This is a genomic window from Pseudomonas fluorescens, from assembly GCF_000730425.1.
GTDB lineage: Bacteria > Pseudomonadota > Gammaproteobacteria > Pseudomonadales > Pseudomonadaceae > Aquipseudomonas > Aquipseudomonas fluorescens_X.
Map to the genome: position 1 here is coordinate 453,640 of NZ_CP008896.1, position 56,686 is coordinate 510,325.

The window sequence follows — 56,686 nt, forward strand, 5'->3', positions numbered from 1 at the left end:
CGACGATCCGGCCAGCCTGGATGTCATGCCGCTCAAGCTCAAATCCTTGTCCTTGCACTGGGAACTGATGTTCACCCGCTCGCTGTTTGAAACGGCGGACATGATCCAGCAACACCACCTGCTCAACCGGGTGGCGCAACTGATCGACCAAGGCGTGCTGCACACCACCCTCGGCGCGCATTTTGGTGCGATCAACGCCGCCAATATGCGCAGCGCCCATGCCCTGGTGGAAAGCGGCAAGGCGCGGGGCAAGATTGTGCTTGAGAATTTCCAATGAACACCCTGATCAAAGCCCTCGGCTTGTCGCTGTGCGTCATGCTCGCCGGCTGCATCAGCCAAGCCACCCATGGAGTCGCCAACATGAGCAAACCCCTGATATCCATCGCCGTACTCAAGGCCAAGCCGGGCCAGGAGCAAGCGCTCAAGGCCGGCCTGCTGGCATTGGTCGAACCGACCCGCACCGAGCCTGGCAACCTGGATTACGTGCTGTTCGAACTGCGTGATGAACCAGGCACGTTCTATATGCGTGAAGCGTTCAAGGACCAGGCAGCCCTCGATGCGCATTTTGCGATGCCGTACTTCCAGCGCTTTGCCGCGACGGCGGATGACTTGCTGCGGGAACCGCTGAAGCTGATCTTTCTGGAGCAAGTGTCCAACTGAAGCGGGGTGCCTGATAGATCGTTATCGCCGGCAAGCCGGCTCCTGCACGAGGCGTGGTTATCCCAGCAGGAGCCGGCTTGCCGGCGATAGCGTCGGGTCAGGCTCGATCAATCCCAGCTCAACGCCCCACCTGTCTGATACTCGATCACTCGCGTCTCGAAGAAGTTCTTCTCTTTCTTCAAGTCCATGATCTCGCTCATCCACGGGAACGGGTTGGTGGTCCCTGGGTACTCTTCCTTCAAGCCAATCTGCGACAGGCGACGGTTGGCGATGAACTTGAGGTAGTCCTCCATCATGGCCGCGTTCATGCCCAGCACGCCGCGTGGCATGGTGTCGCGCGCGTATTCGATCTCCAGCTGGGTCCCTTGCAGGATCATCTGGGTCGCTTCTTCCTTCATTTCGGCATCCCACAGGTGTGGGTTTTCGATTTTGATCTGGTTGATCACGTCGATGCCGAAGTTCAGGTGCATCGACTCGTCGCGCAGGATGTACTGGAACTGCTCGGCCACGCCGGTCATTTTGTTGCGCCGGCCCATGGACAGGATCTGGGTGAAGCCGCAGTAGAAGAAGATGCCTTCCAGCACGCAGTAGTAGGCGACCAGGTTGCGCAGCAGTTCTTTATCGGTGTCGACGGTGCCGGTCTCGAACTTCGGATCGGAGATCGAGCGGGTGTATTTCAGGCCCCAGGCGGCCTTTTTGGCGACCGATGGGATCTCGTGGTACATGTTGAAGATCTCGCCTTCATCCATGGCCAGCGATTCGATGCAGTACTGGTAGGCGTGGGTGTGGATCGCTTCCTCGAAGGCCTGGCGCAGGATGTACTGGCGGCACTCGGGGTTGGTGATCAGGCGGTACACGGCCAGGACCAGGTTGTTGGCGACCAGGGAGTCGGCGGTGGAGAAGAAGCCCAGGTTGCGCATGACGATGCGACGTTCGTCGTCAGTCAGGCCTTCGGGGTTTTTCCACAGGGCGATGTCGGCGGTCATGTTGACCTCTTGCGGCATCCAGTGGTTGGCGCAGCCGTCGAGGTATTTCTGCCAGGCCCAGTCGTACTTGAAGGGCACGAGTTGGTTGAGGTCGGCGCGGCAGTTGATCATGCGTTTTTCGTCAACGGCGACACGGGCACTGGCGCCTTCAAGCTCGGCGAGGCCTTCGGCGATGTCGAGTTTGTCCAGGGCGGCCTTGGCCCGCACGATGGCGGCGGAGTCATTGGCGGTCACGGCGCGGGCTTCGATGGCCGCGGCAGCGCCGGCACCGTCGAGGCGGTCCATGTTGGCTTCGGTGGCGTGGCCGGCGTTGGCGCCACGGATCACGGCTGCACTGGTGTCTTCGTTGTCGACTTCATCCCAACTCAGCATGAAATACTCCTTCCTGGTCTGTTCTGACGGCGTATGCAACCGTCTAAAAATAGGCAATTTGCAGGCTTCAAGGCATTGAAATGCTGCGCATAGTGTGGTCGGGTTTAAACGCCTATTCACACTATATAGTGGTCGTTTTTGTTTGTGGGCACACTATATGGTGTGTTTTCCAGGCGGTCAACGCACAAGATCAGACCAGGAGGGTGGCCCGCATCTGTAGGAGCCGGCTTGCCGGCGATAGCCATTTTGATGCGTGCGCTGAATGAAAGGGCCTCATTGCCGGCAAGCCGGCTCCTACGGTGGGGCGGTGTGGTTTGGCAGGGCGTGCTTGGGCTTAGAAACGGCTGGTCACGCTCATGCCGACGGTGCGTGGGTCGCCATAAGTGATCACGTACTGCCCCAGCCCACCGTTTGGCCGGCCATGCACCTGGTAGCGGCGGTCGGTGAGGTTGTTGACGAAGCCGGTGACGCTGAGTTTTTCATCGGCGCTGTACCAGCTCAGGCGGCTGTTGACCAAGGTGTAGTGGGCTTGGCTGAGGGTCTTGTCGGCACTGCTCTGGCGGTCGGCGAGGAAGTATTCCTTATCGCGAAAACTTGCATCGGCACCGACCACCAGCTTGCCGCCGACTTGCAGTGGGAGGGTGTAGTCGCCACCCAGCGACACCACATTGCGCGGCGAGCGCACAAAGCTGTTGCCACTGTAGTCACCGGTGACCGCCCCGGTGTTGGGGTTGGTGTTCTTGAAGTCGGTGTATTGGGTATCGAGGAACGACACCGCTGCACGCAGGTGCAGGTAGTCGGTGGGTTGGCCTTCCAGTTCCAGCTCGGCGCCCTTGACCTTGCCTTTGGCGCCATTGGTCAGCGCGGTGGTCAACACGCCGTTGTTGACCGTCAGCAGGTTGACCTGAATATCCGAGTAGTCGTAATAGAAAATATTGGCGTTGGCCGTCAGGCGGCGGTTGAACCACTCGGACTTGACGCCGAACTCATAGGCGTCGAGCTGCTCCGGGTCCACCGTGGTCAACTGCGCCAGGCTGGTGGACAACCCGGTATTGAACCCACCGGAACGGAAGCCGTGGGCATAGCGAAAGAACACCCGCACGTTGTCATTGATCCGGTATTCCGGGGTCACGTCATAGGTCCAGGCTTCCCAGGTCTTGTTCTCCTGGCGGCTGCCATTGGTGCCGCTGCCCGCCAGGGGCTCCCGCCGCAGTCAGGCACTGGCGCGCAAAGGTTGGCTGGCTGCCCGCTGATGCACCAGCGGCAGGACTTCCTGGCCAATGCGCAGGGCTTCCTCCAGGTGCGGGTTGCCGGCGAGGATAAAGGTCGAGAAGCCGGCGTCGCGGTATTCCACCAGGCGTTCGGCAATGTTCTGGTGACTGCCCACCAGGCCCACGGTGGGGCCTGGCTTGGCCTTGGCAAATCCGGCCCACAGGTTAGGGCCGATGATCAGGTCGTCGAAACGGTCGACATTCTGGTGATAGGCCGTCTGGCGCGCTGCGCCCACCGAGTCCGAACCGCTGGTGAAACCCTTGGCGACCACGCTGCTCTTGCCATCGAGCTTGTCGAACTGGCGGCGCAGGTCTTTCCAGGCCAGTTCTTCGGTTTCCCGGTCAAACAGGTCGACCCGCAGGCCGAAGCGCACGCTGCGCCCCTGTTTGTCTGCCAGCTCACGAACCCGCTCGATATGCGGCTTGAGCTTGTCGAGGGGCTCGGCCCAATTGAGGTACACATCGGCATGCTGGGCGGCCACCCCCAGGGCGGCATCGGAGAACCCGGAAAAATACACCCCCGGCTTGCGCTCATGCTGCAGGCCAGGGGGCAGGGCGCCGTTGTCCAGTTGGTAGATATCGCCGTCATAGGAGAATTTTTCCTGCTCCCACAGGCCCTGGATGATGTCGAGGAACTCCCCGGTGCGCTGGTAGCGCAGGTCGTGTTCGAGGAAATCCCCATTGGCCCGCTGGCTGGCCGGGTTGCCACCGGTGATGATGTTCCAGTCCAGGCGGCCACGGCTCAGGTTCTGCAGGATCGCCGCTTGCTGCGCGGCGTAGGCGGGCAGGGTCCAGGTGGCCTGGAAGGCGATCAGGAACCGGATGCGCCGGGTTTCCCGGGCCAGCGCGGCGGCGACGATCCATGGCTCGGGCCCGGTGGGCAGCAGCGCCCCTTCGAAACCGGCCAGCTCGGCGGCCTTGGCCACCTGGGCGATGTAGTCGATATAGGTGAACCCGTCCGGCTCGCCATTGGGCAGGTGCCCCGGGGCGATATGGCCGGGGCGGTGCTGTGCGCTGCCCCGGTTGTGTTTGTCCGTGCTCAACTGCGGACCATCGGTGCCCAGCGGCAGGCGCCAGAAAAATTCAGTGCTCATGGGTGCTCCTGAGTCAGTCATGCAAGGTGCGAGGACCTGTTGCAGGTGGGATTGCAACCGCCATGCCATGGCGGCTGCGGCCCCAGTAGGCGGGGGGGATACCTGTGGATGGGGGGAAGTGCGATGCGGGGATTGCCTCTACAGCAACACCTGAGCAGCAGTGGGTGTTCAGCGGGCAGCACAAAACTCCTGTAGGCGCTGGCTTGCCAGCTCCCACAGGGGCATACCGAGCCTGGACGAGGTGCCGAGTGGTGGGGCAAGAGCCCTTTTGGTTACTTTTGGCTGGGCCGGCACTCCGGGCTCTTTTCCAAAATTGACCCGCCGTCAGGGCGGAACCTTAAGTGGCCGTGACCACAGCAACGGATATGTGCACAGCCCCAAGAACCATCAAAGAGTTGTGTAGACACTCATGGCCATCGTCGGCAAGCCGGCGCCTACAGAAAATACCCGACCAAAACCATCGGCATTTCTTGATCGCCATCAAGCAGGTTTTACCCCCCTGGCTTTCTATCATGGTCCCCGCCAAGCGTTCTTCGGCGCCTACGCCATGATCGTCATGACCCTGATCAGCTACGCCATGCCCCGCCTGCGCGGTATCGGTGAAGCGCCCGATGCACGCTCCCAGGCCCTGGAAATCTGGGGCTTCTGGCTGATGGTCCTGTCGATGGTGATGATCACCCTGTTCCTGACGGCGGCCGGTGCGGTGCAGATCTGGTTGCACCGCTGGCAGGTGGACGGTGCGTCGCTGATCATACAAGCCACAACGACAGGCCACTGGCCGCCGCCATCATCGAACCGAGGATCACGAACCAGGCCAGGGGCTGGATGAGCTTTTTCATGGGGACTCCGTGGGGCAGTCATTAGGAATAACCGGGTAGAGCAAGAGCTGGGCCAAGGCACGGGCCACGTAAAATCAGAGCTGCAGCACCTAAAGGGTTAAAATGACCCTGCCATTAAGGGTTTTTTTAACCCTTTAATGGTTATTTAAACCCTCATCAACAATCCCATGTAGGCGCTGGCTTGCCTGCGATGCAGGCTCCTCGGTCTTGCAGTAGAACCGCAGCGCTGCCATCGCAGGCAAGCCAGCTCCCACATGGGATGGCGGCGCCTCCGGGGTTCGGCCCGGGCCTTGCAACGCCAATCCTGCGACGGCCCCCAGGATATTGCCCCGCCTCGAAGCCCGGCTTGATCTGCGACAAGGGCCAGGCGCGGGCAATCCCGGATGATCGGGCCGGCAATGACTTGAGGAGTGGTGGTATGCACGTGCTGGATCGACGCAAGGCCATGTCGATAACCCCGCTGTTTCGCCTGGCCTTCCGGCCATTTTTCCTCGGTGGCTGCCTGTTGGCGCTGCTGGCGGTTCCCCTGTGGCTGCTGGCCCTGGCTGGCGAAGTGGGCTGGCAGCCGGCGGGTGGCTGGCTGGCGTGGCATCGTCATGAACTGCTGTTCGGTTTTGCCTTGGCGATCATCGGCGGGTTCCTGTTGACGGCGGTGCAGACCTGGACCGGCCGCCCCGGTATCAGCGGTGCGCCTCTTGCAGTACTGGCCGGCTTATGGCTGGGCGCGCGCCTGGCCTGGCTGTTCAACCTACCGTGGCCGCTGCTGGCCTTGCTGGAGCTGAGCTTTCCCTTGGCCGTCGCCGGTTTGATGGGCTGGACCCTGTACAACGTACGGCAACAGCGCAACTACCCGATTGTGCTGGTCCTGCTGTTGTTGACCCTGGCCGATGCCCTGTCTCTGTATGGCTTGCTGCGCAATGACGAAGGCTGGCAACGCCAGGCGGTGCTGACCGGGCTGTGGCTGGTGGCGGCGATGATGGGCTTGATCGGCGGGCGGGTGATCCCGTTTTTCACCCAGCGTGGCCTGGGGCGCACTGCCGCGGTGAAGCCCCGGCCATGGCTGGATCACCTGCTGTTGGGTGGCTCGGCAGGGGTTGCGCTGCTGTACGCCAGTGGCCTGGCATTGACCCCCAGCCTGTGGGTGGGCCTGCTGTTCGGCTTGCTGGGGCTTGGCCACCTGCTGCGCCTGGTGCGCTGGCACGACCGTGGCCTGTGGCGCGTGCCGTTGCTGTGGTCGCTGCACCTGGCCTATGCCTGGCTGGCCGTGGCTTGCCTGGGCATGACGCTGTGGCATTGGGGTGTGCCGCTGAACCCGAGCCTGGCGGTGCATGCGCTGACGGTCGGGGCAATGGGCGGGTTGATCCTGGCGATGATCGCGCGGGTCAGCCTGGGCCATACCGGTCGGCCCTTGACGCCGCCCACGGGCATGACCCTGGCGTTTATCCTTTTGAACCTGGCCTGCCTGAGCCGGGTGTTGCTGGTGCTGATCTGGCCTTATGCGGCGCTATGGCTGGCGGGTGTGTGCTGGACCCTGGGCCTTGGCGTGTATCTATGGCGCTACGCACCGATGCTGTGGCGCGCACGCGTTGACGGCCATCCCGGCTAGGAGAGCGAGCATGCTGTATTCGTGGTTGTTGATTGTGCATCTGCTGGCGGCCATCGCCTTTATCGGCACGCTGTTCTTCGAGGTCTTCATCTGGCACCGCGCCCGCGAAGCGCTGGCGTGGTCGGCGCAGTTCACCTGCGAACAAGCCATTGCCCGACGTGCGCGGCAGGTGCTGCATGGTGTGGTGCTGCTGTTGTATGGCGCAGGTTTCGGCCTGGCCTGGCATTACCGCGGCGTGCTGGGCGCGCCATGGGCCAGCCATTTTTCTGCGATGTTGAGCCTCAAGATCGTGTTGGCGCTGAGCATCATCGGTCATTACCTGTTGCTTGCGTACTGGCTGGCGCAAAAGCGCCTGGCCCCCGTGCGGGCGGTGTGGATCCGCCGCAGCATCCTTGGGCACATGGTGTTGATCGTGATCCTGGCCAAGCTGATGCTGCGCCCCCTGTAATGATCCGTAGGAGCCGGCAAGCCGACTCCTACAGGGGATCAAGGGGGAAGCGCGTGGACAAACAACACGTCGTTTTCCAGATGAACATGCGCCAGCAAATCCCCATGAAACACTTCCAACCCCTGATACAGCGTGCGCCAGGTCTTGCACGCATCGGCAGGCTGTCCGGGGCGATGGCGTTCATCGGCTTTCCTCAGCAAGTGAACAGATAAACCGACGATTGCATTCCGTGCGCCATAGCTAACGTATTGAAAAACCTTAACTAATTTTTTGTAGTGGTCAGGATCACCCTGATGCTGCACGGTAGAGCCGACCACATAAGGGTAGTAATGACCATGCTGCGTGAAAGTCTGTCGGCTGATCTGATTGTCGAGTTGCCCAACGCGGTGCGCCTGCAACGCCTGGTGCAGACCCTGCGCGAATATTTCCATAGCGGTGCCGTGGGCCTGCTGCGCCTGGATGGCGACGACAGCCTGCGTCCGGTGGCCACGGTGGGGCTGGTGCATGAAGCCCTTGGCCGGCGCTTTGTGATTGCCCAGCATCCGCGACTGGCTGCGATCATGGCCTCGCGCGAGCCGACCTGGTTCGAGCCCGACAGCCGCCTGCCGGACCCTTACGATGGGCTGCTGGACAACCAGGTCGGCGAACCGCTGCCGGTGCATGACTGCATGGGCGTGAGCCTGTTCGTCGAGGGCCGGCCCTGGGGGGCGATCACCCTGGATGCGCTGCATGCCGGAACCTTCGATGCCCACGCCCGGGAGCAGCTCAAGCGCTGCACCCTGCAGATCGAGGCGGCGGTGCGGGTCACGCGCCTGGAGCAGGAAAACCGCAGCCTGCGTCTGTCGCGCAGTGAGCCGCGGGCGGGGGCGCCCAGCGTCGAAGAAGGCGAAATCCTCGGCCAGAGCCCGGCCCTGCATCAACTGCTCGACGAACTGGAGGTGCTCGCCGACTCGCAACTGCCGGTGCTGTTGCTCGGCGAAACCGGGGTGGGCAAGGAGCTGTTCGCCCGGCGCCTGCATCGCTTGTCGCGGCGCAGCAAAAAGCCGCTGATTCAGGTCAACTGCGCGGCGCTGCCGGAATCCCTGGCGGAGAGCGAGCTGTTCGGGCATGTCAAAGGCGCGTTTTCCGGGGCCACCAGCGACCGTGCCGGGCGTTTTGATGCGGCCAACGGTGGCACCTTGTTCCTCGATGAGGTGGGTGAGCTGCCGCTGAGCGTGCAAGCCAAATTGCTGCGCACCTTGCAGAACGGTGAGATCCAGCGCCTGGGCGCCGACAAGCCGTTGCACGTGGATGTGCGGATCATCGCTGCCACCAACCGCCATCTGCCCGAGCGCATTCGCGAAGGGTTGTTTCGCGCCGATCTGTATCACCGGCTGTCGGTGTACCCGGTGCCGATCCCGGCGCTGCGCGAGCGCGGTCACGATGTGCTGTTGCTGGCCGGGCATTTCCTGGAACTCAACCGCGCCCGCCTGGGCTTGCGCGGCTTGCGCCTGTCACCGGCGGCCGAGCAGACCCTGCTTGGCTATGCCTGGCCGGGCAATGTGCGCGAGCTGGAGCACGTGATCAGCCGCGCCGCCTTGAAGCAGTTGAGCCGGGGCGGCAATCGCAACCAGATCATGACCCTGCAGGCCGAGCTGCTGGATCTGGACAGCGCCACCCTGGCCCAGGCACCTGAGGTTGAAGTGCCTGCGCCGGCATTCCAGACCCTGAGCGAGGCAGTGGACGACTGCCAGCGCCACAAGGTGCGCCAGGCATTGAGCTTGTCCGGCGGCAACTGGGCCAGCGCTGCGCGAATGCTCGGCCTGGACGCCAGCAACCTGCACAAATTGGCGCGGCGCCTGGGGCTCAAGTAGCCGGGATGCGACGCCATGCCGCGGCGTGTAGTTGATCGCGGTCAAGGTGTGGGACGCCTTGGCTGCCCAGACTGTGGCGAATTGACTGGAGGTTCGCCCCATGCCCCTTTCCCTGGCGCAGATGCGCCGCAACTACACCCTGTACGGTTTGCGGGATGACCTGGTACAGGACGATCCTATTGTGCTGTTCGGCCAGTGGCTGGAGCAGGCGCGCAAGACCGAAGTGGCGCCGGTGGAGGCCAACAGCATGGCCCTGGCCACGGTGGATGCCCTGGGCCGCGCCCATTGCCGGATCCTCTTGCTCAAGGGCTTTGGCGCCGAAGGCTTTACTTTTTTCGGACACTACCAGAGCGCCAAGGGCCAGGAGCTGGCAAGCAATCCCAGCGCGGCCATGACCTTTTTCTGGCCGGGCCTGGAGCGCCAGGTGCGCATCGAAGGTATGGTGGCGCGCCTGGCGCCGCAACTGTCCGACGACTACTTCCACTCGCGGCCGCTGGCCAGCCAGGTGGGGGCCTGGGCGTCGCCGCAAAGCCAGCCCCTGGCCCATCGTGCCGAGCTGGAAGACTGCCTGCGCGACGCCACCCAACGCTTTGCCGGGCAGCCACCGCCGCGCCCGGCGCAGTGGGGCGGCTATTGCCTGCAACCCGAGCGCGTGGAGTTCTGGCAAGGCCGCCCCGACCGCCTGCATGACCGCCTCGACTACCGCCGGCAGGCCGGCACCTGGCAGCGCAGGCGCCTGGCCCCCTGAATCCGCCTGGAGGTACCTCCTCGGAGGAATAGGCCCGCCGGCCTTTGCGGTGCAGGCTTGGGCCATTGCTCATTTATCCCGGGATTTTCACCATGGCACATCTGACTCAATGCAATTTTGTCTCACTGAATATCGCCGTACTGACCATCAGCGATACGCGCAACGTTGACAACGACACCTCCGGGCAAACCCTGTGCGAGCGTGTGCAAGCGGCCGGGCACATGTTGATCGACCGGGCGCTGGTGGTGGACGACATCTACCAGATCCGTGCACAGCTCTCGCAATGGATCGCCGCCCCCCAGGTGCAGGTGATCCTCACCACAGGCGGCACCGGCTTTACTGCGCGGGACAACACCCCGCAAGCGGTGCTGCCCTTGCTGGACAAGCATGTCGAAGGCTTTGGCGAGCTCTTTCGCCAGGTGTCCGTGCAAGAGATCGGCATGTCGACCCTGCAATCGCGGGCCCTGGCCGGCATCAGCAATGGTGTACTGGTGTGCTGCATGCCCGGCTCGCCCGGTGCATGCCGCACCGGCTGGGACAAGATCCTCCTGGGGCAACTGGACAGCCGCACCGGGCCGTGCAATTTCGCCCCGCACCTCAAGCCCCAGGCCGCGCAAGCGCTACAACCCTGCGAGGCACGGTCATGAACGCATCGGTGTGTGACAGTGGCGAACTGATCCCGGTGGATGAGGCCATCGAACGTCTGTTGGCCCACGCGCCGCCACCGCCGTCCACCCAGCAGGTGAAAACCACCCAGGCCCTGGGTCGGGTGCTGGCCGGCGATATCTTTTCCCCGGTCAACCTGCCGGCCTGGGACAACAGTGCCATGGACGGCTACGCGTTGTGCGCCGCCGACCTGCCAGCCGAGGGCGGTTATTTGCGGCTGGCCGGGCGCATCGCCGCTGGGGACGCAGCCGCGACGGCGTTGAGCAGTGGGCAGACCGTGCGTATTTTTACCGGCGCGCCCCTGCCGGCCGGGGCCGACACCGTGGTGCCCCAGGAACGTTGTCGGGTCTACGGCCAGCGCATCTGGTGCCCGCCCATGCGCACCGGCGAGCATGTGCGCAAGCAGGGTGAAGAAGTGACCCAGGGCGCCTTGCTGTTGCCGGCCGGCAAGCGCCTGCGCGCCCAGGAAGTGGGCCTGCTGGCAGCCGCGGGGCTGGCCCAGGTCAAGGTCTACCGGCCATTGCGGGTGTGTCTGTTGAGCAGTGGCGATGAACTGCGTGAGCCGGGCGACCACCTGGCGCCGGGGCAGATCTACAACAGCAATCGCCATTGCCTGGCCGCGTTGCTGCAAGGTTGGGGGGTGGAGGTACATGACTACGGGGTGATGGCCGACGAATTGGCCGTCAGCCGTGATGCCTTGGCCCTGGCGTCCTCGGAGTGCGACCTGCTGCTGACCTCTGGCGGGGTGTCGGTGGGCGAGGAGGATCACCTCAAGCGGGCGATCAAGGAATTGGGGCGCGTGGATTTCTGGCGCCTGGCAATCCAGCCGGGCAAACCCCTGGCCTTTGGCGATGTGGCCGGCAAACCGTGGATCGGCTTGCCCGGCAACCCCTCGGCGGCGCTGATTACCGCGCTGGTGGTGGTGCGCCCGTTTCTGTTGCGCGCCCAGGGTGTGACTGACGTCAGTTCGGTGCCGATGCGGCTGCCGGCGGATTTTACCTGGGCCCAGCGCAATCGCCGGCGCCAATACCTGCGGGCACGCCTGGCGCCGGGCCTGGATGGCCAGGCGTGCGTCACCCTGCACCCACGGCAAAGCTCGGCGATGTTGAGCGCGGCGTGCTGGGCCGATGGCCTGGCGATTGTGGAGCGTGAGCAGTGGGTGGAGAAGGGCGCCCTGGTGCGGTTTGTGTCCTTTGCCGAGCTGATGCAGTAACTGCCGGTGGTGGTGATCAATGTGGGAGCAGGCTTGCTCGCGATAGCGGTGTGTCAATCACAACAGATGTCGACTGACAGGCCCCCATCGCGGGCAAGCCCACACAAGCCCGCTCCCACAGGGGATATGCGGTGTTGGGGATGTATTTTTTGATGAGGATCAACCATGCAACTGGTCTGCCCGGCAGGCAATCTGCCTGCGCTCAAAGCCGCCGTGCGCCAAGGTGCCGATGCGGTGTATGTGGGGTTTCGCGATGACACCAACGCCCGGCATTTTGCCGGGCTGAACATGGACGACAAACAGTTCGACGGCGCCGTCGCCCATATCCGCCAGCACCAGCGCAAGCTGTATGTGGCGGTCAACACCTACCCGCAGCCCAAGGGCTGGGAGCGCTGGCAACGGGCGGTGGACCGCGCCGCTGACCATGGTGTCGACGCGCTGATTGCCGGCGACCCGGGCGTGTTGCAATACGCCAGTCGCCGCCATCCGCAGATGGCCTTGCACCTTTCGGTACAGGGCTCGGCGACCCACGCGGCGGCCTTGCAGTTCTACGCCGAGCGCTACGGCATTCGCCGCGCGGTGCTGCCACGGGTGTTATCGCTGGCCCAGGTCAAACAGGTCGCGGCCAGCAGCTCGGTGCCCATCGAAGTCTTTGGTTTTGGCAGCCTGTGCATCATGGCCGAGGGCCGTTGCCACCTGTCTTCGTATATCACCGGCGAATCACCGAACCTGTGCGGCGTGTGCTCGCCGGCCAAGGCGGTACGCTGGAGCGAAGACGCCGAGGGCCTGAGTGCGCGCCTCAGTGAAGTCTTGATCGACCGCTATACCCCCCACGAGCCGGCGGGCTATCCGACCCTGTGCAAGGGCCGTTTCATGGTCGATGGCAAGCGCTTCCACGCCCTCGAAGAGCCCACCAGCCTCGATACCCTGGACCTGATCCCCGAGTTGATCGCCATGGGCGTCGAGGCGGTGAAAATCGAAGGCCGGCAACGCAGCCCGGCGTATGTCGAGCAAGTCACCGGGGTCTGGCGCGCCGCGCTGGACACCCACCGCAGTGCGCCGCAGCGCTTTGTGGTCAAGGACCAGTGGCGCAGTGTGCTGGCCGGTCTGTCCGAAGGCAGCCAGACCACCCTGGGCGCCTACCATCGTTCGTGGCAATGAGGAACTGCACATGAAACTCAGCCTGGGACCGGTGCTGTTTTATTGGGATAAGCAACAACTGGGGCAGTTCTACGCCGAGATGGCCGGCCTGGCGCTGGACGTGATCTACCTGGGAGAAACCGTGTGCTCCAAGCGCCGGGCGTTCAACCTCGACCAATGGTTGGGCCTGGGGCGCGAATTGCAGTCTGTGGGCAAGGCGCAAATCGTGCTGTCGAGCCTGACCCTGATCGAGGCTGCGTCGCAGCTGTCGAGCCTGCGCCGCCTGTGCGACAACGGCGAGGTGCTGGTGGAGGCCAATGACATGGGCGCCGTGCAATTGCTTGCCGAGCGCAAGCTGCCCTTTGTCGGCGGTCCGGCATTGAATTTGTATAACGGTCACGCCCTGGTGCAACTGCTGGAGGCGGGGATGATGCGCTGGGTGCCGCCGGTGGAGTGCTCGGCGACGTTGATAGGGGATGTGCTGGAACAGGTACGTGAGTTGGGCCGGCCATTGCCGCAAGTGGAAGTGTTTGCCTATGGGCATCTGCCCCTGGCCTATTCGGCGCGCTGCTTCACGGCCCGTGCGCAAAACCGGCCCAAGGATGACTGCCGGTTCTGCTGCCTGGATTACCCCGATGGCATGGCGTTGAGCAGCCAGGAAGGGCAGGCGCTGTTTACGCTAAATGGCATCCAGACCATGTCGGCGCAGGTCACCAACCTGCTGGCCGACTACCCGGGGCTGGTGAGTTGTGGCGCCGACCTGCTGCGCCTGAGCCCACGGGCACAGGGCATGGCGGGCATCGTGCAAGCCTTTGACCGGGTCCGCCAGGGCGCCACGCCACCGGTGTTTGTCGAAGGTTGCAATGGCTACTGGCATGGCCAGGCCGGGATGTTGCGGGTCGAGGAGGTGGGGCTGTGCTGAATCGCAAGCAATGGCTGCTCAAGGGCGCAGACCGTTTACTGCCCTTGATGCGCAAGGTGCCATTTGTGGTGCAACGCATGGCCTTGCAACAGGCGTTGAATCGCTGTTTGGCCGAACCCTTGCGCGATGGCGGCTTTGAGCTGCTGCGCGGGCGCTGGATGTGCCTGCGCATTCCCGACCTGGGCTTGCGCTGGTACCTGACCCTGGGTCGCGATGGACTGCGCATCGCTGAACAGGCCAAGGCCCAGGTGACCATCAGCGGCAACTGGCGCGAGTTCCTGTTATTGGCCAGCCGCCAGGAAGATCCGGACACGTTGTTCTTTCGCCGGCGGCTGCTGATCGAGGGGGATACGGAGTTGGGGTTGGGCCTGAAGAACCTGATCGACAGCCTCGACCCGCAGGTGTTGCCGCCCTGGTTGTGGCGCAACCTGGAACGGGCCGGTAAAGGCCTGGCGGCCTGAGATATCGCTTGCGCAGAGGCTGCCCTGTGGGAGAGGGCAAGCCCGCTCCCACATTGGGAGTCTGTCGGTTCAAAAAAAGTGAGCTATGGCTCCATGGCCTGCAAGATCGCATGGGCGGCTTTCACCCGCTCGGCATTGGGATAGTTCTTGTTCCCCAGGATCACCACGCCGATACCTTTGCTCGGTACATAAGCGATATAGGCGCCAAAGCCGCCGGTCGAGCCGGTCTTGTTCACCAGGGTGTCGGCACGCAGGGGTTGTGCCGGTGCCAGCCAGTTGACCGGGTGCGGTTCCATGGCCATGGGCGTCGAATTGCCGGCGACCAGTTCATCCACGCCCAGCGGGTAAGGGTACATCTCCCAACCCAGGCCCTGGGTGGTGTTGCCCACGGTGTAGTAGCCGGTATGGGTGGCGGCAATGGCTTGTTGCAGCGGCTGCTCCAGCGCCGTCGGGTCGATGTTCAGCGCCATGTAGCGGGCCAGGTCTGCCGGGCTGGTCTTCACCCCGTAGGCTTCGCTGTCCAGCGCCCCGGGGCTGACGCGCACCGGCTTGCCGGCCTTGTCATAGCCCTGGGCGTACAGGCCCATCTGTGCCTTGGGCACCGTGAGATAGGTGTGCTTGAGGCCGAGCCTGGGCAGCAGGGTCTGTTCCAGCGCCACGTCGAAGGGTTGCTGCAGGCTTTGGGCCGCCAGGTAACCGAACAGGCCCAGGCTGGGGTTGGAATACTGGCGCTGGGTACCGGGGGCGAAATCGGCTTTCCAATGCTGGAAGTAGCTGACCATTTGCTGCGCATTGTCCGCCTCGGGCGGGAACTGCAGCGGTAGCCCGCCGGCCGTATAGGTGCCCAGGTTGAGCACGCTGATGTGGTCGAACAGGCTGCCCCGCAAGGCTGGCAAGTAGTGGCTGGCCGGCTCCGACAGCTTCAGCTTGCCGGTGGCCTGGGCGTAGCCGGCCAGGGTCGCGGTGAAGGTTTTGCTGATCGAGCCGATCTCGAACAGGGTGTTCTCGGTGACGGGCCGCTGGCTGTCCTTGGCGGCAACACCGTAGTTAAAGTATTGGGTCTTGCCGTTGTGCAGGATGGCGACCGCCAGCCCGGGAATCGCCTGTTGCTGCATCAGTGGCTTGATGGTGGCGTCTACCGCCTGGCGGATATCGGTGGCGGCCATGCAGTTGCCGGCACCCAGTAACAGGCCGAGAATCGTGACGTTGCGCATGTGTTCGTACATGATGATGTCGCTTCCATGAGGATGATCGGTAACCGCTGCCTGCGCAGGCATGGCCAAGATAGGCAGTTTGCCGAGCCTGGACAACCGATGATATCTCGCACCAGTCATTAGAATAACTTGGGCTTAAACCATGTTGCGTTCCCATTTGCCCCTTAACGCACTGCGTGCGTTTGAAGCCTCTGCCCGGCACTTGAGCTTTACTCGGGCGGCCATCGAACTGTGCGTGACCCAGGCGGCGGTCAGCCATCAGGTCAAGAGCCTGGAGGCACAACTCAACGTGATCCTGTTCAAACGCCTGCCCCGTGGCTTGATGCTGACCCGCGAGGGGGAGACGCTGTTGCCGGTCCTGCGCGAGTCCTTCGACCGTATCACCCAGACCCTCGGCCAGTTCCAGGCCGGGCACTACCGCGAAGTGCTGACAGTGGGAGCGGTGGGGACATTTGCGGTGGGCTGGCTGTTGCCGCGCCTGGCGGATTTCCAGGGGCGCTACCCGTTTATCGACCTGCGCTTGTCGACCCACAACAACCGCGTCGATGTCGCCGCCGAAGGCCTGGATTATGCGATCCGTTTCGGTGCCGGTGCATGGCACGGCACCCAGGCCTGCCAATTGCTGGAAGCACCGCTGACGGTGTTGTGCGTACCGGCGATTGCGCGGTTACTGCACGCGCCGGGGGATGTGTTGAAACACACCTTATTGCGCTCCTATCGCATGGATGAATGGAGCCAGTGGTTCCAGGCCGCGGGGTTGCCCGCCGATACACTCGTGCCGCGCAGCATTGTGTTCGACTCGTCCCTGGCGATGATGGAGGCGGCGCTGCAAGGCAATGGCGTGGCCCTGGCCCCGGCGCAGATGTTCTCGCGGCAGTTGGCCCAGGACGCGATCCGCCAGCCGTTCGATACGGGCATCACCACCGGCAGTTATTGGCTGACACGCCTGCAATCGCGCGCCGAGACCCAGGCGATGCTGGCGTTCAAGCACTGGCTGCTGGAACAGTCCAAGCCCCCCCTGTAGGGGCCGGTTTGCCGGCGATGGCGATTTCACGGACGCCATCGCCGGCAAACCGGGCGCCTACAGGCGGTTAGGCGAGGTATTTACGGAACCAACCCAGGGTGCGTTCCCACGCCAGGTTCGCGGCAGCCTCGTCGTAGCGTGGGGTCGAGTCGTTGTGGAAGCCGTGGTTGGCGTCCTTGTAGATATACGCTTCGTAGGTCGTGCCAGCGGCCTTCAAGGCTGTTTCATAGGCCGGCCAGCCTTCATTGATGCGTGTGTCCAACTCGCCAAAGTGCAACATGATCGGCGCCTTGATCTTCGGCACATCCTTGGTTTCGGGCTGGCGTCCATAGAACGATACCGCCGCGCCCAACTCCGGGTAGGCCACGGCAACTGCATTGGTCACGCCACCGCCGTAGCAGAAGCCAGTGATGCCGACCTTGCCGGTGCTGGCGTCGTGATGCATCAGCCATTCGATGGCAGCAAAGAAGTCATTCATCAGCTTCGCCGGGTCGACGGTCTGTTGCAGCGCCACGCCTTTCTCATCGTTGCCAGGGTAGCCACCCACCGATGTCAAGCCATCGGGTGCCAGGGCCATGAACCCCGCTTTGGCCAGGCGCCGGGCGACGTCTTCGATGTAGGGGTTGAGCCCGCGGTTTTCGTGGACCACCACCACCGCTGGCACCTTGCCTGCAGCCTTGGCCGGGCGCACCAGGTAGCCCCGTACCTGGCCGTTGCCCTTGGGCGAGGGGTAGGTGATGTAGTCGGCCACGATGTCCGGGTCGGTGAACTTCACCTGTTCGGCCAGGGCGTAGTTGGGGCTTAACGACGCCAGCAACGCCGAGGCGGTCAGCCCGCCGAAGGTGAACAGGGCCGCACGGTCGAGAAACTCGCGGCGGTTGATTTTGCCATGGGCATAGCCGTCGTAAAGCTCCAGCAGTTCAGGGGCGAAGTCTTTGGCGGTCAGGCGAGTCATCGTCAGGCTCCTGCAGTGGTGTGTGGGGTTGAATGTAAACCAGTGTCAGGCCTTTCGGCCATGGGCCGTATCCGCCAATCGAGTGGTATCGACCCGCACGAAGATCGAATCGCCAATCGCCGTCAGCACGCCATCGGCGTACACCTCGCACACCACGCGGCTCTTGCGCCCGACCTCGCCCTCGACCCTGGCGCGCAGGGTCAGCGGCACGCCCATCGGCGTCGGCTTGATGAATTTGATGCCCAGGTTGCCGGTCACGCAGTCGATCCGCGGCAGGTCGCCCGGCGTGCGCTGTTCGGCGCGGTAGTGATAGGCCATGGCGGTCCAGTTGGAGTGGCAGTCGACCAGCATCGCAATCAAGCCGCCGTAGACCAGGTCCGGCCAGCCGCAGTAGTGGGCATCGGGCAGATGCTCGGCGACGATATGCACGCCGTCCTCATCCCAGCGGCTCTTGATATGCAGGCCATGGGCATTGCGTGGGCCGCAGCCGTAGCAGACGCCGTCCGGCGCGGTGGTGTCTTGCAGGGAAGGGGTGTGCATCGGGCATCCTTATTGTTCTGGGACCAATCCCTGAGCCTAAGGGCGCACGCCCCTAACGTGCAAACTTCTTCGCCCCGGCCACACAGGCAATCACGGCGACGGTCACGGCGAGCATGCCCAGGCTTACGTGTTCATGGAGCAGGGTGGCCGCCAGCGCCAGGCCGAAGAACGGTTGCAGCAATTGCAACTGGCCGACCGCCGCGATGCCGCCCTGAGCCAGGCCGCGGTACCAGAACACAAAGCCGATCAACATGCTAAATACGGCGACGTAACCCAGGCTCAGCCAGGCGGGCAGGCTGATACCGGAGAAGGAGGCGGGAGCCAGGACCAGGGTCAACGGTGCCACCACCGGCAGCGCCACCACCAGCGCCCAGCAAATCACCTGCCAGCCACCGAGGATGCGTGACAGCTTGGCGCCTTCGGCATAACCCAGGCCGCACACCAGCACCGCCAGCAGCATCAGCAGGTCGCCAGCAGGCGCGGCGTTCAGCCCCTGGGCCAAGGCGTAGCCCATCACCAGCAGGCTGCCGAGGATCGAAAACAGCCAGAACACCGGGCGCGGCCGCTCGCCACCGCGCAGCACGCCGAACACGGCGGTGGCCAGGGGCAGCAGGCCGATAAATACGATGGAGTGGGCAGACGTCACATACTGCAACGCCAGGGCGGTCAGCAACGGAAAGCCGATGATCACGCCCAGCGCGACAATCAGCAACGGCCACCATTGGTCGCGCGCCGGGCGTTTTTCCTTGAACAGCCACAACACCATCAGGCCCAGCACGGCGGCGATACTGGCCCTGGCCACGGTGAGGAACACCGGCTCGAACTCCAGGACCGCCAGGCGCGTGGCCGGTAGAGAACCGCTGAAAATCAGTACACCGATCAAACCGTTGAGCCAGCCGCTGCGGCCCAGTTCAGGGGGGATGGTTGGGGATGTCTGTTCCATGTTCAGTACGCTCGGCCGGGGAGGTTGTGTTGTGCGCATCCTATGGCTGAGAATGATGACAATCAAAAAATTGTCATGGATACATCACTCATGCCCCCTGCGCGATACAAATCGTTGGTGGATGCCTTTGCCAGGGATATCCGCTCTGGAGCCCTGGTGCCCGGTACCCGTCTGCCCACGCACCGCCAATTGGCGGCCACTCACGGGCTGGCGCTGGTCACGGCGAGTCGGGTGTACAGCGAGCTGGAGGCCATGGGCCTGGTCAGCGGAGAGACCGGGCGCGGTACGTTTGTACGGGAAATTGCCGTGGTGCCGGGGCAGGGCGTCGGGCAGATTGCCGTGGCGGCGGGCATGGTTGACTTGAACTTCAACTATCCCTCCTTGCCGGGCCAGGCTGACCTGTTGCGCACGGCCTTGCGCCAGTTGGCGTTGTCCGGCGACCTGGAAGCCCTGCTGCGCTACCAGCCCCATGCCGGGCGCGCCCATGAGCGTGCGGCCATGGCCCGGCATTTGGTGCAGCGTGGGTTGCACGTCGCGGCCGAGCGGGTGCTGGTTGTCAGCGGGGCGCAGCATGGGTTGGCGGTGGCGATGATGGCGCTGCTCAAGCCGGGTGATGTGGTGGCGGTGGATGCCTTGACCTATTCGGGGTTCAAGGTGCTGGCCGAGGCCTTGCACCTGGAGATCGTTGCGGTCCCGGTCACGGCCATTGGTCCTGACCTGGAGGCCCTGGGGCTACTGTGTCGCCGGCGCCCGGTGCGCGCGCTGTACTGCATGCCGACATTGCACAACCCCCTGGGCTGGGTACTGGGGATGGGCCAGCGCGAGGAACTGGTACGTATCGCCCGTGAACATGGGGTGATCCTGATTGAAGACGCCGCGTATGCCTTCCTCGCCGAACACGCGCCACCGCCCCTTGCGCAACTGGCGCCAGAGTGCACGGTGTACGTCGGCGGCCTGTCCAAGAGTGTCGCCACTGGCCTGCGTGTGGGGTTCGTCGTGGCGCCCGCTGAATGGGTGCCGGCCCTGGAGCGCACGATCATGGCCACAGTGTGGAACGCACCTGGGGTGATGACGGCCATCGCCGCAGGCTGGATCGACGATGGCACGGTGCTGCAACTGGAAGCGCAAAAACGCCTGGATGCCCAGGCTCGCCAGGTGTTGGCTGCGCACGTGCTGGCGGGGATGGACTACATCGCCCACCCCTCGTCTTACTTTTTATGGCTGCCGCTGGGCGAAGACGCCCGGGCGGACCAGATCACCATGGCGCTGGCGCGGGAGAACATCTCGGTGTCCACGGCCGAGCCGTTTTCGGTGTCGGCGCAGGTACCCCATGCGATCCGGCTGGCGTTGGGCTCGGTAGACAAAAACGCGCTGCATGCGGCGCTGCTGACGGTGCGCAAGGTGGTCGAGGCGTACTTGTAGGCCCGTTTCACCCCTTGTCTTGCCACAGCGGACTCAGGGGCGAACGGGTACTGTCGGTTTTTTGCTCAGGTGTTGATCCAGGAATGTTCGGCACCAACCTTGATGTCTAACTGGTGGTGAAGCGCAAGGTAGTGCTCCTTCGTTGCTTGTAGCTGCGCCCTCAGGCGGGGGGGAGGCGTAATCCCCTTGCTCTGGAAGAGCTGGCGTACATTGCTTTCAACGTCGACTTTAGATCCGGATGAGACGGCTCTGCCACCGACAACCTTCAGCTGTTTAATGGCACCATCGAAACCTAAGGAAACTCTGAAAAAGACTTCCAAATCTGGTGAGATACGGCTGTCCCACGAACTGAACGGTTGAGCCCCGATGAAGCAAATGTCTTTCGCTGATGCCGAGTACGCAGGCAAACGTAAGCAGACCCGCCGTGAGCGTTTCCTGATTGAGATGGATCAGGTCGTGCCCTGGAAAGGCCTGATTGCGTTGATCGAGCCGCATTATCCGAAGGGTGAAGGCGGTCGTCCGGCGTATCCGTTGATGGCCATGCTGCGGGTTCATCTGATGCAAAACTGGTTCGGCTACAGCGATCCGGCGATGGAAGAGTCCCTCTACGAAACCACGATTCTGCGCCAGTTTGCCGGGCTGCATTTGGATCGGATTCCGGATGAAACCACGATCCTCAACTTCCGCCGGCTGTTGGAAAAACATGAGCTGGCCGGTGGGATTTTGCAGGTCATCAACGGCTATTTGGGCGACCGAGGTTTGCTGCTGCGTCAGGGAACTGTGGTCGATGCGACGATCATTCATGCGCCCAGTTCGACCAAGAACAAGGACGGTAAACGCGACCCCGAAATGCACCAGACAAAGAAAGGAAATCAGTACTATTTCGGGATGAAATCGCACATCGGTGTCGATGTTGAATCCGGTCTGGTACATAGCGTGGTGGGCACGGCGGCGAATGTGGCGGACGTGACTCAGGTCGATCAGTTGCTGCATGGCGAGGAAACTTACGTCTCTGGCGATGCCGGTTACACCGGCGTGGAGAAGCGTGCGGAGCATCAACATCGCCAGATGATCTGGTCGATCGCAGCGCGCCCCAGCAGCTATAAGAAGCATGCAAAAAAGAGCCTGATCGGTCGCATGCGCCGCAAAATCGAATACGCGAAAGCTCAAGTCCGGGCCAAGGTTGAGCATCCATTCAGGGTGATCAAGCGCCAGTTTGGTTATACGAAAGTCCGCTTCCGAGGCTTGGTGAAAAACACCGCGCAGCAGACCACACTGTTTGCCTTATCGAACCTGTGGATGATGCGAAAACGACTGTTGAATGCAGGCGAGGTGCGCCTGTGATGTGGACAATGAGCCCTGAAAAGGTGCTATTCCGCAAAAAACAGTGAACTGACAGGAGGAAAGGTCTGATTTTCGATTAAGTCGGTGTTTTTTGAACCTCAGACAGCGAGGCCGTTAAAAACGGCTGCTTACTTCAGACCTTCCCTAAGTCGTAGATGTCGGGTTTTTTGGATTTAAGGATGTCGTTAAACAGCGTGGGCCCAACGGTTTCAAAAATCTTAGTTTCATAGACGTTGAACTCCGGAGTGAATTGAATCTTGCCAGCGCTGTCCCTGGAAACGGTGGGCCGATTGGCTGTGAAATAAGATTTGTTGGCCGCAAATCGTTTTTCCATTTCAGTAATGACATGGGCGATCACTGGGTTGTCAGGGTGTGTTGCAAAGTTACTGGTGTTGTAGAACGCATTGTAGTCAGTCAGGCTATGTGCAACAGGTCTGTTGAGGATAATGTCAGTCGAACCTGCTTTTAATGCGCTGCTGCCACTGGCGATATTGGCTTGAATGACATCATCGGTGTCCAGATAAATACCGCCGTATTTATTCATGATCGGATAACGCGCTACATCCGATACGGCCGCAAGATTCTTGCCTTGCCCCTGTCGGAAGTAGTTGTACATGTCGCCATTTTTCAGCTGCTTGAGAAGCTCATCCTCATGCAGGTTCATCACCGTCAGGCCTGGAGCCCTGCTCTCCAGTTTGCTCTTTATTGCCTGAAAAATGCCGGGGTTGTCGGCATCTACGTGCAGAATGGATTTGTAGCCTGGCGTCCTGAGTGCATTGCTGACCATGTTTTCCACCAGATTGGCCGGGATATCCTGGCCGGCCCAGAAGTAATGGAACTCCTTGGGTAAGGGTTTTACATCATGGGGAATGTTTATGGCTGTCGGGGGGGAGATATCAACGAATTGGAACCTGTGGGCGTCGATCGGTTTGCTTTTTCTTAGCTCATTGAATGTTCCCCGCTGCCATTTGCCTTTGCCAGTTCTCCAGAAATACATATGGTTTAGTTCTTGAACGCCCGTAGAGAGATTGGTCGCCTTCCATGCCCCGACCGAGCTGTCGAAGATGACGTTATGCTCCACGCCCTGGTAATTGAGTGAGTAGGGATGCACCGAACTCCCTGTTGCTCTTATATCGTCCGTCGGGATTACGTAGGTACTGTCTCCAAGTTTCCAGGGTGTTGGAGCGTTCCCCGTACCCCCCACCAGTCGGTTTGTCCTTGAGGCAGGTTCCCATCCTGAAACACCAAGATCCCTGAGGGGTATATCCGGGGCGGAGCCTCCCGGGTGGCGGATGGTTCGCTGCCCATCTTGCACGCGTGATTCATACAGCTGCCCATCAACCTTTACATATTCCTTTTTGCTGCGGCCCACGTAGATATTGCCCTGCGCACCCTTGGTCGTGAGTTCATCCAGCGCAATATGTTTGATGTCATAACCCAATAAGTCGGTGTTGAGTGATTTGACTTCGCCATTGGCCGCCACCCGGCTTGGTGTGAAATCGCGAAGGGGTGGGCCAAAGGCGCGTTTCTTGAGCGTGTCGTATTGATGCCAATTGCCTTGAAACAAGACCACATTGCCTTCAACCGTCTTTTCTCCCACTTTGAACGTGCCGCTTGCCGCCAGGCCGTGCTGCTGGCTGGCAGTCTTCGCGACGTCATCGCTGCCGATGGCATGCAAGCTGTTGGGGTCGTTTAACTTAGGCACATCAACGTAAAAGTTATCCAGTGCCTTGCCGTACGCTTGCTTCGTGCGGGCGTCGAAGAGGTACCACTGCTGGGTCGCCTCGTCGAACTTCGCCAGGGCTCTGGTTTCAAGTGCGCTATTGGTTGCCTTGTAGGTGCCCTCGGCGATATCGGGTCTTTTTGCCAGTTCAAGCAGATTGACACTACGGTAGGAACCACGCAGGTGTTTGATCCCTTTGTGGGCGGTACGACCGAGGCCCACCACGCCCCGCGCCAGGTCATCAATACCGCCCAGTGGGTTAAGTGCGCCAATCGCTGCCCGCCCAATGATCTTGCCCGCCTGGCCTACTTTTGAAAGCACCGATGCGCCGGCTGAAAGCGCTTTTGCGCCCTTGGCCGCAGCACCCAGGCCGATTGCAAAACCGAAGATATCAAAGGCCAGATCGACAATGCCGGCACCAATATTGCCGTCTATGAAGTTTTTTATGGCTGATCTGAACGGGATCAGGTTCAGTGCTATCTCAGCAACGACCTGATGGGTTGGCACTTCGGTATCGAAGGTGGTTGCCCCCTTGGCGTACTGTTCGACCGCTGGAAAATCCATGTCCAGGATCATGGCGTCAGCGATGTATTGAGTCCTGGGGCTGCTGAAACTATTAGGTGCGCCTTGTGCCGATTCGTTGGCATCCGTTATCCCTGGCGAGTACTGCCCCTTGGGCTCGATCACGGGGAATTTTTTACCGTCTGAAACGTAGACATGACCACCGCTTGGAACGTATTCCCTGTAGGACTGTTCCGGTCTCCGGGTCACGGTGCCCTTCAAACGGTCGATTGCGTACGTCATGGCTTGGCCATTGCGCTCGGTTTTGACCAGCAATACGCCCGGCTCGACTCGAATGGGATGATCTTCCCGGAGGTAGCGAATTTCTTTGTGGATGCTTATTTTGCCGAGCTCCAGGTTCTGCCGGTCCTCCAGTGGCAGTTTTGAAACAAGGAGTTTGAGCTGCGCCGCCGTAGCTTTTTTCACACTGTTGGCGTAGCCGGGAAAGGTCTCTTTGAATGCTTGTAGCGGACGCGGCAAGTTTTTCAGGGTTGCCATGACACTGTCGACGTTGATCGCATCCGATGAGGAAACCCAGACTGCGGGTTTTCCATCAGGCGCAATATCGATTTGATCCCAAGTGATGCCCTTTATAAAACTACGGCCCTTTTCACCCCAGTTATCGGCCGACGTCGGCGCTCCGGACAGTGCGCGACCATCGATGTAAAGATCCAGCAGTGAGTAAGGCCCTGGAAAAAAACGGCTGGAGGGCTGTGAGTTAATACATTTCTTTTCGAATAGCTCGGGGGCCATGTCCGGCAGCGCTTTTTTCAGTTCTTCCAGGGCAATGTCTTTGGTCGTGGGCATCTGCGGAATTTGCGATTCAGAGGCCTCCATCAGTTCGCGGATTTGCGCATTGAATGCTTCGCGCACAGTGTTCAATGCGTCCGTGGTCACCGGGTAACTCATGCCGTTGGCCAGGCCCCACTCTTTGATCGCCTGGTTCTGGGCAACATATTCAACCTGGCGTTCTGTATCAGTGATCGGTGCTGTGCTGGCTTCGAGCATGACTTGCGCGTAGCTCATTGTTGCCGTCGTCCCTGGCGCCTTGGCTTCAAGGCGGGCGGTTGCCGTGACAAAGCTGACCCAACTGTGGGTGCCCACGACGACTTGGTCCGGAATGTCCTTGACCAGGAACGCCGGCGCCCGGCTAGCCAGTAGCAGATGAGCCTGAACCGCCGCTTTCTCGGGAGACGACGCGCTGCCCCTGGCAATCAGGTGATCCGCCAATTGCTTGATGACCGTCGAGGCCGACTTGCCCGTGTTTTGTGCCGAGACCAACGAGTAGCCTTGGATTTGGCCGGGTGCCTGGCTATCTGTTTCGTGCTCAGCACTGTTGTTGCCTGGCAGGTGCAAGGCCGCCAGCAGCCAGTCGACAGCACTGCCTTTGACTGCACGAGCTTCGAAGGTGGCTTGAATGGCGCTACCCAGCGCCTTGCCTCGGGGCGAGTTGATCAAGCCGTCGATCAACAGTGGCGGATGACGCAGTTCCTCAGGCGTGATAGGCCTGTTGTCCAACAGATAATCCAGCACACGGTTAAACGGGGTCAGCGCGATATCGCCGAACTGACCGGTGCGTAAATCCGCCTTCAACTGTTCCTGGCTGGCGGGGTCGAGCGGCACAGGCCAGGCCAGCGCGCCACCCAGGTTGCCATGGGTGGGTGCCCTGGGTGTCGGTGTGGAGAGGGCGGCGGCAAGGTTTTCCAGTTCTGCGTGACTGTTGGGGATATCCCAGCCGTGGTCTTCCAGAAACTGGAGAAGGCTGACGCTGTTCGACGGACCTGCGTTGGGCACCTGATAAGTCCGGTCGAAGGATAATTCGAGCGTCCTCTTCTTCAGCTCATCCCTGATGTGCCCGCCGTATTCGATACCTCCCTCTACGCGAGCTGCCAGGTGGCGCAGTTCGGCGATGGCCTGGTAGAGGTTGCGAGTGTCGCCCAAATGCGCCCTCTGGGTTTGAAGTGCCTCCTCGCTGCGAGACTTGATCAAACTGCCGGAGGTTGTCGGCTCAAGTTTTTTAAAGCCCTGGTCTTGAGCGATTTGTGCCGCACGCTGGCGTATCGAGGGCCCGGTAAGGTCCAGCGGCTCTTTATAAAAGTGTCCGACCAACCAGTACGGGACTGGCTCCTCAAGATCGCTTGTCGGGGGGGCGAAGGTCGTGTCGGCATGGCCGGCCGAGATGACACGCCCCGCCTGGAGGATCGGCTCGCTGATTGAGGCCCAATGCCGGTCGTCTTGCCCGAGAGTGTGCCGCTTCTGTTCGGGATCGAGATGGCGTTGGAGCTTGAAAGAGATCTGGCCCGACTCGGGATTGAGTTGGATCGAGCCGGTGTGAATGCCTTTGCTCTCGATCCATTGACGGACTTCGGGCGATTTAAAGGCATTTCGCAACTGCGCCCACCACTGGCCGAATGTGGAGTCGGGGGCGATTGTGTTGATTTTGACATCTCTCTGGCGATTGGCCAGTTGCAGTAGCGCTGCGTGGTACTCCATTGCCAGCTCACGGTCACCGTTGGTGCGAGAGTCTTCAGCCGTTTCTGGTGGGGGGCCGGCTTCACGTTTTGGCCGGGAGAGCGGCTGTAGCGCAGTGGTGTCTGGAGTGGGCAGTGGGTGGCGTTGCGTGCGAATGCTGGAAACACTGTTCATAAGGTGTGCCGCCTGAGGGATCGAGGAGAGGGCCAGGTTTAAGCCGCTGCCATGGCATCAACCCTGTGTAGCCTTTCTCCCCTTATTGATTCCCTCAGCTAGTCAAGCTGTCGTTGCCTTTTGTTTCGATCGCTGCTCTCAAGTAGACACTCAGTGTCGGGGCGACGGGTCAGAAGTTCCAACGCGTAGTGAGCATGACATTGCGTGGGTCGCCGTAGTAAGCGGTGTTATAGAACCCAATGTTGGTGTAGTACTTCTTGTCGAACGCGTTGTTCAGGTTCAGCGTCGCGGACAGGTTCTCGGTGACCTGATAGCGCGCCATCAGGTCCACCAGCCAGTAGGCTTCCTGGGCAAACTCCTCATTCTTGGCCTTGTAGCGGTTGTACAGCTCCTGCCAGCTACGGTTCTGCCAGCGCGCGCCGCCGCCGATGGTCAAGCGGTCCAGCGAGCCTTTGAGTGTGTAGGTGGTGTAGAAGCTGAGCTGGTCTTCGGGTTCCCAGGTCGAGACTTTCTGCCCGCTCTCGTCGCGGATGATCTTGTGGGTATAGCCGGCCTGGGCCTGCCAGCCGGGCAGCAGCTCACCGGACATTTCGGCCTCGAAGCCTTTGGTCTTGGCTTCGATACCCTTGGAGGCATAGCCCAATGACGGGTTGGTCGGCGCCGCGTTGTATTCGGCGTCGGCCTCTGCGCGATGGCTCTGGTGTACTTCAAAGTAGGCCAGGCTGGTGTTGAGCCGCCCGCCAAGGAATTCACCCTTGATGCCGCCCTCGTAGTTCTTGCCTTCGGAGGGTTCCAGCAGCTTGTTGTTGCGGTCGCGGCTGTAGCTTTGCGGCATGAAGATATCGGTGTAGCTGGCGTAGGCCGTGAAGTTTTCGTTCAGGTCATAGGTAACGCCGGCGTAGGGTACAAGCCGCCCGGTTTCCGTGGAGTCGTCGGTGCCGCGCAATGTGTAGCTGGCCACGCGGGCGCCGAGGAACAGGTTCAACGGGTCGGCCAGGTTCAAGCGCGTGCTCATGTAGCCCGCGCTCTGCCGGGTGGTCTGGTCATTGATGGCGGTGGGCGTGCCCCAGTCGGGTTCGGCGATGTTGCCGTCGAAGTTCCAGAAGTCCACCACATTGCCATTGGGGTGTTTCACGCTGCCGTAGTCCTTGCCTTTCCAGTGGGAGTTGGAGGCCGAGCCACCCACTACCAGTTCATGCTCGCGCCCCAGCAGGCTGAACGGACCACTGAGGTACACATCGGCGGCATTGGCGCGGGTCTGGCCGGTGAATTTGTTGGCGTATACCGTGGACAGGCCGGTGTCGGGATTCGGCGCACTTTGTATCGAACCCAGCGGGGCGTGGTAGCCGCTGAGCTGATGGGTCACCTGCGCCTTGGCTACCCAGCCGTTGGCGAAGCTGCGCTCCAGGGTGGCGAAGACGCCCCGATTGTATTGCTCCCAACGGCTCCACTTGGCGCCGTTGTTATAGGAGCGCTTGACGTCGATGCGCTCGCCCTTGGTGTTGAACAACGGGCGGCTGCCGGACCAGCCCGAGCCCATGGGATCGTTGTCCTGGTAGTCAAAACCCACGGTCAGCAAGGTGTCATCGTCGAGGTCCGCTTCCAGCGAACCGAAGTAGACGCTGGTCTTGCGCTGGTAGCGCTCCATGAACGAATGCTTGTCCTGATAGGCCGCCACGGCGCGCCCGCGAATGTTGCCGTTGTCAGTCAACGGTCCGCTGATGTCGACCTGGGAGCGATAGTTATCCCAGCTGCCGGCACCCAGCTCGATACTGGCCTTGAAGTCACGGGTCGGTTTTTTGCGGATCAGGTTCAGGGTCGCGCCCGGCGCACCGGCACCGGTCAGCAGGCCGGTGGCGCCTTTTAGAATCTCGACCCGGTCATAAATCGCCATGTCACTCAGGGTCTGTCCGGACGAGTAGGCCGAGTTACGCAGGGTGGGGATGCCGTCGTACTGGAAGTTCTCGATGGAAAACCCACGGGCGAAGTAGTTGGTGCGCTCGCTGTCATAGGTCGACACCGTGATGCCGGGGGTGTGGCGCATCACATCGTCAATGGCGTTGAGGCCGAAGTCGTCCATGTGCTGGCGGGTGATCACGGTGATCGACTGCGGGGTCTCGCGGGGCGTCAGGACCATGCGTGTGGCGGTGGCGATGGTGCCCGGGGTGTAGGAACCCGTGCCCTCGGTCACGGTGCCCAGTTGGTTGGACGTGATCTCGGTGGTGGCCAGTGCGAGGGGGCCATTACCCTTGTTCAAAACCTGTAACTGGTAGCCATCGGCACTGGCCTGCACCGCGAGGCCGGTGCCTGCCAAGACCTTGGCAAAGCCATCCACCACGCTGTAGCTGCCGCGCACGCCAGCACTGTGCAGGCCGGCGACTTGCTGCGACTGGAAGGAAATCGGCGTGCCGGCGGCCTGGGCATAGCGGCTCAGAACATCGCCGAGGGGGCCTGGGGCGATATCGAAGGCCTGGACCTGTTGCTGCGCGTAACCAATGGCCGGCAATGCCAGCGGCAGGCAGCCAAACAGCAAGCGACTGGCCAGCAGCAGGCTGCCACGGGTCGATGGGGTGGAAGACATGTAATCGGTGCTCCTATGGATGTTGGCCAAGGAAAGGACGCGGCAAAACCGAAAACACGCAGACTTTATTGAGAATTATTCGTACTGTTTTTCAAGGACACGCGAATGATCCAGGGGGTGTAGCTGCTGACCTCGATCGGCAGCGTGCGCTGGAGCAGGCGCAAGGCCCGTGCAGGGTCGTCGAAAGGCAGCATCACCGTGACCCGCAAACCTTGCAGGGCCTGACGATCGAACAGCAACAGGCCGCTGCGATGGCGGCCCAGGCGCTCCAGCACATCCGCCAGGGGTTCGTCGTTGGCCAGCAGTTGATGGGTATTCCAGGCGGCCTCGTGGGCGCGGGCATCGAATGGTTCCACGACCCCAGGGCCACTTGCCTCAAGGCGCACCCGTTGGCCGGGGTTGAGGGTCAGTTGCTGGGTGCCGCTGTCGATGCGGGTAGACGATTCGAGCATCCTGACCACTGTCGCGTCGCCGCTGCGTTCCACGATAAAGCGCGTACCCAGGGCACGGATGCTGCCTTGTGGGGTATCGACATAGAACGGGCGCTGGGCATCCTTGGCCACATCTACCAGCACTTCACCCTGCAGCAGCCGCACGCGGCGTTGGTGCGCGTCGAAGTGCAGGTCCACGGCCGAACCGCCATCCAGTTGCAGGGCGCTGCCATCGGCCAGGCGTTGTCGCTGCCACTGGCCGCTGGCGCTGCTGAGGTCGGCGAACAGATAGCCGCGCTGGCTGTACTGATAAGTCGGCAGGGCGAGCAGGCCGATTAACAGGCTGAGTGCCAGGCCCTTGATCGCCTTTGGCTGTTGGCGCGCCCGGCGTAAGGCTGCGCGGGCCGGTGCCTGCTTGAGCGGCGACAGGTGGCCCTGCAAGCGCGCGACCGCCAACGGGTGCTGCGGGTCGGCGGCCAACCAGGCATGGAAGGCCTGCTGGCTGGCGGTGTCGGACTGATGGTCGAGGCGCACCAGCCACTCGGCGGCTTGGCGCAGGATGGCCGGGGTCATGCCTGAGTGCACGCGTCGCAGGCCAGCAGGGCTTCTACCAGGTCCTGTTGCACGGTGCGCACCGAAACCCCGAGGCGTTCGGCGATCTGTGCCTGATCCAGGCCATCGAGGTGGCGCAGGATAAAGGTCTCGCGAATTCGCGGCTTCATCCGCGCCAAAGCGCGGTCAATCGCTTCCAGCACCTGCACCGCCTGCAGAATCTGCTCGGGGGAGGGGGCCTGTTCAAGGTACTGGGCACAGCGTTCCAGCTCCTCTTGGTAGGCCCGTTCCAGGCGGCGCCGGCGATTTTTGTCCATCAACAGGCGGCGGGCCACAGTGGCGAGATAGGCCTGGGGCTCGCGGGGCGCCACATAGGGCTCAGCCGACAGTAGGCGGATAAACGTGTCGTGTGCCACGTCTGCCGCGTGATGGGAGCAATCTACGCGGCGGCGCAACCAGCTCAACAGCCAGCCGTGATAGCCGCGGTACAGGGCTTCAAGCGTCGCGGCTTCGGCGGGTTGGGCGGGTTTCATGCGAAAAATTCGTAAGTGGGAATTAATCTTATTCTAGTTGTTTCTGATTGGCGGCTGCAATGGTCGAGGGCGCGTTGGTCTTGAGATCAGCCTTTTGAACGTCTTTATAGAGGGCGTCGAAGAAAGCCGGGTCGACCAGGCGGCGCTGTTCAGGGACAGGGGGCTTTATGCCGTCAATCAACGGGGTTTTATGTGGTTAATTTTTGTATATCGGTCAAGTTCATTTGGTTTTTATGACCGAGCGGCGATGGTTTAGTGGGATATGGCCCTGGGAGGGCGGTCTGTAAGCCCGGTTCCTGCGCATATAAACCCAATCAAACACGGGGTTGTGCGTGGAAAGTATGCAAAGGTAACGGTGTTCGCTATTGGTGTGTAGTTTGGTAGCGCTTTTTGTGCGAATTGACTGAATCCACAGTAACGTCCTTTTGGCAGAGTCAGGTAGGTGGGCAACGAATCGGTCAGTTTTCTACGCAATGTTTAAAGCGTGGGTATCAACAAACATTGGACGTTTTCATGGCTGGAAACGCTCATCCTGCCGCCACCCCCTTGGGCAATGAGTGAATGGCCATGGCCAATCGGTCATTCCAACCCCGGTTCGGTCAGTGGCATATGCCCTGCACCCTATCAAGACAACACATGCGTTCACTTCACCCATAGGCTTGATCATGACCAAACCCTTCCCGAATCAGAGCGGTATCTACGACGTCATCGTGGTGGGCGGTGGCGTTGTGGGGTGCGCGATGGTCCGGCGCTTTACCCTGGAGGGCGCGCGGGTGCTGTTGCTGGAAAAAAGCCCGGACATTCTGTCTGGGGCGAGCAAAGGCAACAGCGCGATCTTGCACACCGGCTTCGATGCGCCAACCGGCAGCCTGGAGCTGCAATGCATGAAGGACGGCTATCAGGAGTACCTGGACATCCACCAGAAGATGTCGCTGCCGCTGCTCAAGACCGGCGCGATGGTGGTGGCCTGGAGCGAGGATGACCTGGGCAAGTTGCAAGGCATCGTCGAGCAGGCACACGCCAATGGGATTGCCGATGTCAGCCTGATCGGCCGTGAGCGGGTGCGCAGCCTGGAACCGCACTTGGCACATAATGCCCTGGGGGCGGTCCAGGTGCCCGGCGAGTTCCTGATCGATCCGTGGTCGGCGCCCCTGGGTTATCTGCTTCAGGGCCTGATGCATGGGGCACAGGTGCGGTTCAATACCGAGGTCAACGGCGGTTATTTCGATGGCGACCTCTGGGCCCTGGAAACCACCAATGGGTTTATCCGGGGCCGCACGGTCATCAACTGCGCCGGGTTGTTCGGCGATGTGCTGGAGCAGCAGTTGCTGGGCGCGTCGAGCTTCTCCATTCACCCGCGCAAAGGCCAGTTCGTGGTGTTCGACAAGGCGGCCGCGCGCTATCTGGGCAATATCATCCTGCCGGTGCCCAATGAACGCACCAAGGGCATCGTCCTGACTCGCACGGTCTACGGCAACCTGTTGGTGGGGCCTACCGCCGAAGAACAGGAAGACCGCTTGCATGCAGGCCTGGACAGCGATGTGCTGCGCCAGCTGGTGGAGGCTGCTGTCGAGCGTATGCCTGCGCTCGACGGCATGCCGGTCACCGCCACCTACGCTGCGCTGCGGCCCGCCACGGAAAAGAAAGAGTATCGGGTGCAGCGGGTCGAAGGTAAGAACTGGATCAGTGTCGGCGGCATCCGCTCCACCGGTCTGACAGCGGCCCTGGGCATCGCCCGGCATGTGTTCAGCCTTTATCAGCGCGAGCACACGAAGATTCCCGCGCCCACTTTGCAATGGCCCGCGCTGCCCAACCTTGCCGAACATCTGCCGCGCGATTACCAGAGCCCAGGCTACGGCGAAATCGTCTGCCACTGTGAAATGGTGACCCTGCGGGAAATCCAGAACGCCTTGGCCAGCGCGTTGCCACCCGGTGACCTCGGTGGCCTGAAGCGCCGTACACGTGCCTGCATGGGGCGCTGCCAGGGTTTTTATTGTGGGGCGCGGGTGGCCGAGCTGAGCGCTGGCCATCTGGCCATTCCCCTTGCAACAGGTGTTTGTCATGAAGCCCATTGAAGTCGAAAACATTGATGTCGCGATTATCGGGGGCGGGCCGTCGGGACTGTCGGCGGCGATGACCCTGCGCAAGCTGGGTGTCGACAAGGTCGTGGTGCTCGAACGTGAGCCCGAGGCGGGCGGCATCCCGCGCCATTGTGGGCATCCGCCCTTTGGTTTGCGCGAATATGGCCGGGTCTACACGGGGCCGGGGTATGCGCGCAAAAATGTCGCGCAGGCGTTGAAGGTGGGGGTGCAGATCCGCCTCAAGCACTCGGTGACGCAGATGGGCCAGGGTGGACGCCTGGAGGTGGTCAGCCCGCAAGGGGCCAGGATTGTCCAGGCACGCCGGGTGCTGATCGCCACCGGAGCCCGGGAAACACCACGTTCGGCGCGCCTGCTGGGTGGTGATCGCCCGCTGGGGGTGATCAATACCGGTGCGTTCCAGTCCTACCTGTACCTGGAGCACCTCAAGCCCTTTGAGCGTCCGTTGATTGTCGGTACTGAGCTGGTCAGCCTGTCGGCGGTCATGAGTTGCCGGCGCGCGGGGATCCAGCCGGTGGCGATGATTGAGGTCAACCCGCGGGCCACGGCGCGCTGGCCGCTGTCGCTGTTCCCACGGCTGTGCGGGGTGCCGATGCATTTCGGCGCGCAACTCCTGCAAATCCACGGTACCGGGCGGGTGGAGGGGGCGACGGTGCGCCTGGCCAATGGGCAGACCCAGACGTTTGACTGTGACGGCGTGCTGCTCACCGGCCAGTTCACCCCCGAATCCAGCCTGGTGCGCTTGAGTGACCTGCGGCTCGATCTCAAAAGCGGTGGCCCGCATATCGATCAATACGGGCGCTGTTCAGACCCGGCCTACTTTGCTGCGGGCAATCTGCTGCGTCCCGTTGAGACGGCAGGTTGGTCGTTTCGCGAAGGCCATAAGATCGCTACGATGATCGCCCGCGACTTGCAGGGGCAATTGCCGGCTGCCGCGCCGAGCATCGAGATTGCCTGCAAGGGCGACTTGAAACTCTGCGTGCCGCAGCGCCTGAGCCTGTCTGCTGTGGCGGGTATGCCACACCTGCAACTGCGGGTCAGCCGCGAGGTGAAAGGGCGCCTGGTGGTTCGGGCCGACGGTGAGGAAATCTGGTCGCGCGCCGGCAGTTCGCTGCCCGAACGGCGGATTCTGATACCCATCGCCAGCCTGAACCTGCCCCAGGGCGTACAGCAACTCGAAGTCGACTTTGTCGGCCAATAACAAGACCTGCCGAGGAGTCTTTAACATGCGGATTGCCGCGCTCGATCAAGGCACCACCAGCACCCGCGTGTTGGTGGTGAGCGACAATGGGTCTGCCGATATCCAGCTCTCATTGCGCCACCAGCAACACCATCCCCATCCAGGCTGGGTGGAGCACGATCCACTGGAGTTGCTCAACAACCTGCAGCGTTGCCTGGAGGCCACCGGCCATGTAGACGCCATCGGCCTTGCCAACCAGGGCGAAAGTTGCCTGGCATGGGATGCCCAGACCGGCGAGCCGTTGTCCCCGGTTATCGTCTGGCAGGACAATCGCACCTCGGCCGAGATCGCCCAATTGCGTGGCGACGGCGGCGAAGCCTTGACCCTGGAGCGTGCTGGGTTGCCCCTGGACCCGTATTTCTCGGCGAGCAAGCTGGCCTGGATCGTGCGCAACCTGCCAGCGGCGCAGAGCGCGTTGCAGGCCGGCCGGCTGCGCCTGGGCACCACCGATGCGTATTTTCTCGACCGCCTGACCGGGGTCTTCGCCACCGATGTCACCACCGCTTCGCGCACCTCGCTGATGAACCTGGCGACCGGGCAGTGGGACAGCCAGCTCTGCGAGCTGTTTGGCGTGCCGATGCACACCCTGCCGCAGATCCGCGACACCGTCGGGCACTTTGGCGAGATCGGCGCCACGCCGGTCACCGCCTCGATCGTCGACCAGCAAGCCTCACTCTATGGCCATGGTTGCCGCAATGAAGGCGACGCCAAGATTACCTTCGGCACCGGGGCGTTTGCCCTGACATTGACCGGCGAGCAGATCATCCGCGCGCCGGAAAAGGGCCTGCTGGCAACCATTGCCTGGCAGATCGACGGCACGCCCACCTATGCCATGGACGGTGGCGTGTACGATGCCAGCGCCGCCGTGGAGTGGGCGGGGCGGCTCGGCTTGTTCACGGACTTTTCGGAACTGGCGGCGTTCGATGAGCCACCGGCCATTGGCCGCCAACTGGCCTTTGTGCCGGCATTGTCCGGGCTCGCTTGCCCCCACTGGGATCGCAGCGCGGCAGCCCTGTGGGTCGGCATGAATGGCAGCACCACGCGCCAGGATATGTGCCAGGCCGTGCTCGAAGGCGTGGCGTTGCGCAGTGTTGAAGTGATCACGGCCATGGACGGGTTTCTCAGTGTCACTGACCACCTGTCCATCGATGGCGGCCTGGCACGCAGCCCGTATTTTGCGCAGTTCCTTGCCGATGCTTTGCAGCGTTGCATTGTCACCCAGCGCTTTGATGAGTTGACCGCGTTCGGCTGCGCAGCACTGGCAGCCAAAGGCCTTGGGGTCGCCCTCAAGCCGCCGCGTAACACCAGCACCACCTTTCACCCTAAAGTCAGTGCCGAGCAAGCCCAGCAGTGGCGTGCCTCGTTCAGTGATGCGGTGATGCGCTGCCGCGACTGGCGCTGACGGGTCACCATTCGGGTCGGTTCAGGCCAGGGGCTTGCAGTACTTCAACCTGGGCCTGGGCCAGGGCCTTGGCCAGTTCGCCCAAGGGCTTGCGGTCGATGATCAAGCGGTCGATGCGTTCCAGGGGGAACACCTGGAACAGCGCGTGCTTGCCCATCTTCGAGGAGTCGGCAATGACCGTGAGGTAGCGCGTGCGGGCGATCATGGCGCGGGTAATTTCCGCCTCTTCGATGGAGAAGTCGAAGGCGCCGTCGCTGTTCAGGGCGCCAATGGTGACTACCGCATGTTCCGCGTTGAAGCGTGCGATCTGCTCCATGGCCAGTGCGCCGATGTTCTGTTCCGACTCGGGGCGGTATTCGCCGCCGATCATGAAGACGCGATTACCGCTGGCGCCAATGGCGGCGGCGATCAACAAGGAGTTGGTGATGACAGTGATGCGGTTGAGCTTTGCCAGTTCGCGGGCAAAGAACAGGGTGGTGGTGCCGGTGTCGATCAGCAGGCTGTCGCCCGGCGCATAAAGCCCGGCGGCGAAGCGCGCCACCGCGCGTTTCTCCTGGGAGAATTCATTCATCCGGGTCTGGAAGGCGTTCTCGTGTTCACCGCTGGGTGGCAGCGAGGCGCCGCCATGGAACTTAGTGACCTGGCCGTCTTCGGCCAGGGCTGTAAGGTCGCGGCGAATGGTCTCTTGCGAAGTACTGAGGGTCCGTGCCAATTCGTCGACTGAAATACGCTCACGCGAGCGCAGCAGCTCAAGGATATGTTGGCGTCTTTCGTTGGGGCGCATGGGTCATCATCCTCTTGCTGCTACATGAATGCGCCACGGGTGCGCAGCGTTGTTACCGAGGCACTCAAATGATGCCGCAGCTGCGCGCGGTGGAGCGCTTGAGCGCCGTTGCCGAGGGCATGAACGGGGGATTGGCGTTTGCCGTTCACGGCCTTGGAGTGCGCTGCGTTGAAAGGTGTGAGCAGAGATTACGCAATAGAATTGACCGATTCCAGTGGGTTTAACCCGCAAAACCACAAGAAACACACGATTGGCATGGGAAATGGTTAGTAATAGGGTGTAAAAGCGCCGCAAATGGGGCTGTAAACGTGTTTGGCCAATGGAGCGACCGAACTGGGGCGTACTCCTACAAAAACAATTGATTCAGTACAGATGGAGCGAAAGCAATGGCGCAATTCGGTAATTACGTTATTTACCTGATCATGATCGGCGCGGTGGTGGGCGCGTTTGCGTCCGTGATCAAGCCGGACAGTGGCCTGGGCAAGGAGTTTGTCAACGGTATCCACTCCATTGGCCCGGTGTTCCTGGCGCAGGCGGGGATCATGATCGCGATCCCGTACCTGTCGAAATTCATCGAGGTCGCACTCGGGCCGTACTTTGGCGCGATGGGCTCCGACGTCTCCATTGCGGCGCTGTCGATCATTGCCGTGGACATGGGAGGCTACCAGCTTGCCGATGCCCTGGCGGCGAACCGCGACATGTGGATTACCGCGATGATCGTCGGCTACACCTCCGGCGCAACCATCGTCTACCTGATTCCGGTCGGCTTGATGATGCTTGAGCGCAAGGACCACAAATACCTGGCGCTGGGGGCCATGGCCGGGCTGATCAGCATCCCGTTTGCCGTGCTCGCGTCACTGATGATGATCACTGCCTTCAACCTGCCGGTACGAGACATCGTCTCCACCACCTCGCCGGCCCTGCATTACCTGAGCCTGGACTTTGTCGATTGCGTGCGGTTGCTGGCGCCGCTGTTTGTGTTCTGCTTCCTGCTGGCGGCCGGCCTGCGCTACCGGGCGTCGTGGATGGTGGCGGGGTTCCTGGTGTTCGGCAAATTGATGGATGCCTTTATCAAGATCGTCCTGGCGCTGGCCATCGTCGAGCACTTCACCGGGTTCTTCATGAAAAACTTCGGCGTGTGGGGCTTTGACCCGATGTTCGCTGACGAGAAGGAGTTGTTCCGGGCCATCGAGATTGCCGGCTATATCGGCATTATGCTCGCCGGTACTTTCCCGATCTGCTACCTGTTCAACCGCTACTGCAAGAAGCCTATGGAAGTGCTGGGCCGGCACATTGGCCTGTCGGCGGATGGCGCGGCGGCGTTTGTCATGGTGTTTGCCAACATCATCGCGGTCTACCACCTGTTCAAGAAAATGAATGCCCGGGACAAGGTCCTGTGTGTAGCCCTGGGCGTCTGCGCGCAGGCCACCATCGGCGACCACCTGGCCTTTACCGCGAACTTCCAGCCGACGCTGATCATGCCGATCCTGCTCGCCAAGCTGTTTGGCGGCCTGCTCGCGGTGGCGATCGCGATCAAGATCTCCGTGCCTGCCGCCCAGCGCTACGAAGCGCAGGAGCGCGAGCGCGACGAAGCCGCTGCACCGGGAGTACCCGTTGCCCAGGCGGTATGACGCCCACTGTTCTATCACCGCAAGGGTGCGAGCCCTTGCACTGCCCTGAGGTAATAATGAGAAAGATCTTTCTGGCCTGCCCCTACAGCCATGCCGATGCGTCAGTCACCCATGAGCGCTTTATCCAGTGCAACAAGGTGGCGGCCACGATCATCGAGTCGGGCCATGGGGTGTTCAGTCAGGTGTCGATGTCGCACCCGATCAACCTGGCGTTTGAAGGTAAGGACAGCGCCACCATCGGCAAGCTGTGGGCGCCGGTGGATGCGCTGTTCATGGACATGATGGAAGAGCTGATCATCCTTGATTTGCCAGGCTGGGACCTGAGCTCCGGAATCAAGCGCGAGATCGAGTTCTTCAAGAACCGCGGGCAGAAGGTCAGCCTGTGGTCCGAGGTTTCTGGCGAGTTCAACTAGTCCTTCCGGCGACCGTGGCTGGGTGACAGGCAGGCCGGCGTCGACCATTTCCTGCCAGCGATGTCCCCTGTAGGAGCGGGCTTGCCCGCGATGGCGGCTTCAGCTGGTGGCTGCTCCACCGCTATCGCCAGCAAGCCGGCTCCTACAGTTTTTTTGGGGGGGCCAAGATTTGCCGCAGGGCATTTGTGTATTACGCGATGGCTTCTTCCCTGATCCATTCGATAAACGCCCGCACCTGCGGGCGTTTCAGTGATTGCGGGCGGGTTACCGCGTAATAGGCAAACTGCGCCGGCCAGGGTTTGTCGAGGGCGATCACCAGCTTGCCGGCGTCGAGGTCTTCCTGGGCGTGATGGTCTTGTACCAGGGCAATGCCCTGGCCGGTTGCTGCTGCGCGCAACAACAAAAAGTCCTCATCGAAACTCGGCCCACGCTGGGCGCGGCTGTCGGCCTCGACGCCATGGGCCTGCAGCCACAGGCCCCAGTCGGCGCGGTCGGCATCCTGCAGCAGTGGGTAGTGCAGGCAGTCTTGCGGGGTGTGGATCGGCGGTCCTGCGGCCAGCAGGGCCGGGCTGGCCACGGGCAGTAAGACCGGCGCCATCAGCAGGGTCGATTCCAGCCCCGGATAGTCGCCCAGGCCATGGCGCAAGGCGATGTCGATGCGCTCGCGTTGGAAATCCACCAGCTTGGCTGACGCCTCTACGCGCACTTCGATATCCGGGTGGCGTGCATTGAAACGGCCCAGCCTGGGCACCAGCCAGGTTGAAGCGAAGGAGGGGACGGTGCTGAGCGTCAGGGTGTTGTCGTGGGGGTCGGCCAGCCCGGAAATGGCCTTTTCGATCTGCTCGAAACCGCGCAGCAAGCCCGGATACAAGCGCGCACCGGCTGCGGTGAGGTACACCCCTTGGCGGCTGCGCACGAACAGCGTCACCCCCAGCCGGTCTTCCAGCAAACGTAGCTGTTGACTGATCGCACCGGGCGTTACCCCCAGGCGTTCGGCCGCCGCTTTCAGGCTGCCAAGACGGGCAATTTCAGTGAAGGCGCGCAGCGCCAGCAGGGGGAGAACGGCGCCCATCGATGGCTTCCCGAGTCAGAAATAAGGTTTAGAAAATCTAAAGTAATAGGTGAGAACGTATCGTTTCCAGGCCAGGTTTTATCTCACTAATATGGCGTTCAAGCAATTTCGCTGAAGTTAGCTTGACTGAGGTAAACCGTCAATGCACAGCCCTGATCTGGTGCTTTACACCGACAGCTCGCCCAATGGTTTCAAGATCACTATTGCCCTCGAAGAAATGGGCTTGGCCTATACCCTGCGCCATGTCCAGATCGATCACCATGAACACCGTCATCCCGACTTTCTGGCGCTCAATCCCCATGGGCGTATTCCGGTATTGGTGGACCACGGCGCCGGCATCACCCTGTTCGAATCCGCGGCGATCCTGCTGTACCTGGCACAAAAGAGCGGGCAATTGCTGCCCGAAGCCGGCCCGGCCCGTTGGGCGGCGATCGCCTGGCTGATGTTTCACAGCACTAGTGTGGGGCCGCTGTTGGGCCAGCGCGTGCATTTCGAACTGTTCGACAACCGCGCCAACGCCACGGCGGTCCAGCGTTATCGGCAACTGACCGAAGCGGCCTTTGCCGCCCTCGACCAGCAACTGGCCGCCAATGTGTGGTTGGCGGGGGAGAACTATTCCATCGCCGATATCGCGAACTTTGGCTGGATGCACATTGCTCGGGTGATTGCCTTCGATTTCAGTCAATACCGGCACCTGAGCGCATGGTATGAGCGGGTCAACCTGCGACCGGCCGTGCAGCGCGGTATCCGTTTGCCTGCCCCTGCCACCGGCCCATGAATGACCCATTCCGAGGAACCCCTATGAACTCCACCATCACCCGTGGTACCAACGCGTCGGCCTTTGCCAATCACCCTGGCTACCGCCGCATGTTTGCGCCAGACCAACTGACCCTGGGGATCTTCCTGCCACTGCGTTTCTATGAAGGCGACATGGCGGTCCTCGCCGGCCAGGCGCAATGGGTCAGCGAGATCGACCGCCTGGGTTTTGCCGCGATCTGGGTGCGTGACGTGCCGCTGTTCGACCCGTCTTTTGGGGACGCCGGCCAGGTGTTCGACCCCTTTGCTTACCTGGCATACCTGGCGGCCCAGACCCGCAATATTGCCCTGGTCACCGGCAGTGCAGTGTTCTCGTTGCGCCATCCGATTGATTTGGCGAAAGCCGCCGCGACGGTTGATCGGTTGTCCGGTGGACGGCTGGTGATGGGCATCGCCTCGGGTGATCGTGCCGTGGAGTTTCCCGCCTACGGCCTGGAGCATGGCGCGCGTGCCGAGCGCTTTGCGCAGTCGGTGGATTACTTTCGGCAGTTATTGGCGAGCACGGCGCCGGATATTCAGTCACCGCTGGGGCGGTTGAGCGATGCGTACTTGTTGCCCAAGCCCGTGACCGGGCGCATTCCCCTGATTGTCACCGGCTCGTCCCGCCAGTCGATGCAGTGGCTGGGTGAGCAGGCCGATGGCTGGCTGACGTACCCGGGCAGCACCCACAACGTGATGGGGCCGCGACGCCTGGCGGAAAAAATCCGTACCTGGCGCGATGCCATTCCAGGCGGTGGCTTTCGCCCACACATGACCAATGAATGGATCGACCTGGCCGACGACCCGGACTTCCCACGGACGCCCATGCAGGGCGGCTATGTGCTCAAGACCGGGCGCAAGGGCTTGATCGACTTGCTTGGGCAATGGCGCGATGCCGGTGTCAACCATGCTGCGCTGGGAATCCAGATGGCGCAGCGCCCGGTGGCCGAGATCATTCAGGAACTGGCGCAAGAGGTGTTGCCGCTGTTCCCGGCATTGGCCGGCCCGCAGCCACATCCGCAACAGTGGTAGCAGGCGAGGCTGTACAAGGGTCAGGTCCAGATATTAAAATGAGAAGTATTATCATTAGCACTCATTGGACCTGACATGTACGACGACAGTCTCGTCTCGCCCGTCGAACAACTCTATACCCGTCATCACCCCTGGCTGCGCGGCTGGTTGCAGCGTCGCCTGGGGCATCGCGCCGATGCCGAGGACCTGGCGCACGACACCTTCATCCGAGTATTGCGCACGCAGCAGGATGTGCGTGAGGTACGCCAGCCCATGGCATTTCTGGCGACGATCGCCAATGGCTTGCTGATCAACCGCTGGCGCCGCCAGGCCATTGAGCGGGCCTACCTTGAGGCGCTTGCCGCACGCCCGGAAGGCGAGGAACCGTCGCCGGAAACACGCTACTTGATGATCGAAACCCTGCTGCAACTCGACTCGCTGCTGGTGGGCTTGTCGACGCAGGTGCGCAAGATTTTCTTTTTGTCCCAGCTCGATGGCCTGACTTACCCGCAAATCGCCAAGCAGTTGAGCTTGAGCGTGGCCCAGGTGCAGCGGGCAATGGGCAAGGCCTTCAGCGTGTGCTACGCGAGCCGTTTTGAATGAATGGCACTGCGGTTGCACCGCCTATCCGCGAAACGGCTATCGATTGGATCGTCAGGTTGCAGTCCGGAATGATGAGCCCGGCTGATCACCTGGCGTTGCAGCATTGGCGCCAGGCTAGCGCCGAGCACGAATACGCCTGGCAACGTGTCGCCAGCTTGCCACTGCGGCTCCAGCCCGGTGCCAACCTGTTGGCGGATGTCACCGCACGGCGGGCATTGGAGTCTGCCGGGGCTGATCCGGCGCGACGCCGGCAGGTGCTCAAGTGCTTGTTGGGGGTGGGCCTGCTGGCGGGTCTGTCCTGGCAGGGTGCCGAGTCGACCCTGGTGCGCACAGCTTTTGCCACTTATCGCACGGCGACCGGCGAACGTCGCCGCTGGACCCTGGCCGATGGCAGTTCACTGTGGCTGAACACCGCCAGCGCCGTCAGCCTGGACCTCACCGCACAGCTGCGCCGTGTGCAGCTGATCGAGGGCGAGGTCGCGCTGGATGCACGTTTGGAGTCGCGCCCGCTGCAACTGGTGACGCCGGATGCCCTACTGAGTAGCCAGGATGCCAATCTGCTGGTGCGTCATGATCAACAGGGCACCTGGATTACTGTATTGCGTGGCTTGGTTGACGTGAGTTCGCCGCGCGCGCCGTCATCGATGGCGGTGGCGGCGGGGTGGCAGACCCGGGTGGATCGCCAGGGGGTGAGTGCACCACGGCCAACCGATGGGTTTCTGGCCCAGGCCTGGTTGCGTGGGATTCTGCCTGCCGAGCGGATGCGCCTGGATGTGCTGTTGGCCGAACTTTCCCGTTACCGCCCGGGCGTCTTGCGATGCAGTGAGCAGGTGGCGGCATTGCGCGTGACCGGTAGCTTCCAGCTGGACGACACCGACGCTGCGCTGGCATTGGTGGCCCATGCGCTACCAGTGCGCATCGAACGTCGGACCCGCTATTGGGTGACTGTGGTGCCGGTCTGAAATTTTTTTACTCCCCCGCCGTAGTTTTTCAAAACTCGCTTGGCCTATGGGAATAACCCACCGAAACAGGTGGGCCTTCACCTCTAGGAGCCCTGCATGATTTCTCCCGCAAGTGTCTTGCGCACCCGCACATTGGGTCTGCTGTTACTCAGCCTGCAACCGCTGTACAGCACGGCGGTTTTCGCCCAGGCCGAGCGCCAGCCCTACAGCATTGACGCCGGCCCCCTGGACCAGGCGCTCTCGCGTTTCGGCGTACAGGCAGGTATCAGCATGGCAGGCAGTTCGACGCTCACGGCGGGCAAGCGCAGTAGCGGCCTGCACGGGAATTTCACAGCCGAAGCCGGGCTGGCGCGGTTGTTGGCGGGCACGGGGCTGAGCTTCCAGCGCCAGGTCGATGGCAGCTTTGAACTGCATCCGGCGACCAGTGCGCTAGTGCTGCCGTCGCAGAAAGTCCTCGGCGAGGACCTTGAGAAGAAAGCCGTCTACTCGGCCCCGCGTTCGTCCGTTTATATCTCTTCGGAAGAAGTGCAGCGCTTTGGCGTGATTTCCGCCGGCGACGTGCTCAAGGGCCAGCCTGGGGTACAGGTAGGGGACAGCCGCAATGGTGGTGGCCTGGATGTGAATATCCGCGGGATCCAGGGGCAAAGCCGGGTGGCGGTCACGGTGGACGGCTCGCAGCAGGCGCTGGATGTCTATCGCGGCTATGCCGGTACGCAACAGCGTAGTTACATCGACCCTGACCTGATCAGCGATGTGTCCATCGACAAAGGCCCCAGCCTGGCCTCCAGTGCCATCGGCGGCACCGTGGCGATCCGCACCCTGGGGGTCGATGACATCCTGCGCGATGGCAAGAACGTAGGCCTGCGCCTGAAGGGCGATCTGTGGAACAACGGCGTCGCGCCGGCCTCGCGCAACAGCCACTCGACCACCGAAGACCTGTATGCCGAGCCGCACCGGAGCCGTGGCGGGTTGTTCGGTTCTGATTCGCAGTCTGGCAGTGCCGCGTTTGCCTATACCCATGAAATGTTTGATGTGGTGGCTGCCTACGCCCACCGCAACCAAGGCAACTATTTCTCCGGCAAGCACGGTCAGGATCGCTACCGGACCTTTGACCGCTATGGCAGCGAAAACATGACCGTGGCCACCACCTACAACGCCGGCGAAGAAGTGTTGAACTCCTCGGCAGAGACCGAATCGATCCTGCTCAAGACCACCCTGCGCCCGGCCGATGGCCACACCTTCGACTTCGGTTACAGCCGATACGATGGGCGCATGGGTGAGATCATGCCGTCGGACATCTTCCGTTTCGGCACCGGCGGCATCTACCAGTATCCACGCGGGCGTACCCAGATCGACACCTACACCGCCCGGCACCACTATCTGCCGACGGGCAATATGCTGGTGGACCTGACCACCAACCTGTGGATGACCGATGCCAAGACCAGCCAGTTGACCTCGGTGCTGGCGCCCACCTCCCAGGCCTATCGTTCGGACCGCAACTGGACCCGTCAGGACAACCGGCGCATCGGTGGCGACCTGACCAACATCTCGCGTTTTGACACGCAATATGGTGACTTCAAGATGGACCTGGGGGGCTCGTTCCAGATCGAGGAACTGCAGCCGCAAAAGAGCGTGGTCACCACGCAGCACGATATCAATGCCAACCGCAGCCTGCGTGACGGTTCGCGCAAGGAGTTCAGCCTCAACGGCAAGCTGGAGTACAAGCCCGTTGACGAACTGACGTTGTGGGGCGGCGGGCGCTATACCTACTACCGCACCAAGGACCATGTGCCACGTGCCACCGCCCAGCGCGAGGAGCGTGAAGCGCGCTATGTGAGCGTGATCAAACCGGGTAGCTACGGCCATATGCTGTGGTTCCCCGACGAAAACGGCCAATACACCGACGCCACGGACCCGCGCCTGAACAACGGGATCGTGTTCAGCGACACCAACCACCCATTCGAGGGCCCGCGCTACAACGACTATGGCGGCATTGGCACGCGGGTCTACCCCTCGCAGGTCGGCGAAGTGGTCACCGGCTACACCTATTCGGGCAAGCACAGTAACAGCAAGGGCGCCTTTTCACCGGCCATTGGCATCAACTATGAAGTAGCGCCTGACACCTTTGTCTACGCCTCGTACACCCAGGGCCTGCGCATGCCTTCGTTGTTTGAAACCAGCCAGGGCACGTTACAGACCATGCCCGGCAAGAGCTTGAAACCCGAGCGTTCGAGCAACTGGGAAATCGGCGCGAGCACGATGCAAAAAGGCCTGCTGGTGGACAACGACTCGGCGGCGATCAAGCTGGCGTACTTCAACAACACCATCAAGAACTACGTGACCCGTTATTACGACCCGAGCCCTGGCCTGATGGGCCTGATGAGCTTCAGCAATACCGACAGTTTCAAGACCAGCGGCCTGGAACTGCAATCGAAATACGATGCCGGCTGGGTATTTGCCGACCTGTCGTCGACCTACTACCTGAAGACCGAAACCTGCGACTCGGCCTTCGCCGCGCGCCTGCGGGCCAGTTCCAGCCGCTGGCAGAAAACTGACAACACCCCCAACTGCACACCGGGCAGCTTCATGGGCTCGTACACCAACACCCAAAACCCGCCACGGGTGGCCGGCAACCTGACCACGGGCCTGCGTTTCCTTGACCAGAGCCTGACGGTCGGCGGGCGCTTGACCTACACCTCGGGCCCGACCGTCACTGCCGACAAGCCCTGGCAAACCGGCGCCACCACGCCGCAGTTGGTCTATCGCGAAGTGGCACTGGTGGACCTGTTCCTCAACTACAAATGGCAGGACCACACCAAGTTCAACGTGTCGCTGGATAACCTGACCAATCGTTACTACCTGGACCCGCTGGCCCAGAGTTTCATGCCGGCACCGGGGCGTACGCTACGCATGGGGGTGGTCACCCAATTCTGACTGCAGGCGCCGGCAGGTCCAGGGATTGTTCGTAGGCTGCGGTCATGACTTGCCACGTGTGGGGGTTGGCCGGGATCAGATGCTCGATGCGCAATGAGGTGACGGTGATGTCCTGGGGCATGCCGAAAGTGGTGAAAGTGGACATGAAATCCAGTTCGCCATGCCGCGAGTGGATGCGCGTCAGCACCAGTGGCGGCAGCTCATTGGCCAGGGGCGTCGAGCCCTGCGGCACTGGCAGGCTTTCCAGCAGCGTGGCCAGGGTCGGGTTGCCCAATGCTTCGCGGGCAGCCCGCTGCCAGGCGAGATTGCGGATTTCGTCGGCATTGAGCAAGTGGTCGCCCAGGCCACCCGGTTGCAGCAGGGTCGTCAGCAGGTTCAGGCCCTGTGCAGCCTCTGGCGCCAAACCCACCAGATCAAACAGGACCTGGGTGCTGGCGTTGGCCGCGAGCACTTCCCACTGGCTACCGAGCACGATGGCCGGTGCCGGGTTGTTGGCCTTCAGCACATGGTTGATAGCCTCCCGAATGGCGTCCATCGCCGGTGCAGTCAGTGGCGTGGCCTCATAGCGTGGGGCGTAGCCGGCCGCGAGGAACAGGCTGTTGCAGTGTTCCAGCGGCACGTCGAGGACGCTGAGCAGGTTGTGCAACGTGCCGGGGCTGGCCTTGGCGCGGCCGGTTTCGATACAGCTCAAATGGCGTTGGGAAACACCACTGATCAGCGCCAGTTCCAACTGGCTCAACTTCGCCTGGCGGCGCAACAGCCGTAATTGTGTGCCTGCGTCGGTATCGGGTGTGGCTCGGGGGAAAGGTGGACGGCTCATGGGTTGACTCTGGCAGGGCGGGGCGGGTGGCGTCCATGACCTTGCAGGTCATTGAGATGGCGGCGACGTTATCACTAATCTGCGGCTTGCCCAATCCTGCACGGTGGACCCTATGCACAGACCCTATATCGCCCTTGCCAGCCTGTTGGCGTTTTCCCTCTACACCCTGGGCACCCTGCTCTGGGCCGAGCAGTCGCTTTTGGCGTTCGGCCTTGAGCTGTTATCCAGGCCCGACACTGCCCAGGTGGTGATCGACCTGTATCTGATGGCGGCCCTGGCGTGTGTGTGGATGTACCACGACACTCGCGCCAAGGGCCGGTCAGTGGCCAGTGTGTTGCCTTACTGGCTGTTGACGGCGGTTTTCGTCTCGGCAGGCCCGCTGTTGTATCTGGTGGTCAACGGCTTTGCCAGGGAGCGGCAATGAACAGCCTCCTGCTTATGTTCGCCCTGTGTGTACTGGTGCTGTTCATCAAGATGCTGGCGATCTCCTGTTACCAGGGTTTTTTCCGCCTCAGGCACCGTGCGTTCACCAATCCTGAAGATGCCGGTTTCTTCCAGCGCCAGGCCAATGCCCAGGAACTCCTGCCTGTCAGCCGGGCGGCGAAAGCCTGGGCCAATGATCTGGAAAACATTCCCTTGTTTTTTGCCCTTGGCGGGTTGTGCCTGGCGCTGGATACCCGTGGGGTTGCGACCGCCTGGCTGTTTGGCCTGTTCACCGTCGCGCGGGTGATGCATACCTTGATGTATCTGAGCGGTCGCCAACCCTGGCGCACCCTGGCCTATGGCATTGGCCTGGCGTGCCTGTTGGGACTGGCGGGGTTGATCGGCGCGGCGCTGTTGCCCGTTCCGATAGGGTAAGGGGGGCTCGGCGAGCCGGGCGTGGTCCTGCGTTCACTACAAACCCTGGCGTGTCGAATCTGAAGAATTCTCTCGAGCGTTACAGGCCTGTGGCGGATTTGCTGGGGTACAGGCCGGTCGGTGAAACCACCCTCGCTGGCCGATCTTGGCGTTATAGGCGCCAGGGACTATTGTTGGTTGTCTGGCGCACAGCCCATAGGAGGGCGATACCATGAACACCAGTGCTCTACTGGAACAACTGCTTCGTGCAGGTCAAGCCTCGATGTCGCAGCAAGGCGGTTCGGCCGCACCGCAGGGCGGCGCGGGAGGGCTCGGTGGGTTGGGCGGCCTGCTCGGTGGCTTGCTCCGGGGCGGCGGCGCAACCTCTGCGTCCGGTGGCGGCCTGGGCGATCTGCTCGGTGGCCTGGGTGGCATGTTGGGTAAAACCCAGGCGGGCGGATCAACCCCGGCGCGTGGCGGTGGCACCAACTACGCGGCCCTGGCGTCATTGGGGATGATGGCGTTCCAGGCGTATCAAGCCTGGCAAAGCCAGCAGGCCTCGGCGCCGCAACAGGCCTTGCAGACGGTCGATCAACTTTCCGGCTCCGACGTCGAGGCCCATAGCCACGCGGTACTGCGCGCATTGATCGCGGCGGCCAAGGCGGATGGTCGGATCGACGACAATGAAAAGGCCTTGATCTCCCAGGAGATCGGGCGCCACACCGACGATCCAGACTTGCAGCAATGGCTTGATGCGCAAGTCGCCAAGCCGCTGGATGCGGCGGATTTTGCCGAGTATGCCAATGACCCGGCCGTGGCCGCCGAGGTCTACCTGGCCAGCGTGATGCTGGTGGACGACCAGCAGGACGCCGAGCGCAACTACCTGGATGAACTGGCGGGTGCGCTGGGTATCGAGCCTGAGTTGCAACTGCACCTCGAACAGCAAGCCAAACCGGCCTGATACCCGCTACCCATGTAGGCGCTGCCTCGCCGGGCGAGACAGCGCCTACAGTTGGTCTGGTTTCAGAATCGCAGGGTTGCCCCTGTCGTCAGCCATCGGTCGTGATCCCCTGTCAGGTTGCGCCCCACCACCAGGTCCACATCCACCTGCTTGCCCAGATGCACGCGCGGGCCTGCCTGCCAGGCCTGGTCGCCGCGTTGCTGGCCGTAACGCTCTGCCAACAGTGTCAGTGAGTCCGCCAGGTGATATTCCACGCCCGTGCCCCAGGTCAGCCGGTGGTGTTGTTCACCATCGTCATAGGCATGGGTCCAGCCGGTATTGAGGTTCAAGCGCAGTGCCTCAAACGGTTGCCAGGTCAACGGCAGCCCCAGGTCCGCGCCGTCGAATGGGTGCCGGCGGTCCACTGCGATGTGCGCAGCCGCAGCCCAGGCGATCTCTACGCCTGCATCCTGCCACACCCACAATGAACCCTTGAGTTGTGGACTGAGTTGGGTGTGCTCCGGGTCATCCTCGATGGCAGCGCCCCATTGCAGGCTGGGCATTGTTCTGGAGGTACAGGCAGCAGAGAGGGTGGCGTGCTGTGTGGAACGGGTATAGCCGCCGTCGACATTGCATTCGCCGGAGGCGTTGATCGCGCCATCCTCTACCACGTAGGAACCGCCTGCGGCAAAAGCCTTGGACACCAGGCCGACCGCCAGGGTCGTGCCGATAAAAATCAGGTTGCGGCGCAGCGCTCGTTGCCGCGACGCCGGCAGCCACTCGAAGGCTGCAAGGAAGGTGTGTTTGTGCATGGGGTCATGCTCCCAATGAGCGAGTTATCGGTCGCGAGTCTGTAGGCGCTGGCTTGTCAGCGAAAAAGCCGAGAGCGACGCGGAGCACCAGGCACCCCGCATCGCCGGCAAGCCGGCTCCTGCCGGTCAGTACCATTGCTTGAAGCGGCGGATGTAGAGGGTCTTCATCAGTTGCGCTACGCAGCAGTAGGCGAGCAAGGTGCCGACCAGCCATGGGAAATACGCCCAAGGCAGTGGTTGCAGGCCCACGATCGTGCCCAGGGGCGAGAAGGGCACATAGATCCCCAGTGCGATGACCAGGCCGGTCATCAACAATACCGGCCAGGCGGCGGTGCTCTGGAAGAATGGGATCTTGCGGGTGCGCAGCATATGCACCACCAGGGTCTGCGAGAGCAGCCCTTCGACAAACCAGCCGGACTGGAACAGGGTCTGCATTTCCACGCTATTGGCCGAGAACACGTACCACATCAGGGCAAAGGTGGTGATGTCGAAGATCGACGAGGTCGGCCCGATCCAGATCATGAAGCGCCCGATATTCTGCGCATCCCACTTGCGTGGCTTGGCCAGGTACTCCTTGTCCATCTTGTCCCACGGCAGGGCCAGTTGAGAGATGTCGTACATCAGGTTTTGCAGCAGCAGATGGATCGCCAGCATCGGCATGAAGGGAATGAATGCACTGGCCACCAGTACCGAGAACACGTTGCCGAAGTTGGAGCTGGCCGTCATGTTCAGGTACTTCATGATGTTGCCGAAGGTCTCGCGTCCTTTGAGCACCCCTTCTTCGAGGACCATCAGGCTCTTTTCCAGGAGGATGATGTCGGCCGATTCCTTGGCAATATCGGTCGCGCTGTCCACTGAGATGCCAACGTCGGCATCGCGCAGGGCGGGGGCATCGTTGATCCCATCGCCAAGGAAGCCCACGGTGTGTCCGTTGGACTGCAAGGCCTTGAGCACCCGTGATTTTTGCAGCGGGGTCAGCTTGGCGAACACGGTGCGTTGTTCGACCTGCTGCTTGAGAGTGGCATCGTCCATGGCTTCGATGTCCACGCCCAGCAGCGGCTCACCGGGTTCCAGGCCGACTTGGCGGCAGATGGTGCGGGTGACCACGGCGTTATCGCCAGTCAGCACTTTGACCGCGACACCGATCTCTTGCAGGGCGGCAATCGCCGGGCCGGCGGTTTCCTTCGGCGGATCGAGGAACGTCAGGAAACCGTGGATCACCAGGTTGCGTTCATCGGCGGGCGTGTATTGCTGGCGCGCCAGGGCCTGGGGAATGTTGCGGGTGGCAACCACCAGCACGCGGAAACCGTCCTCGTTGAACTCGTTGGCGGTGTTGAGCAACGCCTGGCAACGACGCTCATCCAGGGCCACGGCGCTATTGCCTTCCATGACATGGGTGGCGATAGCGAGCATTTCTTCTACGGCACCCTTGCACACCAGCAGGTGATCGCCATGGCTGTCTTTGACCACAATCGACAGGCGCCGGCGTACAAAGTCAAAGGGCAGTTCATCGACCTTGCTGTAGGCAAACGGCACCTGGAATGTGGGGTTGTGCTGGGAGAACGCAAGGACTGCCTGGTCCATCAGGTTCTTCATGCCGCTTTGGTGATGGCTGTTGAGCCAGGCCAGGGACAATACCTGGTCGTCCCGCTGGCCGAAGGCGTTGACGTGGTGTTCGAGGATGATTTTGTCCTGGGTCAGGGTGCCGGTCTTGTCGGTGCACAGCACGTCCATCGAGCCGAAGTTCTGGATCGCGTTGAGGCGCTTGACCACCACTTTGCGCTTGGCCATGGCATTCGCGCCCTTGGCCAGGTTGGCGCTGACGATCATCGGCAGCATTTCCGGGGTCAGGCCCACGGCCACTGCCAGGGCAAACAGGAAGGCGTCGCCCCAATCGCCCTTGGAAAAGCCATTGAGGAAAAACACGATGGGCACCATCACCAGCATGAAACGGATCAGCAGCCAGCTGACGCTGTTCACTCCGCGGTCGAAGGCAGTTTGCACCCGGGAGCCAACGATGGCCTTGGCCAGCGAGCCGAAGTAGGTACGCGGTCCGGTCGCCACCACCACCGCCTGGGCGCGGCCGCTGACGACGTTGGTGCCCATGAAGCAAATGTTGGGCAGGTCCAGCAGGTTGCTCTGGTCGGCGGCACTGAGGGTGGCGGATTTTTGCGTGACGTCGCCCAGGGTGTCGTACTTTTCTACCGGCAAGGCTTCCCCGGTCAGCACGGCCTGGCTGATAAACAGGTCACGGGACTCGATCAGCCGGATATCCGCCGGGATCATGTCACCGGCCGACAGTTGCACGATATCGCCCGCCACCAGGTCGCGCATCGGCACTTCGCGCAGGCTGGGGGTGGCGCCGACCTGCTCACGGCGCAGCACCGTGGCGGTGGTGCGTACCATGGCCTTGAGGGCTTCGGCGGACTTGGCCGAGCGGTGCTCCTGCCAGAAGCGCAGCAGGCTGCTCAGGGCGACCATGGTCATGATGATAATGACCTTGGTCAGGTCCACCTCTTCACCGGCGCGCAGCGGTAGCCAGTAGTCGGTGACAAAGCTGATCACCGCCAGGGTCAGTAGCACGTAGATAAAGGGGTTGTTCAGGGCCTGGAGAAACTGCACCAGCGCGTGGGGCGGCTTGTCATGGGCCACCTCGTTATAGCCTTCGCGTTGCAGGCGGGCGCTGGCGTCCAGTTCGGTCAGGCCCTCCCTGGTTGCCCGGACGTTGGCCAGGGTGGCGGCCAGGCCGTTGCGCGCTTCGCGGGCAGCACGCATCGACAGTTTGCTGTCGTTGGCGGTGCTGTTCTTGTTTGGACGTTGCATGGTTTTTACGGCGCTCATAGTTTTTACTCCTGCCGACATACCCGTTACTGACCTGGCGAACAGGCGAACGGAAGCATGCCGAGTCGCAATTTTTGCGATCGGTTCTAATAACTTTAAAGAGGCGAGTTAATTAACGGGCGCGCAGAAAACTACGGCTGGCTTAGTTCCAAAGGAACGCCAGTTAATTAATTGGCCAATAATCAGGAAGTTGCTGTTTCCAACCGGCTTATGCCGCGTGAGCACTGAGCATCAGGCGCACGTGGGCAAGCAGGCTGGAAACGTTCCGTCTCTGCGGATCTTGAGGGTCGGCGTGGTCCCATTGCTGGACCAGATGGCCGGTGGTGGGGCACAGGCGCCAGTGAGCCTGGAGGTGGATCGGGTTGAGACGCAGGGAGGGGGAGGCAAAGGCCGTGCGCACTGGGGCAGCGCCCAGGGAACCACGGCACAGCTTGGCCCGCAGGGCTTGGGCCAGCGTGCGTAGATCAGGTAGAACAAGGGTCTGGAAATTCATAACACACCTCGGGACCGGACTGGCGCCGGCTCAAGGCAGTTACGTTGGAGCATCAAGCTCTAGCGCAGCTTACCCGGCCTGGAAGGCGAGTCCCGTCTTTATTCTGGGTTTGGCGCCCGACCCCCGCATTCGCGGGTGAAGGACAGCGACTAGATACTGTGTCCATTGGCTTCTTTTGTGAGGTTGAAAAAAGGCCCGAGTTGCAGGCACGGGCAATCTACTCAGGCGGGCAGTGGATGTCAATCAATAATAAACTTGTTTGTTGTTTGTTCAGACTTTATTCAGATTGGGATTGTTCAATCTATAAGTTCATAGGCTATAGGCAGCCAATAACGCCAGATAGATCAATACTAACCCACATGCACCATGACTGATGCGTTGCCAAGTTGCCGAGGCATTCTTTCGCAAGATACTCACCAACCCCGCAATCAAAAAGCACGACAGGATCGCAGCCAGCATAAAACCGACGAAGAACATCAGGGTCTGGCCATGGCTCGGGGTGGCGCCGACGATGCCTGACAGAGCGCTGCCCAGGGCCCCCCAATACACAATGTTCTTCGGGTTGGCCAGCGAGAGGGCGGCGCCGACCAGCAGCGCATTGCGCCCGGTGCTGGCCGGGGCGCTGTCGGGTTGTGGCAGGCGCCAGGCATCCACCAGGCTGCGCACGCCGAGCCAGGCCAGGTACAACGCGCAAAGGGCCGTCAGGGGCACGCGTACCGCTTCGTGCTGAATCAGCAGGGCCATGCCGGTGAGGCCGATCACCGCCCAGGTCGCATCACCCAACAGCGAGCCCACCTGCACCAGCAATGCCGGGGTGAACCCGTGCAACAGGCCACGGCGCAACGTCTCGGCCAGCACGGCACCGGGGGACAGGCAAAACACAAAACCAAACACCAGTGCGCTAAAAAAGATCGTCAACATCGCCCTTCCATAATCAACCGATGATTCCCGTAGGAGCCGGCTTGCCGGCGATGGCGTCGGTCCATCCAGCAACAGTGCCGCCTGATGAACCGCTATCGCCGGCAAGCCGGTTCCTACGGGTCAATGTCAGGCCGCTGCAGGGGGTGCTGCTGATTTCGTAGTGGCCCAGCCAGGCGTGGTGCAAAGAACTCATGGGGAGGGCTCGATGGCGGTAGGTGTGGGAAAGCATACCGGTTTAGAAACTCAGGCGCAGGGCTAGTGCGGCCAGGGTGATGATGAGCACCGGCAGGGTCAGGACGATGCCGACCTTGAAGTAATAACCCCAGGTGATCCGGATGCCCTTGCGCGCCAGAATATGCAGCCAGAGCAAGGTCGCCAGGCTGCCGATGGGCGTGATTTTCGGCCCCAGGTCACTGCCGATCACATTGGCGTAGATCATCGCCTCCTTGACCACGCCCACGGCATGGCTGGCCTCGATCGACAGTGCACCGATCAGCACCGTCGGCAGGTTGTTCATCACCGAAGACAGCAGTGCCGTCAGCAATCCGGTACCCAGCGCGGCGCCCCATACGCCGTAATCGGCGAAGGTGTTGAGCCAGGTGGCCAGGTAAGTGGTCAGGCCGGCATTGCGCAGGCCATACACCACCAGGTACATCCCCAAGGAGAAAATCACGATTTGCCAGGGCGCTTCCTTGAGTACCTTGCGCGTGGAAATCTTGTGCCCTTTGGCGGCGATCACCAGCAGGAGCAGGGCGCAGGCGGCCGAGATGGCGCTGATCGGAATGCCCAGGGGTTCGAGGGCGAAGCAACCGACCAACAGAATGCCCAGCACCCACCAGGCTGCGTGGAAGGTCGCCGGGTCATGGATGGCACTGGCCGGTGACGGCAGGTCCGCGGGATCGTAACTTTGTGGGATATCACGCCGGAAGAACCACAGCAGGACCGCCAGGGTCGCTGCGACGCTGACCAGGTTGACGGGCACCATGATCGCCGCGTACTCGTTGAAGCCGATCTTGAAATAATCCGCAGAGACGATGTTTACCAGGTTGGACACCACCAGCGGCAAGCTGGCGGTGTCGGCGATAAACCCTGCACCCATCACGAACGCCAGGGTCGCAGCTGGCGAGAAGCGCAGTGCCAGGAGCATCGACATGACAATCGGCGTCAGGATCAGCGCTGCACCGTCATTGGCGAACAGCGCCGAGACCAGCGCCCCCAGCAGCACCATATAGGCAAACAGCCGGCGGCCACGGCCCCGCCCCCAACGCGCCACATGCAAGGCGGCCCAGGCGAAAAAACCGGCTTCGTCGAGGATCAGGCTGATGATGATCAACGCGACGAAGGTGCCGGTGGCATTCCAGATGATCTGCCACACCACAGGGATATCCGCCAGGCTGATCACGCCGCAGGCCATGGCGAGGATCGCCCCCATTGCGGCACTCCAGCCCACGCCCAGGCCCTTGGGTTGCCAGATGACCAGGACAATGGTGAACAGGAAGATGGCGAGGGCAGCAAGCATCAAGGACATTCTCCGCGGGGTGGCGATTCGGCGTTTGATTGACCTGTGACAAGGTACCGGGATTCTGTGGCAAGTGGTTGAAATTAAAATGAAACACAACTGTCCTAAAGTGCCCGCCATTGGTGATAAAGGAAGTAACGGTGTGACCCGTGCCACTCGCAACTTGCGCAAGACCCTCGACTCTGTCGCGGACAACAACGAAACCGCAGCCTTCGACTTGATGCGTGCCGTCGAAAAACTCAGCGATGAAGTGCTGCGCCAGCGCCTGCTCAACACCATCCACCGGCTTAACCAGGATGCCCACGAGTTGCGTGAGGCCCGGGACGCGGTAGAACGGGTATCGGTCAAGCTGGCCTGATAAGGGCCCATGACCGTTCGGCGACTGCTGCGTGACGATTATTTTGGATGAGCTGACACTAGGCGCGGCCACGGCTGCAGCAGACAGGATCCGTGAAGCCTTCGTGCTCAATACAGAGGAAGTCATCGAATGAGTGAAAAACCGGCAATTGTTCTGGTACACGGGTTTTGGGGCGGCGCAGCGCATTGGAGTCGAGTGATCGTCGAGCTGCGGAAAAAGGGCTACGGCGACTTGCACGCGGTGGAAATCCCCCTGACGTCACTGGCTGAAGACGCCGAACGTACACGCAAGATGGTGGCCCAGATCAAGGGGCCGGTCCTGTTGGTCGGGCATTCCTATGGAGGGGCGGTTATCTCCCAGGCGGGTAATGAACCCAATGTCCAGGGGCTGGTGTTCATTGCCGCGTTTGCCCCGGATGACGGGGAAAGCCCGGGTGCCATTACCCAGGCGCACCTGCCCAAGGCCGCGCCCAATCTGGCGCCGGACAGCGATGGCTACCTGTGGGTCAAGCCCGAGTTGTTCCATGAAAGCTTCTGCCAGGACTTGCCGCAATCGGAGGGCGACGTCCTGGGGGTCACACAGAAGGCGCCGCTGGCCAGCACCTTTGGCGACGAAGTCAGCAACCCTGCCTGGAAGACCAAGCCATCGTGGTATCAGGTGTCCACCCAGGACCATATGATTCACCCCGATAACCAGGTGCGCATGGCCGAGCGCATCAAACCCCGTGAGATTCTCACCCTGGACGCCAGTCATGCTTCGCTAGCCTCCAGGGCTGTTGAAGTGGCGGCCTTTATTGATAAAGCCGCCACGGCCCTGCAGAAGTAATGGTGGCGGGCAACATTCCTTCCCAACGTCGGGGTGTTGCCTGCTGCAAGATCGTTCAAGACAATCCTGGTTGGCACTGCCATGCTTGTCGACTGTCTGTCGATGAGCCCGTTGTCCATGCCTACTGCCTTGCCTCATTACGCTTTCGCCCGTGGCGCGATTGCGATCATCCCCCTGTCGCTGGCCTGTGCCCCGTGGGGCCTGTTGGCCGGTTCCCTGGCGATTGACGCCCAGTTCACCCCGCTGGAAAGCCAGGGCCTGTCGGCCATTGTGTTTGCCGGTGCCGCGCAGTTGGTGGCGATTGGCATGGTCAAGAGCGGCGCGAGCCTGATCGCCATATTGCTCACCACGTTGCTGCTGACCTCCCAGCACTTGCTATATGGCATGCATATGCGGGCCACGCTGTCGCCCTTGCCGGCGCGGTGGCGCATGAGCCTGGGCTTTTTGCTGACGGATGAGTTCTTTGCCCTGGTCAGCCAGTACGACCGCCAGACCTTCAATCGCTGGTATGCCCTGGGTGTGGGCCTGACGTTCTACGTGGCCTGGAACCTGTTCACCCTGGCTGGCATCGTGCTCGGCAAGAGCATCCCCAACCTTGATCAACTGGGCCTGGAGTTTTCCATCGC

At 61.8% G+C, this 56,686-nt stretch carries 50 protein-coding genes and 2 pseudogenes (2 of these 52 running past the window's edge); 31 read left to right on the forward strand and 21 right to left on the reverse strand.

Going from position 1 to position 56,686, the window contains the following annotated elements; all coding sequences use genetic code 11:
• Both HZ99_RS01865 and HZ99_RS01870 read left to right on the forward strand, forming a co-directional pair.
• Positions 1 to 277, forward strand: the 3' portion of a protein-coding gene (locus tag HZ99_RS01865; RefSeq protein ID WP_038440925.1) for a zinc-binding alcohol dehydrogenase family protein. 734 nt of this gene lie to the left of the window's left edge; 277 of the gene's 1,011 nt are visible here — the last part of the coding sequence; the start codon falls outside the window, past its left edge; its stop codon occupies positions 275 to 277.
• Positions 278 to 360: 83 nt separating this feature from the next.
• Positions 361 to 660 carry a putative quinol monooxygenase gene (locus HZ99_RS01870; RefSeq protein WP_038447781.1) on the forward strand — a complete coding sequence of 100 codons (300 nt, stop codon included), beginning with the start codon at positions 361 to 363 and terminating at the stop codon, positions 658 to 660.
• Between the two features lie 107 nt (positions 661 to 767).
• Here the strand turns inward: HZ99_RS01870 and HZ99_RS01875 are convergent, their stop codons facing one another.
• The 3 genes and pseudogenes from HZ99_RS01875 to HZ99_RS01885 form a co-directional block, all read right to left on the reverse strand.
• A complete protein-coding gene (locus tag HZ99_RS01875; protein ID WP_038440926.1) occupies positions 768 to 2,018 on the reverse strand; it encodes a ribonucleotide-diphosphate reductase subunit beta in 1,251 nt (416 codons plus the stop codon).
• A gap of 334 nt (positions 2,019 to 2,352) precedes the next feature.
• Positions 2,353 to 3,219 (reverse strand): annotated as a pseudogene (locus HZ99_RS01880) (TonB-dependent receptor); the annotation flags it as partial.
• Positions 3,220 to 3,231: 12 nt separating this feature from the next.
• The gene (locus tag HZ99_RS01885; protein WP_038440927.1) at positions 3,232 to 4,383 is read right to left on the reverse strand and encodes an LLM class flavin-dependent oxidoreductase; all 1,152 of its coding nucleotides are present in this window, start codon (positions 4,381 to 4,383) and stop codon (positions 3,232 to 3,234) included.
• Between the two features lie 496 nt (positions 4,384 to 4,879).
• Here HZ99_RS01885 and HZ99_RS27525 point away from each other — a divergent pair.
• From HZ99_RS27525 to HZ99_RS01900, 3 genes and pseudogenes are all read left to right on the forward strand, one after another.
• Positions 4,880 to 5,146 (forward strand): annotated as a pseudogene (locus tag HZ99_RS27525) (nitric-oxide reductase large subunit); the annotation flags it as partial.
• 494 nt (positions 5,147 to 5,640) lie between these two features.
• A complete protein-coding gene (locus tag HZ99_RS01895) occupies positions 5,641 to 6,828 on the forward strand; it encodes an NnrS family protein (RefSeq protein ID WP_038440931.1) in 1,188 nt (395 codons plus the stop codon).
• 10 nt (positions 6,829 to 6,838) lie between these two features.
• On the forward strand, positions 6,839 to 7,276 hold the full coding sequence (locus HZ99_RS01900; protein WP_038440932.1) for a membrane protein: 438 nt from the start codon (positions 6,839 to 6,841) through the stop codon (positions 7,274 to 7,276).
• A 38-nt stretch (positions 7,277 to 7,314) separates the two neighbouring features.
• Here HZ99_RS01900 and HZ99_RS28280 read toward each other — a convergent pair whose 3' ends face one another.
• Positions 7,315 to 7,578 (reverse strand): hypothetical protein, encoded by a 264-nt coding sequence (locus HZ99_RS28280; protein ID WP_144243144.1) that lies wholly within the window; start codon positions 7,576 to 7,578, stop codon positions 7,315 to 7,317.
• A gap of 33 nt (positions 7,579 to 7,611) precedes the next feature.
• Between HZ99_RS28280 and norR the strand changes: the two genes are divergently transcribed.
• The 7 genes from norR (at position 7,612) to ubiT (ending at position 14,279) form a co-directional block, all read left to right on the forward strand.
• Positions 7,612 to 9,129, forward strand: coding sequence for a nitric oxide reductase transcriptional regulator NorR (norR, locus tag HZ99_RS01910; RefSeq protein WP_038447783.1), 1,518 nt, complete (start codon positions 7,612 to 7,614; stop codon positions 9,127 to 9,129).
• A gap of 100 nt (positions 9,130 to 9,229) precedes the next feature.
• Positions 9,230 to 9,877: a pyridoxamine 5'-phosphate oxidase gene (pdxH, locus tag HZ99_RS01915; RefSeq protein ID WP_038440935.1), complete on the forward strand. Its 648-nt coding sequence runs from the start codon at positions 9,230 to 9,232 to the stop codon at positions 9,875 to 9,877.
• A gap of 92 nt (positions 9,878 to 9,969) precedes the next feature.
• Complete coding sequence (moaB, locus tag HZ99_RS01920) at positions 9,970 to 10,524, forward strand: molybdenum cofactor biosynthesis protein B (RefSeq protein ID WP_038440937.1); 555 nt, start codon at positions 9,970 to 9,972, stop codon at positions 10,522 to 10,524.
• Positions 10,521 to 11,756, forward strand: coding sequence for a gephyrin-like molybdotransferase Glp (glp, locus tag HZ99_RS01925; protein ID WP_038440939.1), 1,236 nt, complete (start codon positions 10,521 to 10,523; stop codon positions 11,754 to 11,756). Before moaB ends, glp begins: the two co-directional genes overlap by 4 nt.
• Before the next feature lie 165 nt (positions 11,757 to 11,921).
• The gene (gene ubiU / locus HZ99_RS01930) at positions 11,922 to 12,917 is read left to right on the forward strand and encodes a ubiquinone anaerobic biosynthesis protein UbiU (protein WP_038440941.1); all 996 of its coding nucleotides are present in this window, start codon (positions 11,922 to 11,924) and stop codon (positions 12,915 to 12,917) included.
• A 10-nt stretch (positions 12,918 to 12,927) separates the two neighbouring features.
• Positions 12,928 to 13,818 carry a U32 family peptidase gene (locus HZ99_RS01935; RefSeq protein ID WP_038440943.1) on the forward strand — a complete coding sequence of 297 codons (891 nt, stop codon included), beginning with the start codon at positions 12,928 to 12,930 and terminating at the stop codon, positions 13,816 to 13,818.
• On the forward strand, positions 13,812 to 14,279 hold the full coding sequence (gene ubiT / locus HZ99_RS01940; RefSeq protein WP_038440945.1) for a ubiquinone anaerobic biosynthesis accessory factor UbiT: 468 nt from the start codon (positions 13,812 to 13,814) through the stop codon (positions 14,277 to 14,279). The genes HZ99_RS01935 and ubiT overlap by 7 nt, the downstream gene beginning before the upstream one ends.
• An 83-nt stretch (positions 14,280 to 14,362) precedes the next feature.
• On the opposite strand, the gene ampC is transcribed toward ubiT, so the two are convergent.
• A complete protein-coding gene (gene ampC / locus HZ99_RS01945) occupies positions 14,363 to 15,505 on the reverse strand; it encodes a class C beta-lactamase (RefSeq protein ID WP_038440946.1) in 1,143 nt (380 codons plus the stop codon).
• Positions 15,506 to 15,635: 130 nt separating this feature from the next.
• Between ampC and HZ99_RS01950 the strand changes: the two genes are divergently transcribed.
• Positions 15,636 to 16,517, forward strand: a complete 882-nt coding sequence (locus HZ99_RS01950) for a LysR family transcriptional regulator (RefSeq protein WP_038440948.1) — start codon at positions 15,636 to 15,638, stop codon at positions 16,515 to 16,517.
• A gap of 67 nt (positions 16,518 to 16,584) precedes the next feature.
• Here the strand turns inward: HZ99_RS01950 and yghX are convergent, their stop codons facing one another.
• Genes yghX through HZ99_RS01965 form a run of 3 tightly spaced genes read right to left on the reverse strand, consistent with a single transcriptional unit; the run spans position 16,585 to position 18,955 of the window.
• On the reverse strand, positions 16,585 to 17,472 hold the full coding sequence (gene yghX, locus HZ99_RS01955; RefSeq protein ID WP_038440950.1) for a YghX family hydrolase: 888 nt from the start codon (positions 17,470 to 17,472) through the stop codon (positions 16,585 to 16,587).
• Positions 17,473 to 17,517: 45 nt separating this feature from the next.
• Positions 17,518 to 18,012, reverse strand: a complete 495-nt coding sequence (locus HZ99_RS01960; protein ID WP_038440952.1) for a PaaI family thioesterase — start codon at positions 18,010 to 18,012, stop codon at positions 17,518 to 17,520.
• Between the two features lie 52 nt (positions 18,013 to 18,064).
• Positions 18,065 to 18,955 carry a DMT family transporter gene (locus HZ99_RS01965; RefSeq protein WP_038440954.1) on the reverse strand — a complete coding sequence of 297 codons (891 nt, stop codon included), beginning with the start codon at positions 18,953 to 18,955 and terminating at the stop codon, positions 18,065 to 18,067.
• A gap of 90 nt (positions 18,956 to 19,045) precedes the next feature.
• Here HZ99_RS01965 and HZ99_RS01970 point away from each other — a divergent pair, with 90 nt between their 5' ends.
• Both HZ99_RS01970 and HZ99_RS01975 read left to right on the forward strand, forming a co-directional pair.
• Complete coding sequence (locus HZ99_RS01970; protein ID WP_038440956.1) at positions 19,046 to 20,377, forward strand: PLP-dependent aminotransferase family protein; 1,332 nt, start codon at positions 19,046 to 19,048, stop codon at positions 20,375 to 20,377.
• 366 nt (positions 20,378 to 20,743) lie between these two features.
• Entirely contained in the window at positions 20,744 to 21,721 is a 978-nt protein-coding gene (locus tag HZ99_RS01975) for an IS5 family transposase (protein ID WP_033902000.1), read from the forward strand.
• Between the two features lie 133 nt (positions 21,722 to 21,854).
• On the opposite strand, the gene HZ99_RS01980 is transcribed toward HZ99_RS01975, so the two are convergent.
• From HZ99_RS01980 to HZ99_RS01995, 4 genes are all read right to left on the reverse strand, one after another.
• Entirely contained in the window at positions 21,855 to 26,651 is a 4,797-nt protein-coding gene (locus HZ99_RS01980) for a glycosyltransferase (RefSeq protein ID WP_080727646.1), read from the reverse strand.
• Positions 26,652 to 26,820: 169 nt separating this feature from the next.
• Positions 26,821 to 29,232 (reverse strand): TonB-dependent siderophore receptor, encoded by a 2,412-nt coding sequence (locus HZ99_RS01985; RefSeq protein WP_080727647.1) that lies wholly within the window; start codon positions 29,230 to 29,232, stop codon positions 26,821 to 26,823.
• Between the two features lie 65 nt (positions 29,233 to 29,297).
• Positions 29,298 to 30,236 carry a FecR family protein gene (locus tag HZ99_RS01990; protein WP_038440961.1) on the reverse strand — a complete coding sequence of 313 codons (939 nt, stop codon included), beginning with the start codon at positions 30,234 to 30,236 and terminating at the stop codon, positions 29,298 to 29,300.
• Complete coding sequence (locus HZ99_RS01995) at positions 30,233 to 30,748, reverse strand: sigma-70 family RNA polymerase sigma factor (protein ID WP_038440963.1); 516 nt, start codon at positions 30,746 to 30,748, stop codon at positions 30,233 to 30,235. The genes HZ99_RS01990 and HZ99_RS01995 overlap by 4 nt, the downstream gene beginning before the upstream one ends.
• A gap of 665 nt (positions 30,749 to 31,413) precedes the next feature.
• Here HZ99_RS01995 and HZ99_RS02000 point away from each other — a divergent pair.
• Genes HZ99_RS02000 through HZ99_RS02010 form a run of 3 tightly spaced genes read left to right on the forward strand, consistent with a single transcriptional unit; the run spans position 31,414 to position 35,489 of the window.
• Positions 31,414 to 32,823 carry an NAD(P)/FAD-dependent oxidoreductase gene (locus HZ99_RS02000; protein ID WP_038440965.1) on the forward strand — a complete coding sequence of 470 codons (1,410 nt, stop codon included), beginning with the start codon at positions 31,414 to 31,416 and terminating at the stop codon, positions 32,821 to 32,823.
• Positions 32,810 to 34,048: an NAD(P)/FAD-dependent oxidoreductase gene (locus HZ99_RS02005; protein WP_038440967.1), complete on the forward strand. Its 1,239-nt coding sequence runs from the start codon at positions 32,810 to 32,812 to the stop codon at positions 34,046 to 34,048. Before HZ99_RS02000 ends, HZ99_RS02005 begins: the two co-directional genes overlap by 14 nt.
• Positions 34,049 to 34,073: 25 nt before the next feature.
• A complete protein-coding gene (locus HZ99_RS02010; protein ID WP_038440968.1) occupies positions 34,074 to 35,489 on the forward strand; it encodes an FGGY family carbohydrate kinase in 1,416 nt (471 codons plus the stop codon).
• Positions 35,490 to 35,493: 4 nt separating this feature from the next.
• Here HZ99_RS02010 and HZ99_RS02015 read toward each other — a convergent pair whose 3' ends face one another.
• Complete coding sequence (locus HZ99_RS02015; protein ID WP_038440969.1) at positions 35,494 to 36,273, reverse strand: DeoR/GlpR family DNA-binding transcription regulator; 780 nt, start codon at positions 36,271 to 36,273, stop codon at positions 35,494 to 35,496.
• A 386-nt stretch (positions 36,274 to 36,659) separates the two neighbouring features.
• On the opposite strand from HZ99_RS02015, the gene eutH reads away from it, so the two are divergent.
• Together eutH and HZ99_RS02025 are read left to right on the forward strand one after the other, a co-directional pair.
• Positions 36,660 to 37,904 carry an ethanolamine utilization protein EutH gene (gene eutH / locus HZ99_RS02020; RefSeq protein ID WP_038440970.1) on the forward strand — a complete coding sequence of 415 codons (1,245 nt, stop codon included), beginning with the start codon at positions 36,660 to 36,662 and terminating at the stop codon, positions 37,902 to 37,904.
• Positions 37,905 to 37,960: 56 nt separating this feature from the next.
• The gene (locus HZ99_RS02025; RefSeq protein ID WP_038440971.1) at positions 37,961 to 38,317 is read left to right on the forward strand and encodes a DUF1937 family protein; all 357 of its coding nucleotides are present in this window, start codon (positions 37,961 to 37,963) and stop codon (positions 38,315 to 38,317) included.
• 190 nt (positions 38,318 to 38,507) lie between these two features.
• Here the strand turns inward: HZ99_RS02025 and HZ99_RS02030 are convergent, their stop codons facing one another.
• A complete protein-coding gene (locus HZ99_RS02030; RefSeq protein ID WP_038440972.1) occupies positions 38,508 to 39,389 on the reverse strand; it encodes a LysR substrate-binding domain-containing protein in 882 nt (293 codons plus the stop codon).
• 142 nt (positions 39,390 to 39,531) lie between these two features.
• Between HZ99_RS02030 and HZ99_RS02035 the strand changes: the two genes are divergently transcribed.
• From HZ99_RS02035 to HZ99_RS02055, 5 genes are all read left to right on the forward strand, one after another.
• Positions 39,532 to 40,167, forward strand: a complete 636-nt coding sequence (locus HZ99_RS02035) for a glutathione S-transferase family protein (RefSeq protein WP_038440974.1) — start codon at positions 39,532 to 39,534, stop codon at positions 40,165 to 40,167.
• Between the two features lie 23 nt (positions 40,168 to 40,190).
• Entirely contained in the window at positions 40,191 to 41,216 is a 1,026-nt protein-coding gene (locus tag HZ99_RS02040; RefSeq protein WP_038440976.1) for an LLM class oxidoreductase, read from the forward strand.
• Between the two features lie 75 nt (positions 41,217 to 41,291).
• Positions 41,292 to 41,798, forward strand: a complete 507-nt coding sequence (locus tag HZ99_RS02045) for a sigma-70 family RNA polymerase sigma factor (protein WP_038440979.1) — start codon at positions 41,292 to 41,294, stop codon at positions 41,796 to 41,798.
• Positions 41,795 to 42,760 (forward strand): FecR domain-containing protein, encoded by a 966-nt coding sequence (locus tag HZ99_RS02050; protein WP_038440981.1) that lies wholly within the window; start codon positions 41,795 to 41,797, stop codon positions 42,758 to 42,760. The genes HZ99_RS02045 and HZ99_RS02050 overlap by 4 nt, the downstream gene beginning before the upstream one ends.
• Positions 42,761 to 42,856: 96 nt before the next feature.
• The gene (locus HZ99_RS02055) at positions 42,857 to 45,694 is read left to right on the forward strand and encodes a TonB-dependent receptor (RefSeq protein WP_038440982.1); all 2,838 of its coding nucleotides are present in this window, start codon (positions 42,857 to 42,859) and stop codon (positions 45,692 to 45,694) included.
• On the opposite strand, the gene HZ99_RS02060 is transcribed toward HZ99_RS02055, so the two are convergent.
• Positions 45,681 to 46,514, reverse strand: coding sequence for a helix-turn-helix domain-containing protein (locus HZ99_RS02060; RefSeq protein WP_038440985.1), 834 nt, complete (start codon positions 46,512 to 46,514; stop codon positions 45,681 to 45,683). The genes HZ99_RS02055 and HZ99_RS02060 overlap by 14 nt on opposite strands.
• 112 nt (positions 46,515 to 46,626) lie before the next feature.
• Here HZ99_RS02060 and HZ99_RS02065 point away from each other — a divergent pair, with 112 nt between their 5' ends.
• From HZ99_RS02065 to HZ99_RS02075, 3 genes are all read left to right on the forward strand, one after another.
• Positions 46,627 to 46,938, forward strand: coding sequence for a hypothetical protein (locus HZ99_RS02065; protein ID WP_038440986.1), 312 nt, complete (start codon positions 46,627 to 46,629; stop codon positions 46,936 to 46,938).
• Entirely contained in the window at positions 46,935 to 47,372 is a 438-nt protein-coding gene (locus HZ99_RS02070; RefSeq protein WP_038440987.1) for an MAPEG family protein, read from the forward strand. The genes HZ99_RS02065 and HZ99_RS02070 overlap by 4 nt, the downstream gene beginning before the upstream one ends.
• Positions 47,373 to 47,583: 211 nt before the next feature.
• The gene (locus tag HZ99_RS02075) at positions 47,584 to 48,312 is read left to right on the forward strand and encodes a tellurite resistance TerB family protein (protein ID WP_038440989.1); all 729 of its coding nucleotides are present in this window, start codon (positions 47,584 to 47,586) and stop codon (positions 48,310 to 48,312) included.
• Positions 48,313 to 48,374: 62 nt separating this feature from the next.
• On the opposite strand, the gene HZ99_RS02080 is transcribed toward HZ99_RS02075, so the two are convergent.
• The 6 genes from HZ99_RS02080 to HZ99_RS02100 all read right to left on the reverse strand — a co-directional run bounded on the left by HZ99_RS02080 (position 48,375) and on the right by HZ99_RS02100 (position 54,877).
• Complete coding sequence (locus tag HZ99_RS02080) at positions 48,375 to 49,103, reverse strand: hypothetical protein (RefSeq protein ID WP_038440992.1); 729 nt, start codon at positions 49,101 to 49,103, stop codon at positions 48,375 to 48,377.
• Between the two features lie 126 nt (positions 49,104 to 49,229).
• A complete protein-coding gene (mgtA, locus tag HZ99_RS02085; protein WP_038440994.1) occupies positions 49,230 to 51,944 on the reverse strand; it encodes a magnesium-translocating P-type ATPase in 2,715 nt (904 codons plus the stop codon).
• A gap of 208 nt (positions 51,945 to 52,152) precedes the next feature.
• Positions 52,153 to 52,437: a hypothetical protein gene (locus HZ99_RS27530; RefSeq protein ID WP_080727648.1), complete on the reverse strand. Its 285-nt coding sequence runs from the start codon at positions 52,435 to 52,437 to the stop codon at positions 52,153 to 52,155.
• Between the two features lie 309 nt (positions 52,438 to 52,746).
• Positions 52,747 to 53,358, reverse strand: a complete 612-nt coding sequence (locus HZ99_RS02095; protein ID WP_038440996.1) for a LysE family transporter — start codon at positions 53,356 to 53,358, stop codon at positions 52,747 to 52,749.
• 13 nt (positions 53,359 to 53,371) lie between these two features.
• Positions 53,372 to 53,551: a hypothetical protein gene (locus HZ99_RS28285; RefSeq protein ID WP_144243145.1), complete on the reverse strand. Its 180-nt coding sequence runs from the start codon at positions 53,549 to 53,551 to the stop codon at positions 53,372 to 53,374.
• A gap of 42 nt (positions 53,552 to 53,593) precedes the next feature.
• Positions 53,594 to 54,877, reverse strand: coding sequence for an arsenic transporter (locus HZ99_RS02100; protein ID WP_038440998.1), 1,284 nt, complete (start codon positions 54,875 to 54,877; stop codon positions 53,594 to 53,596).
• Positions 54,878 to 55,019: 142 nt separating this feature from the next.
• Between HZ99_RS02100 and HZ99_RS02105 the strand changes: the two genes are divergently transcribed.
• The 3 genes from HZ99_RS02105 to HZ99_RS02115 all read left to right on the forward strand — a co-directional run.
• On the forward strand, positions 55,020 to 55,235 hold the full coding sequence (locus tag HZ99_RS02105) for a hypothetical protein (RefSeq protein WP_003212603.1): 216 nt from the start codon (positions 55,020 to 55,022) through the stop codon (positions 55,233 to 55,235).
• Between the two features lie 129 nt (positions 55,236 to 55,364).
• On the forward strand, positions 55,365 to 56,060 hold the full coding sequence (locus HZ99_RS02110; protein WP_038441001.1) for an alpha/beta hydrolase: 696 nt from the start codon (positions 55,365 to 55,367) through the stop codon (positions 56,058 to 56,060).
• Positions 56,061 to 56,177: 117 nt separating this feature from the next.
• A protein-coding gene (locus HZ99_RS02115) for an AzlC family ABC transporter permease (RefSeq protein WP_032860728.1) crosses the window boundary here: on the forward strand, positions 56,178 to 56,686 show its 5' portion. 187 nt of this gene lie beyond the right edge of the window; only the first 509 of its 696 coding nucleotides appear in the window; it begins with the start codon at positions 56,178 to 56,180; its stop codon lies off the right edge, out of view.

Coding starts and splice junctions, on each gene's coding strand:
- HZ99_RS01870 (WP_038447781.1), top strand. CDS start 361: ATGAGCAAACCCCTGATATCCATCGCCGTACTCAAGGCCAAGCCGGGC.
- HZ99_RS01875 (WP_038440926.1), bottom strand. CDS start 2,018: ATGCTGAGTTGGGATGAAGTCGACAACGAAGACACCAGTGCAGCCGTG.
- HZ99_RS01885 (WP_038440927.1), bottom strand. CDS start 4,383: ATGAGCACTGAATTTTTCTGGCGCCTGCCGCTGGGCACCGATGGTCCG.
- HZ99_RS01895 (WP_038440931.1), top strand. CDS start 5,641: ATGCACGTGCTGGATCGACGCAAGGCCATGTCGATAACCCCGCTGTTT.
- HZ99_RS01900 (WP_038440932.1), top strand. CDS start 6,839: ATGCTGTATTCGTGGTTGTTGATTGTGCATCTGCTGGCGGCCATCGCC.
- norR (WP_038447783.1), top strand. CDS start 7,612: ATGCTGCGTGAAAGTCTGTCGGCTGATCTGATTGTCGAGTTGCCCAAC.
- pdxH (WP_038440935.1), top strand. CDS start 9,230: ATGCCCCTTTCCCTGGCGCAGATGCGCCGCAACTACACCCTGTACGGT.
- moaB (WP_038440937.1), top strand. CDS start 9,970: ATGGCACATCTGACTCAATGCAATTTTGTCTCACTGAATATCGCCGTA.
- glp (WP_038440939.1), top strand. CDS start 10,521: ATGAACGCATCGGTGTGTGACAGTGGCGAACTGATCCCGGTGGATGAG.
- ubiU (WP_038440941.1), top strand. CDS start 11,922: ATGCAACTGGTCTGCCCGGCAGGCAATCTGCCTGCGCTCAAAGCCGCC.
- HZ99_RS01935 (WP_038440943.1), top strand. CDS start 12,928: ATGAAACTCAGCCTGGGACCGGTGCTGTTTTATTGGGATAAGCAACAA.
- ampC (WP_038440946.1), bottom strand. CDS start 15,505: ATGTACGAACACATGCGCAACGTCACGATTCTCGGCCTGTTACTGGGT.
- HZ99_RS01950 (WP_038440948.1), top strand. CDS start 15,636: ATGTTGCGTTCCCATTTGCCCCTTAACGCACTGCGTGCGTTTGAAGCC.
- yghX (WP_038440950.1), bottom strand. CDS start 17,472: ATGACTCGCCTGACCGCCAAAGACTTCGCCCCTGAACTGCTGGAGCTT.
- HZ99_RS01960 (WP_038440952.1), bottom strand. CDS start 18,012: ATGCACACCCCTTCCCTGCAAGACACCACCGCGCCGGACGGCGTCTGC.
- HZ99_RS01965 (WP_038440954.1), bottom strand. CDS start 18,955: ATGGAACAGACATCCCCAACCATCCCCCCTGAACTGGGCCGCAGCGGC.
- HZ99_RS01970 (WP_038440956.1), top strand. CDS start 19,046: ATGCCCCCTGCGCGATACAAATCGTTGGTGGATGCCTTTGCCAGGGAT.
- HZ99_RS01975 (WP_033902000.1), top strand. CDS start 20,744: ATGAAGCAAATGTCTTTCGCTGATGCCGAGTACGCAGGCAAACGTAAG.
- HZ99_RS01980 (WP_080727646.1), bottom strand. CDS start 26,651: ATGAACAGTGTTTCCAGCATTCGCACGCAACGCCACCCACTGCCCACT.
- HZ99_RS01985 (WP_080727647.1), bottom strand. CDS start 29,232: ATGTCTTCCACCCCATCGACCCGTGGCAGCCTGCTGCTGGCCAGTCGC.
- HZ99_RS01990 (WP_038440961.1), bottom strand. CDS start 30,236: ATGACCCCGGCCATCCTGCGCCAAGCCGCCGAGTGGCTGGTGCGCCTC.
- HZ99_RS01995 (WP_038440963.1), bottom strand. CDS start 30,748: ATGAAACCCGCCCAACCCGCCGAAGCCGCGACGCTTGAAGCCCTGTAC.
- HZ99_RS02000 (WP_038440965.1), top strand. CDS start 31,414: ATGACCAAACCCTTCCCGAATCAGAGCGGTATCTACGACGTCATCGTG.
- HZ99_RS02005 (WP_038440967.1), top strand. CDS start 32,810: ATGAAGCCCATTGAAGTCGAAAACATTGATGTCGCGATTATCGGGGGC.
- HZ99_RS02010 (WP_038440968.1), top strand. CDS start 34,074: ATGCGGATTGCCGCGCTCGATCAAGGCACCACCAGCACCCGCGTGTTG.
- HZ99_RS02015 (WP_038440969.1), bottom strand. CDS start 36,273: ATGCGCCCCAACGAAAGACGCCAACATATCCTTGAGCTGCTGCGCTCG.
- eutH (WP_038440970.1), top strand. CDS start 36,660: ATGGCGCAATTCGGTAATTACGTTATTTACCTGATCATGATCGGCGCG.
- HZ99_RS02025 (WP_038440971.1), top strand. CDS start 37,961: ATGAGAAAGATCTTTCTGGCCTGCCCCTACAGCCATGCCGATGCGTCA.
- HZ99_RS02030 (WP_038440972.1), bottom strand. CDS start 39,389: ATGGGCGCCGTTCTCCCCCTGCTGGCGCTGCGCGCCTTCACTGAAATT.
- HZ99_RS02035 (WP_038440974.1), top strand. CDS start 39,532: ATGCACAGCCCTGATCTGGTGCTTTACACCGACAGCTCGCCCAATGGT.
- HZ99_RS02040 (WP_038440976.1), top strand. CDS start 40,191: ATGAACTCCACCATCACCCGTGGTACCAACGCGTCGGCCTTTGCCAAT.
- HZ99_RS02045 (WP_038440979.1), top strand. CDS start 41,292: ATGTACGACGACAGTCTCGTCTCGCCCGTCGAACAACTCTATACCCGT.
- HZ99_RS02050 (WP_038440981.1), top strand. CDS start 41,795: ATGAATGGCACTGCGGTTGCACCGCCTATCCGCGAAACGGCTATCGAT.
- HZ99_RS02055 (WP_038440982.1), top strand. CDS start 42,857: ATGATTTCTCCCGCAAGTGTCTTGCGCACCCGCACATTGGGTCTGCTG.
- HZ99_RS02060 (WP_038440985.1), bottom strand. CDS start 46,514: ATGAGCCGTCCACCTTTCCCCCGAGCCACACCCGATACCGACGCAGGC.
- HZ99_RS02065 (WP_038440986.1), top strand. CDS start 46,627: ATGCACAGACCCTATATCGCCCTTGCCAGCCTGTTGGCGTTTTCCCTC.
- HZ99_RS02070 (WP_038440987.1), top strand. CDS start 46,935: ATGAACAGCCTCCTGCTTATGTTCGCCCTGTGTGTACTGGTGCTGTTC.
- HZ99_RS02075 (WP_038440989.1), top strand. CDS start 47,584: ATGAACACCAGTGCTCTACTGGAACAACTGCTTCGTGCAGGTCAAGCC.
- HZ99_RS02080 (WP_038440992.1), bottom strand. CDS start 49,103: ATGCACAAACACACCTTCCTTGCAGCCTTCGAGTGGCTGCCGGCGTCG.
- mgtA (WP_038440994.1), bottom strand. CDS start 51,944: ATGAGCGCCGTAAAAACCATGCAACGTCCAAACAAGAACAGCACCGCC.
- HZ99_RS27530 (WP_080727648.1), bottom strand. CDS start 52,437: ATGAATTTCCAGACCCTTGTTCTACCTGATCTACGCACGCTGGCCCAA.
- HZ99_RS02095 (WP_038440996.1), bottom strand. CDS start 53,358: ATGTTGACGATCTTTTTTAGCGCACTGGTGTTTGGTTTTGTGTTTTGC.
- HZ99_RS28285 (WP_144243145.1), bottom strand. CDS start 53,551: ATGAGTTCTTTGCACCACGCCTGGCTGGGCCACTACGAAATCAGCAGC.
- HZ99_RS02100 (WP_038440998.1), bottom strand. CDS start 54,877: ATGCTTGCTGCCCTCGCCATCTTCCTGTTCACCATTGTCCTGGTCATC.
- HZ99_RS02110 (WP_038441001.1), top strand. CDS start 55,365: ATGAGTGAAAAACCGGCAATTGTTCTGGTACACGGGTTTTGGGGCGGC.